Origin of the sequence: Microbacterium sp. LTA6, assembly GCF_045690355.1 — a bacterium.
GTDB lineage: Bacteria > Actinomycetota > Actinomycetes > Actinomycetales > Microbacteriaceae > Microbacterium.
Map to the genome: position 1 here is coordinate 170,899 of NZ_CP147855.1, position 55,499 is coordinate 226,397.

Here is a 55,499-nt window from a genome sequence, read left to right on the forward strand (position 1 = left end):
AGATGGAGATCGCGCGCCGAGGCCAAGTTCCACTGGCCAGGACTACCCGAAGTCAGCCGCGCTGTGTCGCCCCGGCCAGCACTGCGGATGCGGCGGCGCGAGCATCCGCAGCCGAGGACGCCGCGAGAACGACGTCGGCGGCCCTGCGGCAGGCCTCTTCCGTCGCATCGGCGAGTGCTGCGGCGACGCGACCCAGAGCCCGCGGGGTCATCGACAGGCTCGTCGCGCCGAGGCCGACCAGCACCGGCGCGAGTGCGGGGTCTCCCCCGGCCTCGCCGCAGACGCCGACGGGCTTCCCGGCCGCGCGCCCCGCGGCCCCCACGGCTCCGATGAGGCGCAGCACCGCCGGCTGCCACGGGTCGTTGAGATCGCCCAGATCGCTGAGCAGCCGATCGGCGGCCATCGTGTACTGGGCCAGATCATTGGTGCCGATGCTCACGAAGTCGACGACGTCGAAGAGTTCGGCCGCCAACAGCGCGGCCGAGGGCGTCTCGATCATGATGCCGACCCGTTCGAGGCCGGCTTCCCGGCACCGGGCGGCGAAGTCGCGCGCTTCGTCGACTGTCGACACCATCGGCGCCATCACCTCGACCTGCGCCGACTCCGACGACGCAGCGAGCGCCAGGGCACGCAGCTGATCGTCGAGCAGCGCCGGCGAACGGCGGGCGATGCGCAGTCCGCGCACGCCGAGCGCCGGGTTGTCCTCGTGGTCGGCGTTCGCGAACGGCAGCGGCTTATCGCTGCCGGCGTCGAGCGTGCGCACGACGACCTTGCGCCCCCCGAACGCGGCGAGCACTCCACGATATGCGGCGACCTGCTCATCGACGGTCGGGGCATCGTTGCGGTCGAGGAAGCAGAACTCCGTGCGGAAGAGTCCGACGCCCTCGGCGTGCGCGGTGGCGGCCGCCCCGGCATCCGTCGCCCCTCCGACATTGGCGAGCAGCGGGATCGCCCGGCCGTCGGCCAGCGCCCCGGCGCCGTCGAACGCGACGACCACGGACGCCGCTCTGGCATCTTCGATGCGCGATTCCACGGGATCGATCTCGACGGTGCCGCGGTCTCCGTCGACGAGGACGGTCATCCCCGCCGGGATCCCGGCGGCTTCGGCCACGCCGACCACGGCCGGCAGTCCGAGGGAGCGCGCGATGATCGCGGTGTGCGAGGTCGGGCCGCCCTGCTCCGTCACCAGGGCGACGCACCGACCACCCTCGAGCGCAGCGGTGTCGGCCGGCGCGAGGTCTGTGGCGACGAGCACGAAGGGCTCATCGCGCACGGGAATCCCCGGCATCTCGAGGTCGAGGATCTCGGCGACGATGCGGTCGCGCACGTCGCGGATGTCGGCCGCGCGCTCCGCCATCCGTCCGCCGAGCGCCGCGAGTCCGCGTTCGTGCGCAGCCGCGGTCTCCCAGACGGCTCGCGCGGCGGTCAGCCCCTTCGTGCGCACGAGAGCGGTCGCCTCCGAGACCAGCTCGGGATCGGATGCCAGCAGCCGGGACGCGTCGAGGATCGCCCGCGCTTCACCCGAGGCATCCGCGGTGCGAGAGCGCAGCTCGTCGGCGACGGCCACCGCCGCCCACTCGATGCTCATCGCCTCGGCGGCGCGCTCGGCGGCCGCAATCACGACACCGCTCTCGGGCTCGGGGATGGAGGGCGCAAGATGCACGACGGATGCCGCGGCCACCCCCGCACTCACGCCGCGCCCGCGCAGCACCGTGCCGGAGGCGATCGGGGCCGACTGCTTCGGCGCCGTCGGCGCCGATGGGGCCGACACGCGCTCCGGCATGTCCGTCCCCTCCCCGAAGCCATCGTCGAAGAGCGCGGCGAGGCGGTCGAGCGCCGCTTCACCCGCGGGGCCGGTCGCACGGAGCTCCAGGCGCTCGCCCTGCCTGGCGCCGAGCATGAGCAACCGAGAGAGGCTCGCGGAAGATGCTTCCGGCCCGTCGGGCAGCCGGCGCAATCGCACCCGGGCCCCCGCGGTCGCCTCCGCGATGAGTGCAGCAGGACGCGCGTGGATGCCGAGAGGATTGCGCACCCTGACGATCCGCGACACCGCATCCGGCCCGGTGAAATTGTCAGAACCCGGGGGTTCGGCTGCCTCGATGGCTGGCGCGTCAGGAACCGGGTCCCCGAGCTGACCTGTTTTCGCTCCGAGCGCTGCTGTCGCCTCCTCGGCGACCGCGTCGAGCGCCGACCCGGCCGCAGCCGACACAACGGCCGCCAGCAGTCCTTCGACGAACGGTGCCGGCACGAGCCGCACCGGTACGTCGCTGGCTCGCAGCTCCAGGGCGAACTCGGCACTGAGCACCGCCGAACCGAGATCCATCAGCACCAGGACGCCGTCGCAATCGTCCGCGAGCTCGTCGATCGCCGCCGCCACCGCGACCGCGTCGGTCCCGAGGATCGGGGTGCCGTCGGCATCCATCCCCGCCCCCGCAGCGACCTGCACGCGCACGCCACCGCCCGGCACCATCTGCAGGGCGAGCTCGAGAGCCGCCTCCCCGAGCCGAGCACTGTGGGAGACGGCGACGATGCCGATCATCAGGACGCGATCGCCGCGGCGAGGGTCTCGAACAGGATCGCCGTGGATGCGGCGCCCGGGTCGAGGTGCCCGGTGCTGCGCTCTCCGAGATAGCTCGCCCTGCCCTTGCGGGCCACGAGCGGGAGGGTCGCATCACGGCCGGCGGCGGCCGCATCCGCAGCGGCACGCACGCCGTCGGCGAGGCCGGCACCACCTGCGATCGCCGCGTCGAGTGCATCGACCGCCGGGGCCATCGCGTCGAACATCGTCTTGTCGCCGGCTTCGGCCTTGCCGCGGGCAACGATGCCGTCGAGTCCGGCGCGCAGGGAAGCGGCGAGCGCCGCAGCATCCAGCTCGGTCACCGGCCCTGCCGCCATGCCCATCCGCAGGAACAGCGTGCCGTAGAGCGGACCGCTGGCGCCGCCCACCGAGCTGACGAGGGTCATGCCGACGGTCTTGAGCAGCTCATCGACGGTGGCGGGCGCTCCGGCATCGAGCTTCTCCACCACCGCGTTCATGCCCCGCGTCATGTTCGCTCCGTGGTCGGCGTCGCCGATGGCAGAGTCGAGTTCGGTGAGCCATTCGCGCTTCTCGGTCACGGCCTCGCGGTAGCGCGAGATCCAGTCGATAAGCGTCTTCGTGTCGATCGTGTCAGTCATGTTTTTCTTTCACAGGTCGTGCGGTCACGGCTCCCGTCGCAAGAACGCCCGGAATCCGACGCCCTTTCCGGGCTTTTTCGCGACGGGAAGGGTTCGGTCAGATGCCCCAGCGGAGTCCTGGGGTGTTCACGGGCGCGTCCCAGAGGCGCAGCAGTTCGTCATCGACCTTCAGGACCGTGACCGAGCATCCGGCCATGTCGAGGGAGGTGATGTAGTTGCCGACCAGATTGCGCACGATCTGCACCCCCGCCTCCTCGAGCAGAGCGGCGACCTCGGCGTACATCAGATACAGCTCGATCTGCGGCGTGCCGCCCAATCCGTTGAGCATCACGATCGCGGGTCCGGCGAAATCGAGATCGGCGAGGATCGGCTCGACGAGCTGGCGGGCGATGTCGGATGCCGGAGCCAGGGGCTCACGGTGACGACCGGGTTCGCCGTGGATGCCGATGCCGATCTCCATCTGATCCTCGGGCAGGTCGAAGGTGGGCTTGCCTGCGGCCGGCACGGTGCAGCTGGTGAGGGCCATCCCCATCGAGCGTCCCTGGCCGTTGATCCGCTTCGCGAGTTCCACGACGGATGCCAGGTCCTGCCCCTCTTCGGCGGCGGCACCCACGAGCTTCTCCAGCAGCACGGTGAGTCCGACCCCGCGGCGACCAGCCGTGTAGAGCGAGTCCTGTACGGCGACGTCGTCGTCGACGATGACCGTACCGACCTCGATGCCCTCCATCGAGGCGAGCTCGGCGGCCATCTCGAAGTTCAGCACGTCACCGGTGTAGTTCTTCACGATGTGCAGCACGCCGGCTCCCCGGTCGACCGCCTTCGTGGCGGCCTGCACCTTGTCCGGCGTCGGAGAGGTGAACACCTCGCCGGCGACGGCGGCATCCAGCATCCCGACCCCGACGAAACCGCCATGCAGCGGCTCATGCCCGGAGCCGCCACCGGAGAGCACCGCAACCTTGCCCTGGGCCTTGGGCATCGCGCGCGTGATGACGTGGTTCTCGAAGTCGACCGCGAGTTCGGGGTGAGCCAGGCTCACGCCCCTCAGCGACTCGACGAGCACATCTTCCGGCGCGTTGATGAGCTTCTTCATCGTGCGATCTCCCTTGATCTCGATTCCGAAGAAATCGGAACGCTTTTCGTTAATGTCGAATATGCTCGGGCTGAGTCGGGTTGTCAAGACCATCCTGAGAACCGACGCGAATACCCGGATCGATGACGAACCGGAGGGAGGATGGATCCGTGATCCAAGCCATCGACCGCGCCGCGAAGGTGCTCGAGCTGCTGCAGGGCGCCCGTCATCTCGGCATCACCGACCTCGCGACCGCATTGAAACTGCCGCCCTCCACCGTTCACGGCATCGTGAAGTCGCTCCGCGAGCACGGACTCGTCGCCAAGGAGCGCGGCGGACAGCGGTACATGCTCGGCCCGACGCTCCTCCGGCTGAGCAATGTGTACCTGGACACCCTCGATGTGCGTGCGCGGGCGATGCGATGGACGCAGGAGCTCGCCAGACGCACCAACCTGTCCGTACGCCTCGGCGCTCCGCACTTCCATGAGGTGCTCGTCATCCACCACAACCTGCGCCCCGACGACAGCCAGCAGATGCTCGAGACCGGCGTCGCCATCCCCGCACACGCCTCCGCGATGGGAAAGGTCCTGCTGGCCTACGACGTCGGCTTCCAGCACACGGTCTTCGAGCAGCCGCTGCGCAGCCTCACCGGCGACACCATCACCGACATCGCGCGATTGACCCTCGATCTGCCCGCGATCGCCGAGCGGGGCACGGCGACCGAAGTCGACGAGGCCGTGCTCGGCGAGTCATCCGTCGCCGCTCCGATCGCCGATGCGTCGAATGACATCGTCGCCGCCGTCGCCGTGGTGATGCCGTCGACCCAGCTGCCGGCACCGGATGCCGTGCTCGATGCGCTGCGCGAGACCGCCCGCAACATCTCGCGCGAGCTCGGGGCCACGACCTGGCCGCCGCGCATCGCACCGCCCGAGGATTCTTAGCGAAGCAACCGGCGAGAGCACCCGTCGCGTGACGCGAATCGGGAGGTGCCCGGACGATCGCGGCCCGCTATACTGCTCGCAATCTGTCCTGCCGGCTCCCGTGTGCCATGGACAGCTGCCTTCACGAAAGGCACCGATGCCTTATGCCCGATCTGGTCACCGCGCGTCCGCGCCATGCCCTGGATGAAGACGGGAACATGCGGGTTTCCGCTGACATCGACGGCGCCGCCCCACTGTGGTTCTCCGTCGCGGCGGACGCCGAGGAATTGCTCGCCGACCGGGCAGACCATGTGGCCGTGGCTCTGCTGCTGCCTGCGATGCGTTACGGACGTGATCTCCGCGTCGGTGGCGTGGTGACAGACAGTCTGCTGCACAGGCTGAACCATGACCTCCAGGCGCTGGTGCGAGCCGTGCACTCGAATTACCAGACGGTTGCCGTCACGGCTGACGAGACGATTCCCGCCGGCGAGGCCCCGACCGGAGTCGCGACGGGCTTTTCGGGCGGTGTCGACAGCTTCGCCACGCTGACGGAGTACGCATCCGCAGCAGGGGTGCCGGAAGCGTTGCGGGTGACGCATCTTCTGAACAACAACGTCGGGGCGCACGGCGAGGGGGGCGAGAGTCTGTGGCGAAGGCGATTCGAGGCGCTGCGGCCCGTCGCCGCGGAGCTCGGCCTGCCGTTCATTCGTGTCGACAGCAACATCGATGTCCACTATCCGCGGATGGGCTTCATGCAGACGGCGACATTCCGCAATGCCGCGGTCATGCATCTTCTCGGCGGCGGCATCGGACGCTGCTACCACGCATCCGAAGGGGCGTTCCGGAATCTGCGGATGCCACCACCGCACGGCGATATCGGCCTGGTGGGGGCGATGACGTTTCCACTGCTGTCGACGGCGGCGCTGACGGTGGAGTCCACGAGTTCGGGCATGTCCAGGATCGAACGAACGCTGGCGCTCGTCGGCAGCCCGTACGCGCGCTATCTGGATGTCTGCATCGACGCGGACCCGAATCGGACAACCAACTGCTCCCGATGCTGGAAATGCATGCGCACGATGCTCACGCTGGAGATCGCCGGACGTCTTGACGAGTTCGTTCCCGTGGTCTTCGTCCGTGCGCCGTATGAGCGACGGCGCTGGCAGTACTACGCCGAACTGTTGTCATCGAGTGAGCCGAACGATAGAGAACTCGTCGAGTACGGCGACAGAAACGGCTGGCGCTGGGGTGCGGCCGCCCGCGGCCGGGCTACAGCGCGCCGTGCCAAGCGCTGGGCACACGACCTGGCGCGGGCGACCCGATGACGTCGCCGAGGCGGCGATTCCCCGCCGCCTCTCCGACGTAGAGGCGCAGGTCGGCACCCGCGCGGCGTCTTCGGCGGCTGACCCTCACCAGGACGATCTGCCGTACGGCGCCGAAGTCCTCCGGCGAACCGCGCCCCTGTGGCGCGACGCTCCGCCTCGACTAGCGTGGAAACGTGATCACCCGCGAACTGGCCAAGGCAGCGCGAGCGGAAGCAGACGCCCTGCTGCCCGAACTGATCGCGCTCCGCCGCCGACTGCACGCGACGCCGGAGATCGGATTCCACCTTCCGCACACGCAGGCTGCCGTCCTGGAAGCGCTCGAACCCCTCGGCCTGGAGATCACGACGGGCACGGATCTGAGCTCGGTGACAGCCGTGCTGCGCGGATCCTCGGCCGGCCCCTCGGTTCTGCTGCGCGCCGACATGGATGCCCTGTCGATCACGGAAGCGACCGGGCTGCCGTATGCCTCGACCAACGGCGCCATGCACGCATGCGGTCACGACATGCACACCGCCGGACTCATCGGCGCCGCCCAGCTCTTGGCGGCGAGACGGGATGAGATCACCGGCTCGGTCGTCTTCATGTTCCAGCCTGCCGAAGAAGCCGGCGGCGGAGCGCCCCTGATGATCCGAGACGGGGTTCTGGATGCCGCCGGAGTCCGCGTCGATGCCGCCTACGGCATGCATGTCGGACCCGGGGTTCGCGGACTCTTCCAGACGAGGCCGGGCCCGATCATGGCCGGCTCGAACGCGGTCAAGGTCCGCATCCGTGGCCGAGGCGGTCATGGCGCCCGCCCGCACCTCTCGGTGGACCCAGTGCCGGCGGTCGCCGAACTCGTCCTGGCGCTCCAGAACTGGGTGACCCGCCGCTTCGACGTCTTCGACCCTGTGGTGCTCACCGTGACGAAGCTGTTCGCCGGCGAAGTCCTGAACGTGATCCCCGATGAAGCCGGTTTCGCGGCGACCCTGCGCACCCTTTCGGCCGCCTCGATCGAGACGGTCCGGAACGAGCTTCCCGCCTTCGTCGAGCGCATCGCCGCCGCCCACGGGTGTACGGCCGAGGTGGAGGTGATCGTCGGATACCCGGTGACGGTGAACAGCCACGCCGAAACCGGCTCCGCGATCGGGACTCTGCGAGGGATGTTCGGCGAAGAACGCGTCGAGGAGCTCGCCTCGCCTTTCATGGCATCCGAGGACTTCTCGTACGTGCTCAACGAGGTTCCGGGGGCGTTCGTCTTCTTCCGAACGACGCCGGCCGACCTCGACCCCGCCGAGGCGGAGGCGAATCACTCTCCGCGCGCGGTCTTCGACGATGGCCTGCTCGCGGATCAGGCTGCCGCGATGGCAGCGCTCGCACTGAGCCATGTCGGCCGAGCGGCGGTGCCGGCATGATCACCCGTGACCTCGCCATCGCGCTGCGAGATGCCGGCCTGACCTGGCTTCCCGACAGCGGCGACCGTTTCCAGCTCGATCTCCCGGACGATGTCGAGCACGAAGCCGAGGCCGAGATCTTCACGGTCAGCGAGATGACGATCGAGGCGCGGCGGACGCCGAGCGGCACCGACCTCGCCTTCAACGGCACGACCGAGTGGGCGCTCGATGCGGTCACGCTCGAGGATGCCGTGTGGCTGCCTCGCGAGGATCAGCTCCGCGAGCTCCTCCGCGGAACATTCCGCCGCCTCGTCCGCCTCGAAGACACGTTCCGCGTGGAGATCGAGATCGCCGGTGAGTCGCTGGAGTTCGAGCATCCGGATCCCTCGGAGGCCTACGGGAACGCGCTCCTGGAACTCATATCGCGCTCACTGTGAGCCGTTCTTCGTGAAAGACCGGCCGCGGACCTCGGCGACCGTCTCGCCGGTCTCGTCGACGACGGTAATGTCGTAGAGGCCTGTGCGCCCGCGCCGGACTCGGCGTTCCGCGGTCGCGGTCAGCCGCTGGCCTGGCCGCGTGGATGCGAGGAAGGTGATGTCGGCGCCCTGCGCCACCGTCGTGTTCTCGTCCTCATTGCAGGCGATCGCGAACGCCGTATCGGCGAGAGCGAAGACGAGACCGCCGTGCGTGATCCCGAATCCGTTCACCATGTCGGCGCGCACGATCATCGACACCACCGCACGCCCCGGCTCATCGAGGTGCACCACCATGCCGAGCGCCGCGGATGCGGCATCCCGGCGCAGCATCGGGCGCAACGCCTCAGACGCCGTCCCGATTCCGGCCGGCAATTCGTCAGCCGCCATCGTGCACCTCCCGAAGGCCCGCATCTTGAAGGGCGAATCCTTCTATGCAAGAATAACCTAACGATCGGTCAGTAAAGAAGCACCGAAGCTCAGGAGTCGATGATGACCAGCCCCGCAGACCTCTCCGTCGTCGAAGACGAGACGTCGGAGCAGCAGCGCCTGTTCGACGACCTCATCGCGCACGAGCAGCGCATCGAGCCCCGCGACTGGATGCCGGACGCCTACCGCAAGACACTGATCCGCCAGATCTCGCAGCACGCGCACTCCGAGATCATCGGCATGCAGCCGGAAGGCAACTGGATCACCCGCGCGCCGAGCTTGAAGCGCAAGGCGATCCTGATGGCGAAAGTCCAGGACGAGGCCGGCCACGGCCTCTACCTCTACTCCGCAGCGCAGACGCTCGGCATCACCCGCGACGAGATGATGGACCAGCTCATCTCCGGCAAGGCGAAGTACTCCTCGATCTTCAACTACCCCACCCCGACATGGGCGGACATGGGTGCGATCGGGTGGCTGGTCGACGGCGCGGCGATCTGCAACCAGGTGCCGCTGTGCCGCGCTTCGTACGGGCCGTACGGCCGAGCGATGGTGCGGGTCTGCAAGGAGGAGTCGTTCCATCAGCGCCAGGGCTTCGAGATTCTGCTGAGCCTCATGCAGGGCACTGACGAGCAGCGGCAGATGGCCCAGGATGCCGTGAACCGCTGGTACTGGCCGAGCCTGGCCATGTTCGGCCCGCCCGATGACCAGTCTCCGAACTCGGCGCAGTCGATGGCCTGGAAGATCAAGAGGTTCTCGAACGACGATCTGCGCCAGCGCTTCGTGTCGATGCTCGTGCCGCAGGCCGAGATCCTCGGTGTCACGCTGCCGGACCCGGAACTCCGTTTCGACGACAGCACAGGGCAGTACGAGATGGGCGAGATCGACTGGGACGAATTCTTCGAAGTGCTCCGCGGCAACGGACCGTGCAACGCCGAACGTCTCGAACGACGCCGCACGGCGCATGAAGAAGGTGCATGGGTGCGCGAGGCCGCCGCCGAGTACGCCCGGAAGCAGGCTGTCCGCAACGAAGGGAAGGTCGCCTGATGACGACGCCAGGGGCTGTTCCGTCCGAGCCGTGGCCGCTGTGGGAGGTCTTCGTGCGCGCGAACCGCGGACTCAGCCACGTGCACACGGGCTCGCTGCACGCGCCGGATGCCGAGATGGCCATCCGCAACGCCCGCGATCTGTACACCCGACGCGGCGAAGGCGTCTCGATCTGGGTCGCGCCGGCGGATGCGATCACGACGAGCGACCCGGATGCCAAGGGCGCGTACTTCGAGAGCCCGGCAGGAAAGAACTACCGGCACGCGGTGTACTACACGGCATCAGAGGGGGTGCCGCACCTATGAGCATCCACGAGATCGACTCCCCCCACGGCGACGTGATGGTCGAGGAACTCCGCCTCGCACAGGAGCTCGCGGGGACCGGCGCGAAGGCCGCTTCCGCCGACGTCGCCGAGTACGCGCTGCGGCTCGGCGATGACGCGCTCATCCTCTCCCAGCAGCTCGGCGCGTGGATCTCGCGCGCCCCGGAGCTCGAGGAGGACGTCGCTCTCGGCAACATCGCCCTCGATCTGCTCGGCCACGCCCGCTCCTTCCTGCACTACGCCGGCTCCTTCGACGGACGCAGCGAAGACGACCTCGCCTATTTCCGCGACGAGCCGGAGTTCCGTTGCACGTGGATCGTGCAGCAGCCGAACGGCGACTTCGCCCAGACCATCGCCCGGCAGTTCGTCGTCGCGACCTACATGTTCGAGCTCTACTCCGCGCTGCGGACGAGCAGCGACGAGACATTCGCGGCGATCGCCGCGAAGGCCGTCAAAGAGGTCGACTACCACCGCGATCACGCGGTGCAGTGGGTGCTGCGCCTGGCCGGCGGCACTGCGGAGTCGCGCACGCGCATCATCCGGGCCATAGGCGATGTCTGGCCGTACGTCGATGAGCTGTTCCGCGACGACGACCTGATCGACCGCCTCGGCGACGCAGCCGTGCGTCCGTCGACCCTGCGTGCCGGTGTCGACGCCGTCGTCGACACCGTGTTCGCCGACGCCGAGCTGTCGGTGCCCGCCGTCTCAGCTTCATCTGCCGGAGGACGGCAGGGCGCGCACTCGGCCCCGCTCGGGCACATCCTCGCCGAGATGCAGGTGCTCGCGCGACGGCATCCGGGGGCGACATGGTGACGCAGACGCACATCCCCCGGTCGTCGAGCGACGCCTCCACTCGCACGTTGAGCGAGCGGAGCAAGACGAAACGCGCCTATCCGACGCTCAACGACCGGGAAGCCTGGCGCATCGCCGCGGCCGTCGCCGACCCGGAGGTCCCGGTGCTGACCATCGAAGATCTCGGCGTGCTGCGCGCCGTCGAGGTCGACGGCGACCACGTACGCGTGGACATCACGCCGACGTACAGCGGCTGCCCGGCGATGGACACCATCCGCGACGACGTCATCCTCGCGCTCACCGCCGCCGGCTTCGGCGACGTCGAAGTGCGCCTGGTCCTCGCCCCCGCGTGGACGACCGACTGGATGTCGGATGCCGGCACGCGCAAGCTCGCCGAGTACGGCATCGCCCCGCCCTCCGGCCGTGCGGCGGTCAGCACCGGGCCGATCCGACTCGCGATCAGCGTCCGCTGCCCGCGCTGCGGATCGCTCGACACCCACGAGGTCTCCCGCTTCGGCTCCACCTCATGCAAATCGCTCTTCGAGTGCCGCGCGTGCCTCGAGCCCTTCGACCACTTCAAGGTGCATTGAGATGTCGCTGTTCACCTCCGCCCCGGCATCCGTCAGCACACCGCACCGCGAGCGGACTCCGCCACCTGCGAAGAAGCGCGCACGCTTCCACACCCTCGCCGTGCAGGACGTGCGCCCGCTCACCGACGACGCCGTCGAGGTCACCTTCACCGTCCCGGCAGCACTCGCCGACGAGTACGACTACCTCCCTGGCCAGTACGTCGCCCTGCGCACCACACTCGACGGCACCGAGGTGCGCCGCTCCTACTCGCTGTGCCGCGCTCCGGAGCACCGCACGGCGGACGACCGCTCTGCCGCGATCGACACCCGCCTGAGCGTCGCCGTCAAGCGCGATGAGGGCGGCCTCTTCTCGACGTGGGCGCAGACGCAACTGCGCCCGGGCGACGAGATCGACGTGATGAGCCCGCAGGGCACTTTCACCTCGGCGCTCGGCGATCTCGATCATCGGCATGTCGTCGGCATCGCCGCCGGTTCCGGCATCACTCCCCTGATGTCACTCGCCCACACCGTGCTCGCGGCGTCAGACACCGCCCGCTTCACGCTCGTGTACACGAACCGTTCGACGCTCGACGTGATGTTCCTCGAGGACCTCGCCGACCTCAAGGATCGCTACCCGACGCGGCTCACCCTGCACCACGTGCTCTCGCGCGAGCAGCGTGCGGCGCCGGTGCTGTCCGGGCGGATCGACGAGGAGAAGCTGCGCACGATCCTGGGCGCGCTCATTCCTCCGGAGACGGTGGACGAATGGTTCCTCTGCGGCCCGCTCGCCCTGGTCGCCCTCTGCCGCGAGGTGCTCGCCGATGTCGGTGTTGCCAGGGAGCACATCCGCTTCGAGCTGTTCACCACCGGAGATGAGCCGGTGCGCGCAGCCCGCCCCGTGCAGGTGCGTGCCGGCGAGAAGACGGTGCGGATCGAGGTGACTCTCGACGGCGTCTCCTCCACCGTGGAAAGCCCGATCGACGCGCACGAGTCGGTGCTCAATGCCGCGCTCCGCGTGCGCCCGGATGCTCCGTTCGCGTGCGCCGGAGGCGTCTGCGGCACCTGCCGCGCACGCGTGGTCGAGGGCAGCGTGACGATGACGGAGAACTACGCCCTGGAACCCGACGAGCTCGCCCGCGGTTTCGTGCTCACCTGCCAGTCCCATCCGACCAGCGACCGCCTGGTCGTCGACTACGACGTGTGACTCGGAGGAACCCATGATCGAACTCTCCATCGCCGACGACATCGCCACCATCGTGCTGAACGCACCCGAGAGGCTCAACGCCCTCGACGAGCAGGCACTGCACGGCCTCGGCGTGGCCTACGACGAGGCCGAGGCGGCAGGCGTCCGTGCGCTCGTGCTGCGAGGCAAGGGCCGCGCATTCTGCGCCGGCCGCGACATCTCCGACGTCGACCCGCGCAATGATGACGTCATGGGCTACCTCGGCGGCCTGGTCACACCACTGCTGCAGCGCATGTCTCAGTTTCCTGCGCCGACGTTCGCCGTGGCGCACGGTGCGTGCCTCGGCGTCGGTCTCGGCCTGCTCATCGCCACCGACGTCGTCTACGTCGCGGAGTCGGCGAAGATCGGCTCGCCGTTCGCCGCGCTCGGCGCGACGCTCGACTCCGGCGGGCACGCGCTGTTCCTCGATCGCCTCGGTGCACACAAGACGCTCGATCTGATCTACACCGGCCGCCTGATGAGCGGCACCGAAGCGGTGGAGTCCGGCCTGTTCTCCCGCGTGCTGCCCGACGATGAGGTCGTCTCAGCGACGTCGGATGCGGCGACGAAAGCCGCCCGCGGCGCGACCGCGGCGTTCCTCGCCAGCAAGCGCCTCATCGCTCGCATCCGCGACGAGCGCCTCGCTCTCTGGGAGTCGGTCGACGTCGAGAATGCCGCCCAGGCCGCGCTCTGCGAGACTGCCGACTACCGCGAGGGGTTCGCGGCGTTCCAGGAGAAGCGCAAGCCGGAGTTCACCGGGCGGTGACGTCGCTCACAGGTGCGGCCCGCCTGGCGCGCCGACTGTCCTTCTCCTCCGGGAACAGCGCCCGCAGCACTCGGACCCAGCGGGTTCGGTTGCGCGGCCGTGGCACGGAGCGTCCGGCGAGAAGGTCTTCGACATTGTCGAGCAGCTCTTCGAGCACGGCGTCATGCAACGGGATGAGTGCGACGAGCAGAACCCGCGACGCCCGCTGGATCACGAGCTCGTGAACGAGTTCATCCCCCTCGCGGCGAAATTCGTGGAAGCCCTCGAGCTGCGGCATCGTGCAGGCGAAGCGGAAACGCGAGTCCTCGACCTCTGAGACGACGTAACGCACGGCGCCGTGCCCACCGGATGACCCCACTGTGATTCCTCGATCGAGCAGCATCGGGTCCCAACCGTCCGCCGGCCATACGCGGCTGCTCGGATCGGCGACCCGGAGCGCCAGCTCCCAGGCGGCGTTGATGTCGGAGTATCGGCGCCGATGCACGTTGCGGATGCCGGTCGCGGTTCGTGTGGTCCAGGTCATGCGAACACCGTAGCAGTAAACGAATCAGTATTCTAGAATCAATCCTCGCTACCCATCCTCGACGCGGGATGATTGAATCGCCGTGTGCCTCGCCCCTCTCGCTTCACCACCGATGACGTGCTGGATGCTGCATTGCGGGCCGTGGTCGAGAACGGTCGCGACGCCACCATCTCGATGATCGCCGACCGCATGGGCGGTCCCGTCGGATCGATCTATCACCGATTCGGATCACGCGAAGAGATCCTGGTGCGGCTCTGGCTGCGCTGCATCCGACGTTTCCAAGCGGGCTTCATCCGCGCGGCGGAAGAACAGGACGACGCGTTCGAGGCGCTCCTGGCGTGTGCGGTGTCCATTCCGCGCTTCTGCGCCGAGAATCCCGATGAAGCGGTCGGTCTGTCCCTCTACCGGCAGGAGCTGCTCCTCGCGACCCTCCCCTCCGGAGCCCTCCGGGACGAGGTCGCGGAGCTGAACATCGGCGTGATCGGCCTGATGACCAGGCTCGCACGGCGGCAGTACCCCGACGCACAGGACGCCGTGGAACGCGTCGATCTCGCCATTCGAGTGATCCCGTACGGCATCGTGCGCGGCCTGCTCGGCCGCCCGATCCCTGCCCTGATCGAACCGGCCGTGATCGCCGCGGCGAAAGCGGTTCTCTCCGCCGAGACGGCCGCGACCGCCCCGTGGCATCCGGGAGCACCTGCGCCCACCACCTGAGACCGGCGAGAAGGGAGCGCCGCGCGCGCGGTCTCGCTGCGCCGCCCCGGATGTCGGATGCCGGTGGCAGAATGCGGGGATGATGCTCGCCGATGCCGTCACCACGACCGAGGAGGTCGCGACGACCTCCTCGCGACTGGCGAAGATCGAGTCCGTCGCCGGGCTGCTCCGGCGCGCCGCTCCCGACGAGATCCTCCCGCTCACCGGGTTGTTGCTGGCAAGCCCTCGCCAGGGCCGGCTCGGCGTCGGCTGGCGCGGGATCTCCGCCCTCGATGTCACGCACGCAGATGCTCCGACACTGAGCATCACCGACGTCGATGCCGCCCTGACCGCTCTGGCGACGGTCCTCGGATCCGGATCCGCGGCCGCGCGGAGCAGGCACCTCTCCGAGCTCGCTGCCCGAGCGACGGCCGAGGAGTGGGATTTCCTCGCCCGCGCCATGCTCGGCGAGCTGCGCACAGGTGCACTCGGGGGCGTGCTGCTCGACGCCATCGCTCGCGCCGCCGACCGCGATCCGGCGACTGTCCGCCGTGCCGCGATGCTCTCCGGCGACCTGGGCGAGACCGCTCTCCTCGCCCTCACCGGAACCGCCGAGCAGCTCGACGCCGTCGGACTCGTGGTCGGCCGTCCGGTGCTGCCGATGCTCGCGGCCACCGCGGCGACTCCCACAGCCGCGCTGGAGATCACCGGCGACGCATCCGTCGAATACAAGCTCGACGGCGCCCGGATTCAGGTCCACCGCCGCGGCGACGATGTCGGCGTCTTCACCCGCAGCCTCGCTGACATCACCCACCGCGTACCCGAGATCGTCGAGATCGTGCGCGGTCTTCCCGCGCGCGACCTCATCCTCGACGGCGAGACCCTGTCGCTCGACGAAGACGGCGGGCCACGACCGTTCCAGGAGACGATGTCGCGGTTCGGCGCCGATGTCTCCCGCGAGCTCGTCCTGCGCCCGTGGTTCTTCGACCTGCTGCACCTCGACGGACGAGACCTCATCGACGAGCCGCTCGCCGTTCGCCTCGCCGAGCTCGACCGCGTCGCGGGCAACTGGCGCATCCCGGGCATCATCACCGACGACCCGGATGCCGCCGAGCAGTTGTCCCGCGACGCCCTCGCGGCCGGGCACGAGGGCGTCGTCGTCAAGTCGACCGAATCGCCGTACATCGCAGGGCGCCGCGGCAAGTCCTGGGTCAAGGTCAAGCCTGTGCACACCTACGACCTCGTCGTGCTCGCCGCGGAGTGGGGCTCCGGCCGGCGGCGCGGCTGGCTGTCGAACATCCACCTCGGCGCCTACGACCCCGAGGGCGAGTTCGGTGAGCCGGGCGGATTCGTCATGGTCGGCAAGACCTTCAAGGGGCTCACCGACGAGTTGCTGCGGTGGCAGACCGAGACCTTCCCCGAGCGAGAGACCCACCGCACCGGAGCCGCAGTGTTCCTCCGCCCTGAGGTCGTCGTGGAGATCGCGATCGACGGTGTGCAGCGCTCACCGCGCTACCCCGGCGGCATCGCCCTGCGCTTCGCCCGCGTGAAGCACTACCGTCCGGACAAGGCGCCGGCAGACGCCGACACCATTCAGACGCTGCGCACCCTGCTTCGCGGATGAAGAACTGACGCGTCATGCCGAAGGCGGCAGGCCCAGGTCCTCTTCGCGCACCGTTCCCTGGAACGACCAGGGAAAGTTGATCCAGAGGTCGGTGTCCTTCCAGGCGAAGTCCGGCTGGATGATCGTCGACGGCTTGGTGTAGATCGTCACCGAACGGACATCCGCCCCCTTCTCCTTGAGCAGCTGCACCGCGAGAGCGAGCGTGCGACCGGAGTCGGCGACGTCGTCGACGAGCAGCACCCGGCGCCCGTCGAGGTAGGCCATGTCGAGCTCGGGTGGCAGCACCTCCGGTGCGTCGAGCACGGTGCCGATGCCGGTGTAGAACTCGACGTTGATGGCGCCGCAGTTCTTGGCTCCGAGACCGTAGGCGATGGCGCCGGCCGGGAGCAGACCCCCGCGCGCGATCGCCACGACGACCTCCGGCTCGAAGCCGGCCGCGAGGATGCTCCGCGCCAGATCGCGCGTCGCCGTGCCGAAGCCGTCCCAGGTGAGCGTCTCGCGCTCGTTCGATGCATCACTCACGGTGTCGCCCTCTTCTTCCGCCGTCGGTCTGTGAGTACAACTCTGGCATGCACGCGCACGGTGAGCGCGGAAACTCATTCCAGCCGGGTCAGCTCCACCGATACGAACAGTTCCGAGGCGCTGGGCCCCGCGTACACACCGCGAAGCGGAGCCACATCGGCATACTCGCGTCCGTGGCCGACGTAGACGTGGGATTCGCCGATCTCCGTGAGGTTCGTCGGATCGTATCCGCGCCACTCGCCGGAATACCATTCCACCCAGGCGTGGGATTCACCGACGACCGGCTGCCCGATCGACGCGCTCAGATCAGGGTGCAGATAGCCCGAGACATAGCGTGCGGGGATGCCGGCCGCTCGCAGCACCCCCAGCGCGACATGCGCGATGTCCTGGCATACGCCGGAGCGCGCAGCCCACGCGTCACGAGCGGTGGAGTTCACGCCGGTCACTCCGCTCCGGTACTCCATCGCCTCACCGACCGTGCGACAGATCTCGAGAGCCGTCTCATCGAGGCTGCCGCCCTCGGCCTCGATGCGCAGGGCGAGATCGAGCATGTCCGCGTCGGGGGCAGTCGCCGGCGTCTGTGCGACGCACTCCGCGAGCGACAACGAAAGCGGAATCCGCGCGGCGACCTCGTCCCAATCCAGGCGCACCCCAGAGGGCGGGACGGGCCGCACGTCCACGACACTTGTCGCCGTGACCGACAGCATCTGATGGGGGACGAGCACCTCGAAGGTCGATACCCGCGTGTCCCAGTAGTCCGCATACGAATGCTGCGCTGCGGTGGGCGATATCTCCAGGCCCGCCTGCAGAACAAACTGCCCCTCCCTCGAATGGGGCAGCATCCGCGCCTCATTGTAGGAAGCCGTCGCCGGCTGCTCGTAGCGAAATCCCGTCCGATGAACGATCCGCAGCCGGCTCACAGTGCCTCTCCGATCCACACCGGCATCGCGATCGACGGGAAATACCGTTCTCGGACCGCATCGCTCGCCATCGACACCCCTACCTGGACTTCTTCCATGCTCTCGGAGAGGCGATAGACGATGTCGCCGATCGGCCGATACTCCAACTCCGAACGCATCCGACCGAGAACCCGATGTGCGCTGTGCGGTACCCCGAATGCGCTGGTCGGATCGATTCCGCGTAAGCACTCCTCCGCCTGCAGCACGCTCGACAGGACCGACCGCGGGAACAGTCGATCGACGAGCAGGAACTCCACTGCCGACGCTGCCGTCGGCACCGCTCGATGGCTTCGCAAGTGCGCCTCGTATGCCCCGCAGCTGCGCAGCAGGGTAGTCCAACTCGGTCCGCTCGCGTCAGTGAGGGACCGCGTCGCGAGCAGCCGCGCGGTCATGTCGGCCCGCTCGATGGATCTCCCGAGCACGAAGAAGTGCCATGCCTCGTCCCGGCTGGTCGACGAGTCCACCACTCCGAATGCCAGCGCCGACCTGTCGCGCACCCAGCGGAAGAACGGGTGCGTCTTGTCGGAGGCGATGCGCCGCGGCATCCGGGCGTGCGATTCGTTGAGCGTCTCCCAGAGATCGGTCGAGATGATCTCTCGTGCCCGTCGCGCGTTCTCCCTCGCCGCGACGATCGAGTGCCCGATCGACGCCGAATGCTCGCGGTCGAGTGCGAGCAGACGCATCACGTCGTCCCGATTGAGGGGCGTCTCATCGTCGACCGTGGTGCCCATGACGGACAGCAGCGCGCGACAGGCGGTGTCCTCATCCACCCACGGATCCTCCAGCAACAGCTGAAGATGCACGTCCAGAATGCGAGCGGTGCCATCGGCCCGCTCGATGTAGCGGCCGATCCAGAACAAGGCCTCGGCGATGCGGCTCAGCATGTCGGCTCCTCGCGCTGCTGCTGTTGCTGTTGCTGTTGCTGCTGCTGCCGGACCTCGACGTCTTCGTCCTGCGGCGAGGAGAGGAACGGTGTGTGCGGTTCGAGGCGCGCTGGCGCGACGACGGTGATCGCGCCTGTCGCGAGTGAGACTTCATCGGACGCCGGGTCCGGCTCACCCGCGACCGTCGCCGTCGGTCCCGTCAGCAGTGAGGGATCCAGCACCCAGGTGTCCTTCGAGCCTCCGCCCTGACTCGAATTCACGACGAGCTGCCCTTCCGGCAACGCCACCCGGGTCAACCCGCCGGGAAGCACCCAGACGTTCTCGCCGTCGTTCACGGCGAAAGGTCGCAGATCGACGTGCCGCGGACGGAAGCCGTCCTCCACCAGTGTCGGGATCGTCGACAGCTGAACCACGGGCTGTGCGATCCAGCCGCGCGGATCGGCAAGGAGCGAACGGCGCAACTCCTCGAGAGTCTCTCGCGACGCATCCGGCCCCACGACGAGCCCCTTGCCGCCGGAGCCGTCGACGGGCTTCACGACGAGCTCGTCCAGCCGATCGAGCACTTCCTCCAGCGCTTCGGGTTCCTCGAGTCGCCATGTGTCGACGTTCGGAATGATCGGATCTTCACCCAGGTAGTACTTGATGAGCGCGGGAACGTAGGTGTAGACGAGCTTGTCGTCGGCCACCCCGTTGCCCACAGCGTTCGCAATGGTGACGTTGCCGAGTCGAGAAGCGAGCATGAGCCCGGGCGCCCCCAGCACAGAATCCGGCCGGAAGTGCTGCGGATCGAGGAACTCGTCATCGACTCGTCGATAGATGACGTCGACCCGGGTGGGACCGGCCGTGGTGTGCATCCAGACGCGTCCGCCTGAGCAGAAGAGGTCCCTGCCCTCGACGAGTTCGATGCCCATCATTCGCGCGAGCAGCGTGTGCTCGTAGTAGGCCGAGTTGTGCACGCCAGGTGTCAGCACGACGACCGTGGGGTGATCCACGCCCTGCGGTGCCGCCGCTCGCAGCGCCTGCAGAAGGCGGCTCGGGTAATCGACGACGGGCCGGACACGGAGGCTGGTGAACAGTTCCGGAAGGGTCTGCGCCATCACTCGGCGGTTCGCAAGCACATAGCTGACGCCGCTCGGGACCCGCACGTTGTCTTCGAGCACCCGCCACGCGCCGTTCTCGTCGCGGATGAGGTCGATGCCGGCGACGTGGATGCGCACACCGTTCGCACCCACGATCCCGGCCGCCTGGCGGTGAAAGTGCGTGGACGAGCTGATCAGGGAACCCGGAATCACACCGTCCTGCACAGCGAGCTGCGGACCATAGACGTCGGCGAGGAACGCCTCCAGCGCACGGACCCGTTGCGCCACACCGGACTCCACATAGCGCCAGTCGTCTGCAGCGAGCACGCGAGGCACGACGTCCAGCGGAAACGGTCGCTCTTCTCCAGCGAAGTCGAAGGTCACGCCCTGCGCAAGATAGGAGGTCGCCAACGCGTCGGTGCGTGCGCGAAGCTCCGCGTCATCCATCGCGGCCAGCGCGGGGTACATGTCCCGATACGGGCCGCGCACCTCCGCGTCGCCGGGAAGCACCTCCGCCGGAAACATCTCGTCCCACGCGCGGGGCCCGGGCCCCGCCGGGCGGCGGCGGGTGGTGTATCCGTTGAACAGCGACTCCATGGCGGCATGCTCCCGCGCCGCGGTTTCGCACATGTTACGGCGTGAAGACGGTGCGGCGACAACGCCGACCACGGTAGAATTCCGGTGTCCGGTACGACGTTTGCCGGTGTCCGAAAAAGGGGCACGAAGCGCTTCGCGAAGATGCGAAGGCGAGACACATACGGATCCCATCGTTCTCCGTTCCGTCTCGAAAGGCTTTCGCATGCCCACCGTCTCCGCACATGTCGCGCTCACTCTCGCCCATCACACAGACGCCGTCTTCGGGGTGATGGGCAATGGCAACGCCTACTTCCTCGACGCGATCGAGAGGCAGACGGATGCCGTGTTCACGGCCGTCCGCCACGAGCAGGGCGCCGTCGTCGCCGCTGACGCGCACTTCCGTGCGTCCGGGCGGATCGCCGTAGCGACCTCGACCTACGGCGCCGGATTCACGAACACCATCACCGCTCTGGCCGAGGCCGTGCAGGCGCACGTGCCGCTCGTGCTCGTCGTCGGAGATGAGCCGACGTCGGGGCCCCGCCCGTGGGATGTCGACCAGATCGCCCTCGCCTCGGCCGTCGGTGCCCGCACGTACACCGTGGGCCGCGCGGATGCCGCAGCCACCACCGTCATCGCGATCGAGCACGCCCTGACCTACCGGGTGCCCGTGGTGCTGGCGATTCCCTACGACGTCGCCGCGCTCGAGGCCGGCTGGGTGCCGGCAGCACCGGCGCCTCGCATCCCGGCTCCGCTCGCTCCGAAGGGTGAGTTCGCCGCAGGGATGCTGAAGGAGATCGCCGCTGCGCTGCGCGATGCCGAGCGCCCGTTCCTGCTCGCCGGTCGCGGCGCGTGGCTCGCCGGAGCCCGCGAGGCGCTGGGCGCGCTGGCCGACGCGACCGGCGCTCTCACCGCGTCGTCAGCCCTTGGCCGCGGTGTCTTTCCTGCCACCGAATACGACCTCGGCGTCACCGGCGGCTTCGGCGCCGACGGTGCGATGTCGCTCATCCGGGAGGCCGACGTGGCCGTCGTGTTCGGCGCATCACTGAACCAGTTCACGATGCGCTTCGGCGAGCTGTTCGCGCCGGGGACCCGCATCTTCCAGGTCGACATCGCGCCCGCCGCCACCCACCCGCACGTCGGCGGCTTCGTCCGCGGCGACGCCCGGATCATCGCCGAGAGGCTCGTGCACCTCGTACGGAAAGTCGGACGCTCCGACGAACGCGCCGGCGAGAACGCTTCGAGCACCGGCGGGTCGGACGCGGCATCCGACGTTTCGATCGCCAGCACCCCGTGGCGGGAGAGCGTCGATGTGGCATCGGCTCGCGCCTATGCGCCGGGAGACGACCTTGCTCCGGACGGACGCCTCGACCCGCGTTCCGCCGCCCGCCGCATCGCCGAGCTGCTGCCGAAGGATCGCGTCGTCGTCTCCGACGGCGGACACTTCATCGGCTGGGCGAACATGTACTGGCCCGTCGAGTCCCCCGACCGGATGATGATGATCGGCACCGCGTTCCAGTCGATCGGGCAGGGCTGGCCCAGCGTCGTCGGAGCCGCGCTCGCCCGCCGCACGTCGACGGTGGTGCTGACGTCCGGCGACGGCGGCGGACTCATGGCGATCGCGGACCTCGAATCCGCGGTCCGTGCGGCCGGGGGCCGCGGGATCGCCGTGGTCTGGAACGACGCCGCCTATGGCGCCGAGGTCAATCTCTACGGCCTCAAGGGGCTGGCCGAAGGTCCGATGCGGATTCCGGAGGTGGACTTCGCGGCGTTCGGCGCGGCCGTCGGGGCCGAGGGCGTCGTGGTGCGGACGCTGGCGGATCTCGATCGGCTCGCGACCTGGGCAGAGGAGGATGCCGCATCCCGCCGCTTCCTGCTGCTCGACCTGCGCATTTCCGGTGACGTCGTCGCTCCGTACCAGGAGGAGATCATTCGCGTGAACTCCTGAGGAATCAGGGCCCCAGCCGCGACTGTCAGTTCAGCCGCTGCTGCAGGTGGACTGTGATGGTGTCGCCGACGTGCTTCTTGAGCATTCCACGCAGCTTCGCGGCGACGGGGAGTTTGTGGGTGCCGTCGCCGAGCGCCATGAATGAGCTGGTGAACGGGATCCCGTCCATCGTTCCGGCGACCTTGACGAGGCCGCGAGTGCCGAAGTAGTCGGCGGAGTCGTCGAGTTTGACGTACGTCCAACCGCCCTTCGCCTCGCTCTGGAGCAGCTCTGCGCGGAAAGTGCGGTCGATCGGACCAGGACCGGTGGCAGTGGACATGACAGGTTCTCCTTCGTTTCGGTGGATGCCGGGTTCGTCGGACTTCGCGTCAGTGGATGAGCCCGAGGACGAGGGCCACGAGCAGGAGCTTGAGCAGCCAGTCTCCGGCGTGGACGGCCGCGGTCTGCCACGGCACCCGTTCCCAGATGATCGATCCGGTGAGCAGGACGAGCGGAAACGCGACCCAGAGCACGAGCGCCAGCAGCACCGAACCGGGCAGCGACAGCATCCCCGCTTGCGCGGCGATCCACGCGAACGCGCCGCCGACGACCGCCGTGCGCAGCAGTTCCGTGACGATCTTCCACGGGGCAGGTTTGCCACGATCCACCATCCGGTCACCGAGCGCACGCTGCTCGATCGGCGCGGTGACGAAGTAGTAGACGGAGCTGAGGATGAAGGCCGCGACAGCGGCGACGGCGATGCCCAATACGATCATGATGACCCTCCTTTAGTACTACCCAGTACTGTAAGCCAGGATGCGGGTACTGTCCAGTACTATTTTGGATATGAGCAGTGCAGCACCTCCGACCCGCGGCAGACCAGGCGGCAGCCGCGGCACAGACCTGCTTGCGGCCGCCCGCGACGTGTTCCTCGCGCACCAGTACGCCGGCGCGACGATGGACGCCGTCGCTGCACGTGCGCGTATCTCGAAGCAGACCCTCTACCGGCAGTACCCGTCAAAGGACGAGCTCTACGCTGCCGTCGTGCGGGATTGGGTCGACCGTGGGCGCGACGCGATGAGCCCGCATCTGCAGAAGCTGACGGTGACGACCGACATCCGAAACGGACTGCTGGAACTCGCGCGCACCCTCCACGCCGGCGTTCTGAGCGACCCGGTCCTCCGGATGCGGACGTTGATCACCGCCGAGGCCGAACGGTTTCCCGACGTGTCCACCGACTACGTGCGACGCAGCTGGGACCGCAACCAGACGCTTCTGGCCGATGCGCTGGAGCACCTGTCAGAACGACGGCTTCTGCGCATCGAGAGCTCGCAGATGGCTGCTGAACAATTCACGTGGCTCGCACTCGCCGCGCCACTGAACCGCCTCACGCTCACCGCCGGAGCAGCGCGCTACACCCCCGATGAGCTGGAGACGCTCGCTCAAGAGGCCGTCACCACGTTCCTCGGCCGATACGGGATGCCGTGATGGCAGCCATTCGCAACATCAGCGTCGGCCTCCCGGTGAAAGACGGACACGTACTCGTCCTGGAAGGACGAGACGAGTCCGCCGGCCTCGCCTTCTGCCGCGCGATCGGCGGGGGCATCGAGTTCGGGGAGCGCGCGGCAGAGGCGCTCCGACGCGAGTTCCTGGAGGAGCTCGACATGCGCGTGGATGCCGCCGAACTGCTCGGCGTCCGCGAGAACCTCTTCACGTACGAGGGCAGGCGAGGACACGAGATCGCGCACATCTTCGCCGTCGAATCCGCCGAGATCTCCGCGCTGCCGCTGGATGCCGAGCTGCGCGTCCTCGACGAGGGCAGCCCGGTGCGATGGGTGCCGATCGCGGAGATCCTCGCCGGCACGCGGCCGCTGTACCCGGCGGGCGCTCCGGAACTGCTCCGGCTCCGCGTCATGACCGCCTGACGCGTGATCTCATCGTCGGGGGGCTGAATGCGGCCAGCCCGATCAGTCGAAGTCCTCGATCCCCTGCAGCCGGACCTGCTCCAGATCGAGGCGCGCCGAGATGCGGCGCACGATGAGGTCATCGACGGTACCCGCCCGGCGAAGGCCGTGCAGAACCTCTCGTTTGTGCTCGAGCATCGCGAGCTTCAGCCGGGAGTACTCCTCGTGGCGCACGAGCGGCGACCGCTGCATCATGTCGACATCAGCCGACGTCGCGACCATCTGAAGCGTGCCGGCATCCGGCAGACGCACCGCTCCCCCGACGCCGCCGCTCGGCTCGTCCCCTGATGCGTCATCGGAAGACGACGCAAGCGGGTCCGGGGCATCCAGCATGTCCTCCATCGCGACCACTTCGGCATCGATCAGCGCGCGTTCCCTGGCCATCGCGCGCGCATTGGCCAACTCGAGCATCTCGTAACCCTCTCGGCGGATCCGGTCCCGCATCTCCGAGCCGACCTCCTGCTCGGAAGCAAGTCGATCAAGAGCCGCGATGGCCGCACCGGAGATCGCGCGTTCCGCGAGTTCGTACTCCTCGTCCTCGCCGTGGTCGACCGGGAACCCCGCCCAGCGCACGACGGCCGGGAGCATCGGCCCCTGCACGAGCAGACTGAGCAGTATTACGCCGGCGGTGACGAAGACGACTTCATCGCGTCCGGCGAGCGCCGAACCGTCGTCTGTCACCAACGGCACGGACAACGCGATCGCGAGCGACACCGCACCGCGCATCCCCGCGACCGTGCTGACGATCTGCGCACGGGTGCGCAGGCCTCGAGGGTGGGTCGCGCCGCCCGCGATCCGCTGGAACGGCACGGAGAGCAGCTGGAAGAGGAAGCGCACCACGAGCAGCGTGACCCAGACGGCCACCGTCGTCAGCACGAGCCATCCGACCGTCTGCGCGGATGTCTGATGGATGACCCACTGGACCTCGAGACCGATGAGCACGAAGAGCGCCCCGTTGAGCAGGAAGACCCCGAACGGCCAGACCGCCTCGGCCTGGCGGCGGGAGGCCGCTGTGGTGATCTGCGGCCGGACGAAGGCGACGACGAGGCCCGCGACGACGACGGCGAGCACTCCCGAGGCGTGCACCATCTCGGCGAGCAGGAACGCGGAGAAGGGCACGAGCAGCAGGGTGACGTTGATCGACATCGTCGAGCGCACCCGCCGCAGGAGCAGCCAGGCGGCTGCCGCGACGATCGCTCCCGCGGCGATTCCGCCGAGGTAGGACACGATTACGGACATCGTGACCGTGACCGGCGTGATCTGGCCGCCGACGGCGAGCGAGACCGCGATGGCGTACAGCACGAGGGCCGTGCCGTCGTTGGTGAGGCTCTCGGCCTTCAGCTTCATGAACCCGCGTCGGGGAAGCAGCCGGCCGAGGGCCGCGACGGCGGTCGCGTCGGGAGGCGCAACAGCGGCACCGAGGATGAGCGCGATCTCCCACGGCAGGCCGAAGAACGCCGCCACTCCCGCCACGGCGAAGGCCGACGCGACGACGAGCAGCGTGCTCATCGGAAGGATGTAGCGGAAGTCCCGGCGAATCGAGCGCAACGACGTCGTCAGGCTCTCCCAGAACAGCATCACGGGCAGGAAGAGCAGCAGCACGGTCTCCGGTGGCAGCTGGATGTCACGGAGCTCGGGCACGAAGCCCAGCAGCAGACCGAACACGACCAGCACCAGGGGAAGAGCCAAGCGCAACCGCGGCGCCAGCATGGTCCCCACCAGGATCGTGAGCCCGAGGAGGACCGTGATCTCGAGACCTTCCATACAACCACCCATCATCTGCCGCGCGCTGACGACGACGCACACGTGCTCAGAGCAAAGCGTCCGCTGGTGACAACGTATTCCCGTCGGGTGATCTGCGGAAGGTTCTGACAGACCTCCCCTCAGCCGGGCGGCGCCTCAGCTCTGCGCGCCGTAGTCCGGCAGCTCCTGCAGCGTCCAGGTGTTCCCATCCGGATCGTCGAAGGTGACGAAGCGACCCCAGGCCTGCTCGTCGACCCCCTCCGCTTCCACATCGAGACCGCGCAGGTGCGCGAGCGCCTCATCGGCATCCGGGACCACGACCTGGATCGTGTTCTGCATTCCCGGTTCGAGACGGCTCTCCCCCAGACCTGTCCCGAACGCGATGGAGCACGCGGATCCGGGCGGCGTCATCTGCACGAACCGCAGCCCCTCCATCGGCGTCTGATCATGATCGGCATTGAAGCCGATCTTCATGTAGAAGTCCTTCGCCCGGTCGATATCCGACACCGGCACGAAGATGAGCTCGATCTTCCAGTCCACAGCACACACCCTCCTGGCGGGCGCGGTCGCCCGTCCGCGTCCAAACTACGACGCCGCACCGACACTGCGCCAGGGGTGCGTGCGGCGCGATCGACGACCCTCAGATCCACCCCTTGTCCAACGCGATCCGTACCGCCTGCGCCCGGTTCTCGGCCCCCGTCTTGCCGATCGTCGCCGAGAGGTGGTTGCGCACCGTCCCCGCCGACAGGAACACCTCGGCGGCGATCATCGCTGCGGACCGCCCGTCCGCCGCCAGCCGCAGGATCTGCTGCTCCCGGTCGCTGAGCGGATTCGCGCCCTCGAAGAGGCTCTCCGCCGCAAGTGCAGGATCCAGCACCCGCAATCCGGCGTGCACACGGCGCACCGCCTCGGCCAGCTCCTCCGCAGGGGTGTCCTTGACGATGAACCCGCTGGCTCCCGCATCCAGCGCCGACCGCAGGTAGCCGGGCCGCGCAAAGGTCGTGACGATCAGCACGCGCGTGCCCGGGTTCGCCTGCCGAATGCGTCGCGTCGCCTCGACGCCGTCCATGCCGGGCATCTGAATGTCCATCAGGCACACATCGGGCCCGAGCTCGCCCACGAGCCGCACCGCTTCCGCGCCGTCCGCTGCCGTGCCGCACACCTCGAGGTCTCCCTCGAGCTCCAGGAGAGCGGCCATCGCACCGCGCACGAGCGCCTGGTCATCCGCGATCACCAAGCGGATACCGCGCGTCTCCTCCGAATCGGTCACCACGTCACTTCCACTCGCGTTCCGGAATTCTCGGCGGAGCTCCATCGCAGAACCGCGCCCGCCGCCGCTGCACGCTCCCGCATCCCCCGGATGCCGTTTCCCTCCGGCGCCCTCGACCCGACGCCGTCGTCCTCCACGGCCAGCGAACCGGGAGCGATGAGCACCGTCACGGTTCGGGATCGGGAGTGTCGGAGCGCGTTCGTCGTCGCTTCTCGCAGAATCCAGCTCGCCGTCAGCGACTGCACGGGCGACAGCGCTCCGGGCGCTCCCTCGACCTGCACGTCGATCCCTGCGGACTCCAGGGCGTCCCGACTGGCAGCCAGCTGTTCGACGAGCGTGGCGCCGCGCGCCCCGGCCACAGACGCCCGCACCCCGGCGAGCGCCTCGGCGGTGAGCGCCTCGATGTCGGCGAGTTCCGCCTTCGCCCGCTCCGGATCGGACTCCATGAGGCGCCGCACCAGCTGGGCCTTCAGCCCGACCACGGTCAGCGAATGCCCGACCAGGTCGTGCACATCGCGGGCGACCGCCTCCCGCCCCTCGCTCGTCGCCAGCTCCAGCCCGAGACGTTCGGCCTGGACCGATCGGACGATGAGCCAGGTCGACACGGTGTTCACCACGCCGAGCAGGCCGACGATCGCGAGCAGCGAGAGGTAGTCGATGCCTCCTGGAATGAGGAAGACGCACAACGCTGTGACGGCGACAGCTCCGACGGTGGTGATCCAGTGCCAGGTGCGCGTCAGACCGTAGGAGGCGAACGACATGATGAACGGCAGGAAGCTCAGAGCGGAGCCGCCCTCCGCGGGCACCGAGAGCAGTGCGCATACGATCAGCGCCGCGAAAGTGATCCACTGCCGCGCGGACGGCGCCTTTCCGAGGCCGCCGCCCCCGCGCATCCCGTGCATGAAGCCGACGACGTACAGGACGATGAAGGCCACGAGCATCACCCAGCCGACGATGATCCACCCGACCGGGGCCGTCGATCGCAGCAGCGCCAGCACCGGGTAGATCAGGAAGACCAGCCAGATCACCGCCATCAGCCACCCGAACCGCGCCCAGGGATCTTTGGAGGCCGGCGAACGCGCTCCGATGGCGGACCAGGCTGCCGGTGGAGCGCCTGCGGCGGCGAACTGCGCGGCCGCTCGTGATGGACCGGCGGATGCCGCTCCATCACGCGGGGGTGGTCGCATCATCGTTCCAACCTACTGGCGAGTCCGTGCGCGCTTCATGCCTGCCGCCACCAGCGCCGCGAACACGGCGAGCCAGACGACGACGTTCAGGATCAGCATCCAGATCGGGTCGCTCTGCCCGGTGGTGAGCGTGCCCTCGGTGAGCGGCCACCGGCTCAGCGCGACGAAGCCGTACAGCGGGGTGAACCGGGCGATGTCGAGCATGACTCCGTCGAGAGGCATGAACACGTTCCCGAAGAAGGCGAAGAACGTCATCGAGATGGACGCGAGGGCTGCAGCGGAATCGGAGGTGAAGAACAGCCCGACACCGAGCCCGAACAGACCATAGATCAGGCCGAGGCCGAGGATGATCCCGGCCGTCGCCGCCCATCGCCACATGTCGTCGACGTGTGCCCCTGTCAGCGCTCCCGCGGTGAACACCGCCACGAGTGCCAGCACCGCGAAGCTGACGGCCGTGAGCAGCTTCGTGACCGCATACCCGACGGTCGTCAGCGGTGTCATCGCCAGCTGGCGTCCCCAGCCCTGCTTCGCCTCTGTCGCCGCGAGCGAGGTCAGCGAACTCATGGCGACCGCCGTTCCGTACGCCGCCATCGAGGTCATCACGTAGAAAGAGACGTTCCCGTTGCCGGCCGAGAGAGTGCCGTATCCCATGCCGGCGCCGAACAGCAGGTACATCGCCACGGGCATGCCGAGGGTGAAGGCGAGGGTGTAGGGGTTGCGCAGCTGTCTGACGCCCTCGATACGCAGCATCGTCGATGAGATCAACATGGGTCAGTCCTCCGTGAGTGCCGTGAAGGCGGTTTCGAGTGTCGGAGCGGCGATCTCCAGATCGTGCGCGCCGGCGGCGAGCAGCGTGCGGGCGATGGCGTCGGAGTCGGATGCCCGCAGGCTGAGTCGATCCGCATCCAGCCGGACGTCGACGACTCCGGACGTCGCCCGCAGCGAGGCGACGAGATCCGCCGAGCCGCCGACCGCGACCGTTGCCGAGATCGTGCGCTCGCCCAGACCGACGCGCAGCCGCGCGGTCGGAGCATCGGCCACGATCGAGCCACGATGCATCACCACCGTGCGACGGGCGAACTGCTCCGCCTCTTCGAGGTAGTGGGTCGCGAAGATGATCGTGCGGCCGGCATCCGCATCCGCTCGCATCACGTCCCAGAAGTGGCGTCGCGCCGTGACATCCATGCCCGCCGTCGGCTCGTCGAGCACGAGGATGTCGGGATCGGAGACCATCGCGAGCGCGAACTTCACACGCTGCTGCTCGCCTCCTGAGCACTTCGACACGCGGCGCCGAGCGAGATGCACGAGATCGGCCCGTGCCATGACCGTGGCGCCCCTCGCCAGGGCCGCGGCGCCGTAGAGAGAAGCGATGAGTCGAACCGTCTCCTGCACCGTCAGATCCGACAGCAGGCCACCGGTCTGCAGGACGGCGGCGATCGATCCGCCCGCAGTCGCGCGCTCGGGTGTCGAGCCGAGCACGCGAACCGTGCCCTCGCTCGGCGCGGTGAGGCCGAGGAGCATGTCGAGCGTGGTCGTCTTACCGGCGCCGTTCGGTCCGAGCAGGGCGACGACCTCGCCACGACGCACGGTCAGGTCGACGCCGTCGACCGCCTGGACGCGCCGGTCGCCGCTTCCGAAATGACGGCGGACCCCCGTGAGCTCGATGACGATGGGGCTGCCTGTCGACGGATCCGTGGCCGGCCGCTCGGCGACCTGCGTCGCCGAGCCGTGCGCTGGTGTGGTGTTCATACCTCCAGCGTGGTCGCACGCAGACCACGGCGCCGGAGGTCGTTGTCACCTTCTCGGCATGACACGTGTCATGGGATTCACCCTGCCGGCAGCAGCGCTCCCCCGAGGAACTCCGCGAGCTCGCCCACACCGTCGAGCGGCAGCACGGCGGCAACGTACTGATCCGGACGCACCACGACCACGACACCGTCGCGTGACAACTCACGCTCGGCGAAGATGTCCGCGCTCGTCCACACCGTGGGACCGGCTGCATAGACCTTCTCCCAGTCGGTCAGACCGAGCGGTCCGGTCTGCGGCAGGAACAGTTCCGGCGCCGAGGTGATCTCGAACTCGTCATAGCGCTGCTGGTAGACGGCCTTGACGTCGAAGACGGCGTCGACGTCGGCACCGGCCGGCGTGAAACGCGCCAGCACGGGCGCGGCCCCGGTCGCCCAGGATGCCAAGGACGAAGCGTCGGTGTCGGCGAATGCGTAGATCCGCCAGCGGCCGTCCGCCTTCGCATGGTGGCCGAGGTGTACGGCGTTGCCGTCGCACACGCGGGTGACCTCGACCGACTTGAAGCGCTTGCCGAGCGGGAATCCTGCGGCGAGCGCCTGATGCGCCGCATCCGCGACGATCGCCGACGCGCCGTACTGCGTCATGAACCCGGAAGGGAACTCGGCCGTGGCGAGGTAGTGGGTCGCCAGGTCCTGCGGGTCGGAGATCTCCTCCGGCTTGCGCGCCATCAGCGCCGACCACTCCTTGTCGAAGTCGATGAGCTGCTGCGCCACCGGCATGCGCTCGGCGGAATACGTCGACAGCAGCGACTCCGGACTGCGCCCGGTGAGCACCGACCCCAGCTTCCAGCCCAGGTTGAAGCCGTCCTGCATCGAGACGTTCATGCCTTGCCCGGCCTTGGCGCTGTGCGTGTGGCAGGCATCGCCGGTGAGGAAGACACGGGGCGTGCGACCGGAGCCGTCGATCACGTCGTCGAACCCGTCGGTGACCCGATGGCCGACCTCGTAGACGCTGTGCCAGGCGACCTGCTTCACATCCAGGGTGTACGGATGCAGGATCGCATTGGCCTTGCGGATGATCTCCTCGATCGGCGTCTGCCGCACCTGATGGTTGTCGTCGTCGGCGACCTCGCCGAGGTCGATGTACATCCGGCTGAGGTAGCCGCCCTCGCGCGGGATGTGCAGGATGTTGCCCGCCTCGGAGTTGATCGCGCACTTGGTGCGCCAGTCCGGGAAGTCGGTGTTGACGACCACGTCCATGACGCCCCAGGCGTGCGCCGAGAACGCGCCGACGTGCGTGCGGCCGATCGCGTCGCGCACGCCGCTGCGGGCGCCGTCGCAGCCGGCGACGTACTTCGCCCGCACGGTCCGCTCCTCGCCGGTCGAGTACCGCAGACGCACCTCGACGGGGTACTCCCCCTGCTCGTGAACGGTGAGCCCGACGAACTCCACGCCGTAGTCCGGGACGATCCGCCCTGGTCCGTGGGCCGCGGCTTCGGCGAAGTAGTCCAGGACGCGCGCCTGGTTCACGATCAGGTGCGGGAACTCGCTGATCTTGAGCGCGTAGTCCTCGGTCCGCGACGTACGGATGATGTTCTGCCGATTCGCCGGATCCGGGCCCCAGAAGTTCATCCAGCCGATGTTGTAGGCCTCGGCGACGATCCGCTCCGCGAACCCGAACGCCTGGAACGTCTCGACGCTGCGGGGCTGGATGCCGTCGGCCTGGCCGAGAACGAGTCGCCCCTCGCGGCGCTCGACGATCCGGGTCGAGATGTCCGGGTACTGCGACATCTGCGCCGCGAGGAGCATGCCGGCTGGGCCGGAACCGACGATGAGCACGTCGATCTCGTCGGGGATGTCGGCCGGGCGATCGCTGCCGATGCCCGAGGCGTCCTGTACTCGCGGGTCTCCCGAGACGTAGCCGTGGTGGTGGAACTGCATCGTCGTCGATTCCTTCCGACTGCTTTGTCAGGTCTTGCTTCTCAGAATCGATTGTTCTATATTCGAACACACCGTTCTACTATTGAACACATCGTATGCGCGCGCACCTCAGAGCGCAAGAGAGCACAGGTCATGGCAGAGACTGGATCACCCGCATCGCAGACGCTCAGTCGCGGCATCCGGATCCTCGAGATCCTCGCCGACGCCCGCGGCCCTCTTGCCATCGACGAGATCGCGGCGCGCCTCGGGGTGCATCGTTCGATCGCGTACCGCCTGCTGCGCACCCTCGAAGATCATCGACTCGTGAGCCGCGATGCGGCCGGTGCCGTCAGCCTGGGGGCACGGATGGCGGCGCTCGCCGCCGGTGTCGCGCACGACCTCCAGGCCGAGGCGCTGCCCGAGCTCACGGCGGTCGCCAACGACCTCGGCATGACATGCTTCCTCGCGGTGCTCGACGGCGACGAGTGCATCACACTCGCGAGCGTCGAGCCGCGGCACGCCGTCGCGAGCGTCGCGCAACGCCCCGGCGCCCGGCATCCGGTCACCGTCGGCGCCCCCGGCAAGGCGATCCTCGCGCAGATCCCCGCATCGGAGTGGGGAACGGATGTCACCGCGCAGCTGCGTGCGGAGGTCGAAGCGACGATCCGACGCGGCTACGCCACCAGCCACGACGAAGTGATCCCCACGGTGCAGTCCGTCGCCGTGCCGCTGGTGCTCCGCGGGCATCGAGCGGCCGCGATCGCCGTCGTCCACGTCGCCACGACCCTCGACGACGCAGAGATCGCCGCACGGCTGCAGCACTCCGCATCCGTCATCCGCGAGGCGCTCGACGGCTGAGCCGTCACAGACTCCGGTCGTTGAGCGAGCTCCCTCGCTCAACGACCGGAAGGGCTCAGGCCCGCGACATCCCGTAGATCGGGCTGACCGCCTGCTCCTCCTCGTGGTCGGGACCGAGCGGGATGCCGGAGCGATCGCGCAGCAGCAGCGTCGCCACGAGCCCCAGCACGGTCATCCCGGCGAGGTACCAGGTCACCGCGTCCGTCGAGCCGGTCGCCGAGACGATGGCCGTGGCGATCGTGGGAGCGAAGGCGCCGCCGGCGATGGCGCCGATCGCGTACGAGATCGAGACCCCGGAGAAGCGGATGGATGCCGGGAACAGCTCCGTGTACAGCGCCGCCTGCGGCCCGTACGTGAACCCCAGTCCGACGGTGAGGATCGCAAGGCCCGCGAACAGCGGCAGGATCTCGCCGGTGTTCACCAGCGGGAACAGCGCGAACACCCCGCCGAGCTGCAGGATCCAGCCGATGATGTAGGTCGTGCGGCGTCCGATCCGATCGGAGATCCACCCGGCGAAGAGCGTCGAGAGCAGCCAGGTGACGGCGGAACCGGCGACCGCCCAGAGCACCGGCCCTCTCTCGAGCCCGATCGAACCCTCGGGGTTCGTGGCGTACCCCTGGATGTAGCCGCCGGTCGTCATGTACCCGACCGCATTGTTGCCGGCGAACACGAGCGCGGCGATGACGACGAGGAGGGCATGCTTCGCGAACAGCTGCACGATCGGCATCCGCGCCTTCTCCTTGCGTTCTGCGAGTTCGGTGAACACGGGGCTCTCCTCGACCTTGCGGCGCACGTAGTAGCCGACCAGGATCAGGACCACGCTGAGCAGGAACGGAATACGCCAGCCCCACGCGAGGAACTGGTCTCCCGGAGCGATGACCGTCATCAGCGCCATCACGCCCGAGGCGAGCAGCAGGCCGAGCGGCACGCCGATCTGCGGCGAAGCGCCGAACACACCGCGCTTCGATTTCGGCGCGTGCTCGACGGCCATCAGGACGGCGCCGCCCCACTCGCCGCCGGCAGAGATGCCCTGCAGGATGCGCAGGAGCACCAGGAGGATGGGGGCCGTCAGCCCGATGGCCTCATAGGTGGGCAGCACGCCGATCAGGGCGGTCGCCGCACCCATCAGGATCAGCGTCCACATCAGCACGGTCTTGCGTCCGAGCTTGTCGCCGTAGTGGCCGGCGAGGAATGCGCCGAGCGGACGGAAGAGGAAGCTGACACCGACGGTGGCGAATGCGATCAGGGCGCTGTTCTGCCCCAGCGGGGCGAAGAAGAGCTGGCCGAACACCAGCCCGACGGCGGTGGCATAGATGAAGAAGTCGTACCACTCGACAGTGGTGCCGACGACGGTGGCGAAGACGACGCGACGACGGTCGGCCGCGGTCGCGATGGTGCCGGTGGGAGTGAACCCATCGTGTGACTGCCCGCTCATGGGGTGTCTCCTTTGGTTGTGACGGCATTGTCACGGCTCGCACTCACGCTGTCTTCAGTGCTTGCCGAGGGGTAACCCGATGATATATGATTTCGAATACGACGCACAAGGCGTTGCACACAAGCGCGAGGAGGCGCCCCGTGACGGATCCCAGCACCCGCCCCGGCAAGATCATCGCGATCCATCTGAGTTACGCCTCCCGCGCCGACCAGCGCGGCCGTCGCCCGGCAGCTCCCTCCTACTTCTTCAAGCCGGCCAGCTCCGTCGGTGTCTCCGGCGGCACGGTCGAGCGCCCGGCCGGCACCGAGCTGCTCGCGTTCGAGGGTGAGATCGCGCTCATCATCGGCACCCCGGCACGGCGGGTCTCGCTCGCGGATGCCTGGGCGCACGTCGGCTGGGTGACCGCCTCGAACGATCTCGGCCTCTACGACCTCCGCGCGAACGACAAGGGATCGAACGTGCGCTCCAAGGGCGGTGACGGCTACACGCCGCTCGGCCCCGACCTCATCGACGCCCGCACGGTCGATCCGGAAGCGCTGCGCGTGCGCACATGGGTGAACGGCGACCTCCGCCAGGACGACTCCAGCGCCGGCATGATCTTCCCGCTCGCACAGCTGGTCGCGGATCTCTCCCAGCACTTCACGCTCGAGCCTGGCGACGTGATCCTCACCGGTACCCCCGCCGGGTCGTCCGTGATCGTCCCCGGCGACACCGTGGAGATCGAAGTCGATGCTCCAGACGCACCGGGCGCGCCGTCTTCGGGTCGCCTGATCACCACCGTCACACAGGGCGATGTCGCCTTCGACGCCGAACTCGGCTCACTCCCCGCCGTCGACGACCTGCAGCGTACAGAGGCCTGGGGTTCTCGGGAAGAGGCGGGACTTGCCCCTGTTTCCGACGAATCGGCGCTCTCGCCCGAACTCCGGGCGAAGCTGATGGAGGCACCGACGGCTGGCCTTTCCGCCCAGCTGCGCAAGCGCGGCCATCACTCCTGCTTCATCGACGGCGTCGCGGCGAACATCGCCGGCAGCAAGATCGTCGGCACCGCGAAGACACTCCGCTTCGTCCCGTTCCGTGAAGACCTGTTCAAGACCCACGGCGGCGGCTACAACGCGCAGAAGCGCGCCTTCGACGCCGTGAAGGAGGGCGAGATCATCGTGATCGAGGCCCGCGGTGATGACAGCACCGGAACGCTCGGCGACATCCTCGCTCTGCGCGCCCTCGCCCGGGGTGCCGCCGGTGTCGTCACCGATGGGGGCGTGCGCGACTTCGACGCCGTCGCCGACATCGGACTGCCGGTGTTCTCCCGCGGCGCGCATCCGTCGGTCCTCGGACGCAAGCACGTCCCCTGGGACGTCGACGTCACCATCGCCTGCGGCGGCGCGAGCGTGCAGCCCGGCGACATCATCGTGGGTGACGGCGACGGCGTGATCGTCATCCCGCCGCATCTGGCCGAGCAGGTCGTCGATGACACGCTCGCGCAGGAGGTCGAGGATGCCTGGATCGCCGAGCAGGTAGCGGCGGGCCACCCGGTCGACGGCCTCTTCCCGATGAACGCCGAGTGGCGCGCGCGCTACGAATCGGAGACGGGCTCGCGATGACCGCTGTCGACACACTCAGCAAGTCCGAGCAGGCATACGCCTGGATCCGCTCCCACATCTCCGCGCACACGTTCGGCCCCGGCTATCGCCTGGTGCTCGGTCCGATCGCCGAAGAGCTGGGAATGAGCGTCGTACCCGTACGGGAGGCCATCCGACGGCTGGAGGCCGAGGGGCTCGTGACGTTCGAGCGGAACGTCGGCGCGCGGGTCACCCTCGTCGACGAGACCGAGTACGCGCACACCATGGAGACGCTCGGTGTCGTCGAAGGAGTGGCCACGGCGCTCTCCGCGCCGTTCCTGGACGACGCGGCGCTCGACGCCGCCCAGGCCGTCAACGATCGGATGGCTCGACTGCTCGAGCACTTCGACGCCCATCTGTTCACCGAGCTGAACAGGCAGTTCCATGCCCTGCTCTTCGAGCCGTGCCCGAACCCGCATCTTCTGGATCTGGTGCACCGCGGATGGTCGCGGCTCTCCGGCATCCGCGATTCCACGTTCGCCTCGGTTCCGGGCCGTGCCACGCATTCGGTCGAAGAGCACACGCAGATCCTCGACCTCATCCGATCCCGCGCCGACCCGCTCGAGATCGAACTCGCCGCCCGGAACCACCGCTGGCGCACCAAGGACGCGTTCCTCGACGCGCTGCACTCCCGTTCCCGTCATTCCACCGGAGGAGACTCATGACCGCTTCACGCATCCCTGCCGACCTGCCCGACCACATCCAGCACTACATCGACGGAGCCTTCGTCGACTCGATCGACGGAGACACCTTCGATGTGCTCGACCCGGTCACCAACCTGACGTACACGACGGCTGCAGCCGGCAAGAAGGCCGACATCGACCTCGCCGTCGCCGCGGCGAAGCGCGCCTTCGACGAAGGCCCCTGGCCTCGGATGCTGCCGCGCGAGCGTTCGCGGGTACTGCACCGCATCGCCGACATCGTCGAATCGCGCGATGCGCGCCTGGCCGAGCTCGAGTCCTACGACTCCGGTCTGCCGATCACGCAGGCCCTCGGCCAGGCTCGTCGCGCCGCCGAGAACTTCCGCTTCTTCGCCGACCTGATCGTCGCCCAGGCCGACGATGCGTTCAAGGTTCCCGGCAAGCAGATGAACTACGTCAACCGCAAGCCGATCGGCGTCGCCGGACTCATCACGCCGTGGAACACGCCGTTCATGCTCGAGTCGTGGAAGCTGGGTCCGGCGCTCGCGACCGGCAACACCGTCGTGCTCAAGCCTGCGGAGTTCACGCCGCTTTCGGCATCCCTGTGGGCCGGCATCTTCGAGGAGGCAGGGCTCCCCCAGGGTGTCTTCAACCTCGTCAACGGCCTCGGTGAGGACGCCGGAGACGCGCTCGTGAAGCACCCGGACGTGCCGCTCATCTCGTTCACGGGCGAGAGCCGCACCGGGCAGATCATCTTCGGCAACGCCGCTCCCTTCCTCAAGGGGCTGTCGATGGAGCTCGGCGGCAAGTCGCCGGCCGTCGTCTTCGCGGATGCCGACATCGAAGCCGCAGTGGATGCGACGATCTTCGGCGTCTTCTCGCTGAACGGCGAGCGCTGCACGGCGGGTGCCCGCATCCTCGTCGAGCGCTCGATCTACGACGACTTCGTCGAGCGCTACGCCGCCCAGGCGAAGCGCGTGAAGGTCGGCTACCCGAACGACCCGGCCACCGAGGTCGGCGCTCTGGTGCACCCGGAGCACTACGAGAAGGTGATGAGCTACGTCGAGATCGGAAAGACCGAAGGACGCCTCGTGGCCGGCGGCGGACGCCCCGCGGATTTCCCGGAGGGCAACTTCGTGCAGCCGACCGTGTTCGCCGACGTCTCCCCCGATGCCCGGATCTTCCAGGAGGAGATCTTCGGCCCGGTCGTCGCGATCACGCCGTTCGACTCCGACGAGGAGGCGCTCGCGCTCGCGAACAACACCCGGTACGGCCTCGCGGCGTACATCTGGACGAACGACCTCAAGCGGGCGCACAACTTCGCCGGAGCCGTCGAGGCCGGCATGGTGTGGTTGAACAGCAACAACGTGCGCGACCTGCGCACCCCGTTCGGCGGTGTGAAGGCATCCGGCCTCGGCCACGAGGGCGGCTATCGCTCGATCGACTTCTACACCGACCAGCAGAGCGTGCACATCACGCTCGGCGGCGCCCACAACCCGACCTTCGGCAAGAACTGAGGACGCTGACATGACCAACCGCGACGACATGACGCTGACCTCCTCCGGGTTCTACGTGAGCCAGGAGGCGCCGATCCACCCGGACGACCCCACTCCGACGCCGACGAGCACCCCGCCGGACATCCTGCGCTGCGCCTACATGGAGCTCGTCGTCACCGACCTCGCTGCATCCCGCGTGTTCTACGTCGACGTCCTCGGCCTGTACGTGACCGAGGAGGATGACGAGGCGATCTATCTGCGCTCCACCGAGGAGTTCATCCACCACAACCTCATCCTCCGCAAGGGCCCGATCGCCGCCGTCGCCGCGTTCTCCTATCGTGTGCGGACGCCAGAGGACCTCGACCGCGCCGTCGAGTTCTACTCCGAGCTCGGCTGCGAGGTGCGCCGCAACGAGAACGGCTTCGTGAAGGGCATCGGCGACTCGGTGCGCGTGATCGACCCGCTCGGTTTCCCGTACGAGTTCTTCCACGCCACCGATCACGTCGAGCGGATGTCGTGGCGCTACGACCTGCACATCCCCGGCGAGCTGGTGCGCCTCGACCACTTCAACCAGGTCACGCCCGACGTCCCTCGTGCGGTGAAGTTCATGCAGGACCTCGGCTTCCGCGTCACGGAGGACATTCAGGATGACGAGGGCACCGTCTACGCCGCCTGGATGCGCCGGAAGCCCACTGTGCACGACACCGCGATGACCGGCGGCGACGGCCCGCGGATGCACCACGTGTGCTTCGCCACGCACGAGAAGCACAACATCCTCGCGATCTGCGACAAGCTCGGCGCGCTCCGCCGCTCCGACGCGATCGAGCGCGGCCCTGGTCGCCACGGCGTGAGCAACGCGTTCTACCTCTACCTGCGCGACCCCGACGGCCACCGCGTCGAGGTCTACACGCAGGACTACTACACCGGCGACCCCGACAACCCGGTCATCACCTGGGACGTGCACGACAACCAGCGCCGTGACTGGTGGGGCAACCCTGTCGTGCCCTCGTGGTACACCGAGGCGTCGCTCGTGCTCGACCTCGACGGCAACCCGCAGCCGGTCGTCGCGCGTACGGACTCGAGCGAGATGGCGGTGACCATCGGCGCCGACGGATTCTCGTACACCCGCGAGGGCGAGGACTCCATGCCCGAGTACAAGCAGGGCGAGTACAAGCTGGGCCACCAGCTGTGACGCTGCCTGCAGACACCATCGCGCAGATCGCGGCCGAGCTGGCCGAGGCCGACCGCGCGCACAGCGTGATCCCCCGCATCACGGCCCGGTACCCCGAGGCGACGGTCGAGGACTCGTACGCGATCCAGGGCGTCTGGCGCGATACGCAGATCGCGGCCGGCCGCCGGCTCGTCGGCCGCAAGATCGGCCTGACCTCCCGCGCGATGCAGCAGGCCACCGGCATCACCGAGCCCGACTATGGCGTGATGTTCGACGACACGGTGTACGAGTCGGGATCCGAGATCCCGGTCGACGACTTCTCGAACGTGCGCATCGAGGTGGAACTGGCGTTCGTGCTGAAGCATCCGCTCGAAGGTCCGGACTGCACCCTCGACGACGCTCTCGCCGCGATCGACTACGCCGTCCCGGCGCTCGAGGTGCTGAACTCGCACATCGAGCTGGAAGGCCGCACGATCGTCGACACGATCAGCGACAACGCCGCCTACGGAGCGATGGTTCTCGGTACCGTGCACAAGCGCCCCGACGAGATCGATCTGCGGTGGGTGCCAGGGCTGCTCTTCAAGAACGGCGAGATCGAGGAGACCGGCGTCGCGGCCGGCGTGCTCAACCACCCAGCCACCGGCGTCGCGTGGCTCGCGAACAAGTTCCACCAGCACGGCGCGCGCCTGGAGGCCGGCGAGATAATCCTGGCAGGATCGTTCACGCGCCCGATGTGGGTGGCGCGCGGCGACGAGGTGCTGTGCGATTACGGACCGATGGGAACAATCGAATGCCGCTTCATCTAGCCCCCTCCTTCCGCGCGCAACTCGCGGGATCAGACCGCCCGTTCGTGGGCATGTGGGTCTGCTCCGCCAGTCCGCTCCTCGCCGAGGTCGCCGCGGGCTCGGGCCTGGACTGGCTGCTGATCGACATGGAGCATTCCGCGACCACGCTGGAGAGCGTGCAGATGCAGCTTCAGGCGGTCGCGGCCTATCCGATCACCCCGCTCGTGCGGGTGCCGAGCAACGACACCGTCACGATCAAGCAGATCCTCGACCTCGGCGCCCAGAACCTCATCGTGCCGATGGTCTCCTCCGTCGATGAGGCGCGTGCCGCCGTCGCCGCCACGCGGTATCCCCCGCTCGGCGTACGCGGCGTCGGCAGCGCTCTCGCGCGCAGCGCACGCTGGAACCGCGTCGACGGCTACCTTCAGGACGCCTCCCAGTACACGTCCCTCACCGTGCAGATCGAGACGACGGCCGGGGTGGAAGCCGCCGCTGACATCGCCGCCGAAGACGGAGTCGACGCGATCTTCGTCGGCCCCTCCGACCTCGCAGCGTCGATGGGTCTGCTCGGCCAGCAGACGCACCCCGACGTGGTCGCCGCGGTCGAGCGCGTCTTCGCTGCGGCGAAGGCGGCAGGCACGCCGGTCGGCGTGAACGCCTTCGACCCCACCGCCGCCGACGCCTATCTCGCCGCGGGGGCAGATTTCGTCGCCGTCGGCGCCGACGTGGCGCTTCTCGCCCGAGCATCCGAAGCCCTGGCCGCTCGATTCATCCGCCCGGCGGGTGCGCGCACCAGCTACTGAGCAGGGACAGCCAGAAAGTCCTCGATCGCCGCGCGCAGCGCGGAAACGTTGCTGATCATCGGGTAGTGTCCGCCGGCGATCTCGACGATGCACGGATCGCGCAGCCGCGCGGCGTAGCCGCGCTGCAGCTTCGGCGGGATCTCCTTGTCACCGGCGGTGACAACGTAAGTGGTTCTCGGCACCGCCGCGAGCGCGGCGTTCGACGCCACTCGACTCAGGAAGTAGCTGCGCGGCTCCGGCTCGAGATCATCGATGAATCGCCGCACGGTGTCTTCGTCGACGCCGGCGCCGAGACCGTTACGGAGTGCCGACTCCGGCGGCCTGGTTCCCGCGAGCCGAAGGATCAACGGGAGGATCACCCGATTGGGGAACGGCAACGACGACGCGAACGAGGCGTCCGCCTTCGGGATGATGGCCGCGACCGCCAGAACGCCACGGACCCGCTCGGGGGCGAGGCGCGCCACCTCGCTCGCGACGACCCCTCCGGCGGAGTGAGCGATGAGGGTCAGGTCTCCCTCGGGGGCGGCGTCCAACGCGGCCCGCGCATAGTCGGTGACCGTCGCACTCTCGGCGGTCGGTCGCGGCGCCACCGTGGCGGAAGCGGATTGTCCTTCGATGACGGCGTCCCACGCCCATTCGGGGAGACCGGCGCCGGAAAGCAGAAGCAGAGAAGTTGTCATGTGAGTGAACCTATCCAGAGAGACCGACTAGCAAACGTCGGCTTTAGAGTGAATGTCGTGGCATTCTCCAAATCGACCGATCCCCACCTGACGCTCAGGCGGATCGAACGGCAGCACGCACTCATCGAGGAGCTGCGACGCCGTCGAGGTGCACCGCGATCGGCACTGTCCCTCGGCTCGGCTCTGGGTGTCACCGCACGCACCGTCGAACGAGACATCGCCCGGATGCGCGAGAGCGGCATCCCGATCCGCGTGCAGCGGGGCCCCGGCGGCGGCTATCTGTTCGACGTCCGTTCGGACATCGGCCCGATCCTGCTCGAGCCTGGCGAGATCGCCGCCCTTCTCGTCGCGCTGGTCGCGCTCGGGCCGACCGCGACGGACTCCGCGCGCACGAGCATGCACAAACTCACCCTCGCCCTGATGCCGACCGGAGATTCATGAGTCCCGCAGACACCACCGTCAAGACCCGCGGCCTGGGCGCGATGCAGGACCGGAACTTCCGATGGTTCTTCCTCGCGCGGGCGATCACGCTGATCACCGGGTCGATGTCGTCGATCGCGCTCGCGTTCGCAGTGCTCGACATCGACAACGATGCTCGTTCGCTCTCGCTCGTGCTCGCCGCGTTCACGATCAGCAACATCGTGTTCGTGCTCTTCGGCGGGGTCATCGCCGATCGACTGCCGCGAGCGCTGATCATCCAGTCCTGCTACGTCGTCGACATCCTCTCCATCGGAACGATCGCCGCGCTCCTGTTCACCGGGACGGCGACGGTTCCGTTGATCGCGATCCTCGCCACGATCAACGGAGCATCCACCGCCTTCGTGCTGCCGGCGATGCAGGGCCTCATCCCGCAGCTGACCACGCCGGAGCACTTGCAGCAGGCGAACGCGATGCTCTCATTCGTGCGCTCGATGGTGACGATCGGCGGCCCGATCATCGCGGGTGTGCTCGTGGCGACGGCGGGCCCTGCCTGGGCGATGGTCGTCCAGGCAGCCGGCTGGGTCGCCGCGATTCCGATCCTGGCCCTCGTGAAGCTGCCTCCTCCCGCACACGGCGGAGGGACGACGATGTTCCACGATCTGCGCGTCGGGTGGCGGGAGTTCTGGAGTCGATCGTGGCTGTGGGCGATCGTGCTCGCGTTCATGGTGATGAACGCGATCCACGTCGGCGCCTGGGGCGTGGCCGGACCGTACATCGCGAAGAACAACGACCTGCTGGGTATCTCCGGCTGGGGCTGGGTGGTCAGTGCCGAGGGCGTCGGCGTCCTGCTGATGACGCTGATCCTGATGTGGTTCCCGCTGAAGAAGCCGCTCCGCTACGGAATGATCGGGATGGCCGCGTTCGCCATTCCGCTGACCGTGCTCGGCGTGCACCCGGCTGTCGTGCTGCTCGCGATCGCGGCGTTCATCGCGGGGGCGGGCGCCGAGGTCTTCAGCACGGGGTGGAACCTCGCGATGATGGAGAACATCCCGGGCGAGAAGCTCTCCCGGGTCTCCAGCTACGACATGCTGGGCAGCTTCGTCGTGATGCCGATCGGCACGCTGATCTACGGTTGGCTGATCACGCATGCGGATGCCGCGACCGTTCTCATCACGTCGGGCATCGTGTACGCGGCCGTGGCATTGGCGACTCTGGTCGTGCCGAGCGTGTGGCGGATGGGTCGCCCGACGGATGCTCCGCTCGCCGACGCGGGCTGACCGGGCGCCATCGCCTCGCGCACTGGCGCATTCATAGCGACCCGCGCCAGACTGTGGACATGACCTTCGCCGCACTCCAGCCGCTCGCCGATCGAGCGATCCTGTTCACCTCGCTCCGCCAGGATGCCCTCTCCGCGGCCGCCGACGCACTCGGCGAGCACCGCTGGGACGCCGACATGCAGGCCGGAACGCTCACGTTCACCGCCAACGCCGACCCGAGCCGTCAGCTCGTCACGCGCGCGCACCTCGTCGCCACGATCGCCCCCGGCCCGCGCTCGCTGCTCTGGGCATGGGCGCACCCCCGCGGTGACGCCGCAGGACTCGCCTCTCAGCTGCAGGCGTACGGCGCCCAGCACGGCGTCGCCGAGCTCACCGCGCCGGAGCTCGCGTTCCCCGCAGACGCGGATGCGGATGTCGACGGCTGGATCGCCCGTGCTGCCCACACCGTGGGCGGAGTCGCCGTCGAACTGACCGGCCGGGCCCCGTACTACTCGGCCCCCGTCGGCGGCGGCACCAGAGCGGTCTTCATCCTCGATGCGCCGCTCGCCCCGCTGACGGTCGTCGACGCGATGATCGCGCTCCCCCGCATCCTGTCCGGACTCGCCCTCGCGGACGCGCGGACCGCCGTCTGGGATCTCGCCCGTCTCGCGAACTGGACGCTGACCTGGACGGATCAGTCCTTCAGCGGGGCGACCGTCACGGACGCGACGGGATCTGCGACCTTCCGTTTCGATGAGCAGGCGCGCATCACCGGCATCGAGAGCACCGTCGGCCCTCAGGTTCCCTGAAGGCCGCACGTTCCATGAGCAAGGGAGTCGCATGAAGAACGGAATCATCCGCTTCGCGTCGCTGTACGTCTTCAACGTCGCGGTGCTGCTTCTCATCGGGCTGCTGATGACAAACGTCCGTGTCGGCTGGCACGCACTCTGGGCATCCGTCATCCTCACGCTCGCCGCGCTGTTCGTGAAACCGACGCTCGCTGCAGCGTTCCGCAAGTCCGCGGCGAAGTCGGCCGCGGACCGTACCGGCGCCGGCGAGAAGGTCGTGCAGTACGCCCTCGTCTACGTGGTCGAGCTGATCATCTGGGTGCTGACGGTGTGGCTGAGCGGCGTCACCGTCGCCGGCTTCTTCTGGGGCTACGTGCTGCCGCCGCTCGGGCTGCTGCTCGGCTGGGTGATCTACGACCAGATCGACGACCGACTGCGCGCGAAGACGGCTGAGGTCTACGACAGCGTGCAGGCGAGGGTGCAGGGCTCTCGCCGCAGCACCGCGCCGACGGCGGCAGCGCCCGAGACACCGGAGACATCGGCCGCCCGCGCGGAACTGCACGACGGTCTCACGCCCGAGCAGCGGCGGATGCTGGACAACCTCTAGTCGCGCTGTCCGCCCGCAGAATGACGCGAACCTCGCAGAGAATCCGGTGATTCCTGCGAGGTTCGCGCGTTTCTGCGAAGTTCGTGCTGTTACCGGATGCTCAGACCAGCCGCTCCGCGGCCTCGACCACGTTGGTCATGAGCAGCGCGACCGTCATCGGACCGACCCCGCCGGGGTTCGGCGAGATCCAGCCCGCCACCGACGCGACATCGGGATGCACGTCGCCGAAGACCAGGCTCTTGCCGGTGTCGGCGTCCGACTCGCGCGTCACGCCCACGTCGAGAACCGCAGCTCCGGGCTTCACGTCCTCGGCGCGGATGAGGTGCTTGACCCCCGCCGCGGCGACGATGACGTCGGCCTCCCGCAGGTAGCGGGGCATGTCGACGGTGCCGGTGTGCGTGAGCGTGACCGTGGCGTTGATGTCGCGGCGCGTCAGCAGCAGTCCGATCGACCGACCGATCGTGACACCGCGTCCGACGACGACCACGTGCTTGCCCTTGAGGTCGTAATCGTTGCGCAGCAGCAGTTCGATCACGCCGCGCGGGGTGCACGGCAGTGGCGTGTGGATCGGGGCGTTGACGTTCAGCACGAGCCGGCCGAGGTTGGTCGGATGCAGGCCGTCAGCGTCCTTCGCCGGATCGATCCGTTCGAGGATCGCGTCGGTGTCGATGTGCTTGGGCAACGGCAGCTGCACGATGTAGCCGTGGCAGTCGGGGTCGGCGTTGAGTTCGTCGATGAGAGCTTCGACATCCGCCTGTGTGGCATCGGCCGGCAGCTCGCGCTGGATCGAGTTCATCCCGATCGCCTCGGACTGCCGATGCTTCATGCCGACGTAGAGCTGTGAGGCCGGGTCGGCGCCGACCAGCACCGTGGCGATGCCGGGGACGATACCCCGCGCACGAAGCCCGGAAACGCGCTCGGCGAGCTCGGCCTTGATCTCCGTCGAAGCGGCTTTGCCGTCGAGAATCTTCGCGGTCATGTCATTTCCATTCGCGGTCAGGCGTTTCCGTGTTTGTACACGCGTTTCGTCTCGTCGCTGCGCTCCTCGCTCAACGACCGGGAGGCCACCCCCGGTCGTTGAGCGAGCGAAGCGAGTCGAAACGTCGTTACTGCTGCAGGTCCGGGTACAGCGGGAACGCCGTGGCGAGCGCGTCGACACGGGCGCGGAGGGCCTCGACGTCAGCACCGGGCAGGAGCGCGAGCGCGATGACGTCGGCGACCTCGGTGAAATCGGCGTCGCCGAAACCGCGGGTGGCGAGCGCCGGGGTGCCGATACGCAGACCCGAGGTCACCATCGGCGGACGCGGGTCGTTCGGAACGGCGTTGCGGTTCACCGTGATGTGGATCTCGTGCAGGAGGTCCTCGGCCTGCTTGCCATCGATCTCGGCATCGCGCAGGTCGACGAGCACGAGGTGCACGTCGGTGCCGCCGGAACGCACCGCGATACCGGCATCCTTCACGTCCTGCTGCGACAGGCGATCGGCGATGAGCGAGGCGCCGCGCAGCACGCGCTCCTGACGCTCCTTGAACTCCGGGGTGCCGGCGAGCTTGAACGCGGTCGCCTTGGCAGCGATCACGTGCATGAGCGGGCCGCCCTGCTGACCCGGGAAGACCGCCGTGTTGATCTTCTTCGCGAGGTCGGCGTCGTTGGTGAGGATGAAGCCCGAGCGCGGGCCGCCGATGGTCTTGTGCACCGTCGAGGAGACGACGTGCGCGTGCGGCACCGGGTTCGGGTGCAGACCCGCAGCGACCAGACCGGCGAAGTGCGCCATGTCGACCCAGAGCAGGGCACCGACCTCATCGGCGATCTCGCGGAAGGCGGCGAAGTCGAGCGTGCGCGGGTAGGCCGACCAGCCGGCGATGATGACCTTCGGCTTGTGCTCGACGGCGAGGCGACGAACCTCGTCCATGTCGATGGTCGAGGTCTCGGGGTCCACGCCGTAGGCGACGATGTTGTAGAGACGGCCCGAGAAGTTGATCTTCATGCCGTGGGTGAGGTGGCCGCCCTGGTCGAGGGAGAGTCCGAGCAGGGTGTCGCCGGGGCGCGCGATCGCGTGCAACACGGCGGCGTTCGCGGTGGCGCCGGAGTGCGGCTGGACGTTCGCGAACTCCGAACCGAACAGCTCCTTGGCGCGGGAGATCGCCAGCTCTTCGGCGACATCGACCTCTTCGCAGCCGCCGTAGTAGCGACGGCCGGGGTAGCCCTCGGCGTACTTGTTGGTGAGCACCGAGCCCTGCGACTGCAGGACCGACACGGGAACGAAGTTCTCGGATGCGATCATCTCGAGGTAGCTGCGCTGGCGGTTCAGCTCGCGCTCGAGAACCTCGGCGATCTCTGGGTCGACCTCGGAAAGGGGTGCGTTGAAGTAACGATCGGTCATGACGTGCTCCTCTGACAACGGATTCGAAAGGGGGGGTCCTCATCGGCCCAGGCGCGCGGTCGAATTCCGTGGTCAGCCGCTCCCCGGTGGTAGTCCACCCAGACGCCAGTCGCGACGGTTACGAGCATAGCGGATGCAGGAAGCTGCTGACGGCGTGGCTTGAGCGCGCGTCATTGCTCCCGGACAGCCACTTCCCCTCCGAGAGCTCAGGAGCAGTTGGCCGGTCGAGTCGCCACCCCGTCAGTCAATTTCATTCGCTCGATAATCTTGAAACTCCCAGAATCCAATTTGCGCCAGCTCGAACACGACGTCGCGCCACATCTCCCCCGAAACAGATTCTGCGGCGGTACGTAGAACCCGTACAGCTTCACTCAGATTCAGAGATGACATCACCAACATGTGGCGGCCCAAAATCGGTCCCGATTCTTCAACTCTGCGCGCGAGCCACCGGGGAGTGCAAACCAAGATGTCGAAAGACTCCTCACCTGGACCGATGTCAGGTCCGATGAGTAAGCGGATCCATTGACCATCGTCAGAGGGATCCACGGAGTCGTAGGATTCGAAGTCAAAATCTGTACTGAATGCGTCGCGAACTATAGCTCTCACTGAAAAGATCCCGGTGGGGCTTGCAAGACCGCGGCCCATGCGCCTGAGCCGTCAAGATTCGCCAGCGCGTTGCCCTGACTCGAATCTGTACACCCGTCGCCCATCCAAGCACGTCCGGCCTGCCGGGCATTCATCCGCGATTCCAAGGATCGTCTTCCGTCACGCTGCGAATGCTAGTGATGGCATCGTCCACCTCGCTATCGCTGGGTCCGCGTAGTCCAGAGCCATTCCGCGGCGTCAGCGTAAACGAAACCTCGTCGCCGGAGGCAAGCGCAATCGTGAGCATCGCATACGACATACTGGTCGGCTCGCGCCGGGAAACTCTCACGATCTCGTCCTGCCGTATCGCTCGCGGTGCGGCACCCTCGCCGACACCCAATGCGTTCGGCCCAACACAGACATCCAGGCGCTCGCCGAGAATCAAGACCCATCCTGAACCCACGTACTCGCTCTCCTTTGCAGCACCCTTGCTGAATTCAGCTTGCGTGAAGGCAAAGCTGCTGGTTGCTCCTGCCGCGACCGCTTCCCGCGCAGCACGCCTCACCAAAGGCTTCCATCGGAGCGCCGTAATGAGCGATGCGGCAAAGAAGCCCAGTCCTGCGATGGAAGCAAGAAGAACGCTAGGCAGCGGCACCATCTGCAAGAACGGCACGACGAGACAGACAAGCCCCGCGATCGCAGAAACGCCTGCAGCGAAGTTGCGAGCAAGCGTAGTGGTGGGCCCGAATGGGGCGCTGTGCAGCCTGCTCATCCAGTCGTCCACTTCACTAGTCAATATTGGTTGTGCTCTCTGCTCCGCGTACGAAAAAGCCGGATAACCCTGTAAGAGGGGGCCGTATCCTCGGGCAAGGAGGAGCAACAGCCACCAAAGCCCCTCGAAGAACCTCACTAAGGACCTCCCACGCATCCGGTCCAACCCCTCGGATGAGGAGGGCCGGATTCGCGGCTCTCCTGCCGCACTGCTAATTCATAGTGGACACCAGGTGTGGCTGACGAGAGCGTGCACATCACGCATATGTAACGATGATGGATCTTTCACGTGAACGCCGTCGTATGCAGCGGGCAGGACACCTCCCGAGATCCACTCTCCCGCAGCGCACCCCTGCACGGTAGGTTTTGTTCATGGTCCTTACCCATTCCCTTCCGCTTGTTCCGGTGCCCGCATCCGCTGTCGCGGGAGACGGACGGATGCCACTCACCAGCGCCACGCGCGTGCACGGCGACTCCCCCGCGGCGGCGCAGCTGATCGATGCCGTCGAGCGTCGCAGCGGCATCCGCCTCTCCCCCGCCGATGACGCGACGAAGTTGGGCGACATCACGCTGCGCATCGACGCGTCGGTCGCTGAGAAGGAGGGGTACACCCTCCGCATCGGCGACGAGGCCGAGCTCGTCGGCTCCGATGAGGCCGGGCTTTTCTACGGCATCCAGACCCTCCTGCAACTGCTTCGAGAAGACGAAGACGAAGACGAAGCCGGGTGGGGCCTGCTCCGCGCAGACATCGCCGATGCTCCGCGATTCGGGTACCGCGGCGTGATGCTCGATGTCGCCCGCCACTTCTTCGGTGTCGACGACGTGAAGAAGTTCATCGACAGCACCAGCGCCCTGAAGTTCAACCACCTGCACCTGCACCTCAGCGACGACCAGGGCTGGCGCATCCAGATCGATTCCTGGCCGCTGCTCACCGAGCTCTCCTCGAGCACGTCAGCCAACGGTGACCCGGGCGGCTTCTACACGAAAGCGGATTACCGCGGCATCGTGGAGTACGCGGCATCCCGGCACATGATCGTCGTCCCCGAGATCGATCTGCCCGGCCACACCCACGCGATCGGCGTCGCCTACCCGGAACTGGTCGAAGCTCCGGTGATGAACGACAACCTGATCTCCGATTCAGAGCGCCTCGGCCAGCCGCTGCCCGTCGCCGGGGAGCGCTACCTCGGCTGGGGAGTCGGCCACTCCAGCGTGCGAATCCGCGAGGAGGGCACCTACGACTTCGTGCGCGACGTGATCCGCGAACTCGCCGAGATGACCCCCGGCCCGTACCTTCACATCGGCGGCGACGAGTCGCACGGCACCACCCAGGAGGACTTCGATCACTTCGTCGAGCGCGCCACCGCGATCGTCGTCGAGGCGGGGAAGATCCCAGTCGCGTGGCATGAGGTCGGCGCTGCCGACGGCATCGCCGAGGGAACCGTCGGCCAGTACTGGGGCATGACCACGCCCCAGGGAACGCACGCCGAGGAGGCCGCCCATTTCGTCGAACGCGGCGGCGCACTGATCCTGTCGCCGGCGGACGCCACTTATCTCGACATGAAGTACGACAAGGACTACCCGCTCGGACAGGACTGGGCCGCGCTCATCGACGTCCGCTCGGCGTATGCGTGGGAGCCGACGGCGGTGCTCGACGTGCCCGATGACGCGATCCTCGGCGTCGAGGCCCCGCTGTGGAGCGAGACCGTCGGCACCCTCACCGAGGTCGAGCAGCTCGTGTTCCCGAGGGCCGCGGCGCAGGCCGAGATCGTCTGGTCGCCGAAGAACGCTCCGGAACGCACCTGGGATTCGTTCCGCGTCAGGGTCGGGTCGCTCTCCCCACTGTGGAAGGCTGAAGGCATCTCGTACCATCCCGCAGCCGAAATCCCCTGGAGCCGACGATGAGCGTCCATTCCACCGAGACCGGTTCGCTGGTCATCCACTCCGCCCGCGTCATCGATCGCGGCGAACTCGTCGAAGACGCCTGGGTACGCATCGAGGGCGGCCGGATCGTCGCCCGCGGCACCGGCTCCGATTGGGCACCGGCCGATGAGGTCGTCGATGCGATCGAGATCGCCGGAGCGGGCGCCATCCTCACCCCCGGCTTCGTGGACATCCATGGACACGGCGGGGCCGGCGCCTCGTTCGATGACGGCGTGGAGGCCATCCGCACCGCCCGTGCACTGCATCGCGCACATGGCACCACGCGCGCCGTGATCTCTCTGGTCACCGGATCGCTCGATGATCTCGCCCGGAGCGTCGGCGAGATCGCCGATCTGATGACGACGGATGCGGACATCCTCGGCTCGCACCTGGAAGGGCCGTTCCTCGATCCTGGCCATCAGGGCGCGCACGACCCGGCGCTGCTGCGGGCACCCCTCGCGGCCGACGTCACGCGTCTGCTGGAGGCCGGTCGTGGCACCGTCCGTCAGGTCACTATCGCCCCTGAGCTGCCCGGCGGCCTGGAAGCGATCCGTCTGATCGTCGAGGCAGGGGCCGCTGCGGCCGTCGGTCACACCGACGCGGATGCGGCGATGGCCGAAGCAGCGTTCGACGCCGGCGCCTCCATCCTCACCCACGCCTTCAACGCGATGAACGGCATCCACCACCGGGCTCCCGGGCCGGTGCTCGCTGCCGCAGCTGATCATCGGGTGGTGCTCGAGGCGATCGCCGACAACGTGCACCTCGCTCCGCATGTCATCAAGTTGATCTTCGATGCGGCTCCGGGGCGCGTCGCGCTCGTCACCGATGCGATGGCCGCCGCGGGCAGCGCCGACGGTCACTACGACCTCGGCACCGTCAGCGTCACCGTCGCCGACGGCGTCGCTCGCGCCGATGAGACCGGCTCGATCGCCGGCTCCACCCTCACGCAGGACGTCGCTCTCGCACGAGCCGTGCAGGCGGGCGTCGGGCTGAGCGACGCTGTCCGAGCCCTCACCGAGACTCCGGCGCGGGCGATCGGCGCCGGCGACGAGATCGGTGCGCTGCGCACCGGCTTCGTCGGCGACGCGGTGCTCCTGGACGAAGGCCTGCAGGTCGCACGTGTCTGGGTCGGCGGACCGCTCTCCCGCTAGCCGGGCAGCTCAGGAGGCCGCCGTTCCCCAGCCGGCGGCCTCATTCCCCCTGAGTAGAGCGGGGGTCCGGGAATTCCTCCCCCGAGGTTCCCGGACCACCCGACCGGTGAGGTGACCCCACCGACGCCACGACTCCGCCCCCCGGTGGAGTCGATACTGGCTGTCTCTACCTGGTGAGACGACAGACCTCGTCGTTCATTACGCGACTTCTGAGATTTCTTTTTTGAGACCCCGTGGCGGCCGTGACGAGATCCGGTTCCAAATTGGGGTGGCCAGTCTGGGAAATTCGGGAGAGAATGAAAAACACGCGTGATGCGGACCGCTTTCACGCGTCTCTTCATGTGAGAGGGCCATTCCCACTCACGACAGATGGATGACTGTGCCTTACGACAACACCTCCAACGACGGCGAGGCGATCGCCGACGCCGACCTCGTCCTGCGCACCCGCTCGGGAGATACCGAGGCGTTCGGCGAACTCTGGCGACGCCACTACCCCGCCGGAATGTCCGTCGCCCGCTCCGTCACGTCATCCATCGACCCCGATGACCTGGTGCAGGAGTCGTACACCCGCATCTACCAGGCGATCATCAAGGGCGCAGGCCCCAACGGCTCGTTCCGCGCCTACCTGTTCACCAGCATCCGCAACACGGCCGCGGCGTGGGGACGCTCGCGGCGCGAGACGGCGATCGATGAGCTCGATACCGTCGCCGATCCCGACAGCAGCGAACAGGCCGCGAATGAGGCCCTTGATCGCAGCCTCACCGCTCAGGCATTCCGCAGCCTGCCATCGCGCTGGCAGGAGGTGCTCTGGTACACCGAGATCGAGCAGATGAAGCCGCAGGAGGTGGCACCTCTCCTCGGCATGAAGTCGGGCGCGGTGTCGCAGCTAGCCTTCCGTGCTCGTGAAGGCCTCCGTGAAGCATGGATCCAAGCGCACCTGCGCAGCGCGGCGCCCGGTTCCGACTGCCAGTGGAGCATCGAACATCTCGGTGCCTACTCGCGCGGCAACCTGGGCAACCGGGATCACAAACGACTGGAGCAGCACCTCGACGAGTGCGCGCGGTGCATCATCGTCGCTGCCGAGGCGAAAGACGTCTCCACGCGCCTCGCGCTGGTCCTCCTTCCCCTCGTCCTCGGCGTCGCCGGTTCCACCGGCTACCTGGCCTCTCTGCAGGGCAGCACACCGGCGGTCGCGTTGGCTGCAATGCCGTCGAGCATCTTCGAAGGCGCAGTCGTCGTCGGCACCGGCGCTGCGGCGGCCGGCACGGCCGGCGGCTCGGCCGCGGGCGGTTCAGCCGCTGGCGGTGGCGCAGCCGGCGGGAGCAGCGGAGGCGTCTTCAGCGGCGTCGGCGCTCTGATCGGCGCCGGTTCCGCTGCGCTCGTAGTGGCCGGCGTCGTCGCCGCCGCGACCACCATCCCCGGACTCGTCGGGGCGGCACCGGCATCGTCGCGACCCAGCGCGGGCGACAGCGACTCGACGTCGATCTCGTCAGAAGTCGGACCCGACGAGACCATGGCGCTCGATGAGCCCATGATCATCGAAGAGCCGGCACCGGTCGAACCGACGCCGGAGCCGACACCGCGTCCGACACCGACCAAGCCCGCAGACTCGAAGCCCGACGAAGGCTCAGCGGTCACGCCGCCCACCGAGGACGCGAAACCGGAACCTCCGGTCACTCCCGAGCCGACTCCGACTCCGACTCCGACTCCGACTCCCGAGCCGACTCCAACTCCGACACCGACTCCCGAGCCGACACCCACTCCGACTCCGACTCCGACTCCGACACCAACCGAGACACCTGGCCTCCCCACCGGGACCCCCGCCATCGGCGCGACCACGGTGACGTGCGTCTGGGAGGACAGCGCGATCTTCGGAACGACGCTGTACTCCGTCGAGGTGCAGGGTGCGCCCGAGGCCACGGTCCAGGGACTGTTCTCGAACCGCCAGGACACCACGTTCACAGCGGAGCTGGATGCCCGCGGTGACGGCGTCGTCGTGCTCGAACCGACGTTCCTGCAGCAACTCACCAATGCCAGGGTCCAGTTCCGGTACGTCTACGGGAATTCCATCGGTCCACTGACCGACGCGGTCCGATTGAGTGAACTGGCTGATCCGGCAGGATCGTGCTCTCCGCTCATCAGTTCCGCCGACGCTTCTTCGACGGACGAATCGCTCGGCGATGACCTCCCATCGAGTCCGGCCGAGGTGATTCCGCCGGCCGCATCGTCGACGCCGGAAGCACCCGCCGAAGAAACACCCGTCACTTCCACACCGGCGGAATCGGACGAGACGGTCGAACCGGCTCCATCGGCTCCACCGGTCGAGCCCGTCGAACAGCCGAGTAATGCGCCGCTTGCACAGAACATCATCGGCACAGTCTTCGAAGTCGCCGATGGCGTGCTGCCTCCGGCCACGGGCCCCGTACCCGCCGAATAGACTGGGGGCATGCCCCAGGATTCCGCACCCGTACCGGGCGTCGATCGTCCCGTCGTCTCCGCTCTCGACATCGTCCGTGTGATCGTCCTGGTGCTCGCCATGGCCTCCCTCGCACTGTGGGGCTTCGCTGCCTGGACACTGCCGTGGAATATCATCTTCGGGATCGGCGCACCCCTCATCGTGCTCCTGGTGTGGGCGCTCTTCCTCTCCCCGCGCCCGGTTCTGCACCTGCACCCCTTCTTGCGCGCCGCGGTCGAGCTGCTCATCTACGCCGGCGTCACTGTCGCGTGGTGGTCGATGGGTCAGGGGCTGATCGGCTCCGCCTTCGCGATCGTCGCGATCGGTGCGGGGCTCGCGGCCGGCCGACGCACCTTGGCGTGAGCACCCGGTCATGAGCCCCCTCGCACAGCTCCAGGCTGCACTCGGCCCCCTCGTCGACACCAGCGAGGAATCCCGCGAGCTCGCCAGAGCCGACCGATCCGGGCATGCCGCCGCCGGGCGGCCCATCGCGGTCGTGCATGCCGAGACGGTCGAGCACGTGCAGCAGACCCTGCGCATCGCGACCGCCACACGCACCGCGGTCGTCGTACGCGGAGCAGGGACAGGGCTCGCGGGTGCCGCGAATGCCGGTGAGGGCGAGATCGTCCTGTCGACTCTTCGCATGACCGCGGTGAAGGAGATCCGACCCGACGACCTTCTCGCCGTCGTCGAGCCCGGCATCCTCAACGCCGACCTCAATGACATCCTCGGCGATCACGGTCTCTGGTGGGCTCCTGATCCCGCCAGCCGGGCCATCTCCACGGTCGGCGGCAACATCGCCACCGGCGCCGGCGGTTTGCTGTGCGCGAAGTACGGTGTGGTTCGCGATGCCGTGCTCGGTGTCGATCTCGTCCTCGCCGACGGCCGTCTGCTGCATCTCGGACATCGCAGCGTGAAGGGTGTGACCGGACTCGACCTGACGTCGCTCGTCATCGGGTCCGAGGGCACGCTCGGCGTCGTCGTCGGCGCCACTCTGAAGCTCCGGCGCCTCGTCGAGGGCACGACGTGCACGGTGACGGCCGCTTTCCCCGGTGTCGTCCCCGCCGCGGCATCATCGGCGGCGGTCACCGCCGCGGGAATCCAGCCGGCGATCATGGAACTGATGGATGCCGCCTGTGTCGCCGCGGTGTTCCGATACCTCTCCCTGCCGGAGCCCGCAGCGGGCACGGCACAGCTCACCATCCAGACCGATGGCCCTGCCGCCGTCGCAGATGCAGAGGCCATCGCGAAGATCCTCCACGACCATGGCGGCCACGTCTCCGTCTCGCACGATCACGAGGAGGGCGAGCGCCTGCTCGCGATCCGCCGTGCCATGCACCCGGCGATGGCGGCACTCGGTACGACCCTGATCGAGGACGTCTCCGTGCCGCGCAGCGCCATGCCGGCGATGTTCCATGAGATCGCCCGCATCGAGAAGGCCTACGGCGTGGTCATCCCGACGGTCGCTCACGCGGGAGACGGCAACCTGCACCCGAACTTCATCTTCGAAGGCACGGACGTGCCCGACCTCATCTGGGCAGCAGCCGACGAGTTGTTCCGCGCTGCGCTCGCTCTCGGCGGCACCCTCA

Annotated in this window: 55 protein-coding genes, 1 pseudogene and 1 riboswitch (1 of these 57 running past the window's edge); of the genes and pseudogenes, 31 read left to right on the forward strand and 25 right to left on the reverse strand. The window is 68.1% G+C overall.

What is annotated here, in order from left to right; all coding sequences use genetic code 11:
- Positions 1-52: 52 nt before the first annotated feature.
- The 4 genes and pseudogenes from ptsP to dhaK all read right to left on the reverse strand — a co-directional run bounded on the left by ptsP (position 53) and on the right by dhaK (position 4,267).
- Positions 53-1,783: a phosphoenolpyruvate--protein phosphotransferase gene (gene ptsP / locus LTA6_RS00805; protein ID WP_407359235.1), complete on the reverse strand. Its 1,731-nt coding sequence runs from the start codon at positions 1,781-1,783 to the stop codon at positions 53-55.
- A gap of 84 nt (positions 1,784-1,867) precedes the next feature.
- A pseudogene (locus LTA6_RS00810) lies at positions 1,868-2,539 on the reverse strand (HPr family phosphocarrier protein); the annotation flags it as partial.
- Positions 2,539-3,177 carry a dihydroxyacetone kinase subunit DhaL gene (gene dhaL, locus LTA6_RS00815; RefSeq protein ID WP_341975539.1) on the reverse strand — a complete coding sequence of 213 codons (639 nt, stop codon included), beginning with the start codon at positions 3,175-3,177 and terminating at the stop codon, positions 2,539-2,541. The pseudogene LTA6_RS00810 and the gene dhaL, both read right to left, overlap by 1 nt.
- 97 nt (positions 3,178-3,274) lie before the next feature.
- Positions 3,275-4,267 carry a dihydroxyacetone kinase subunit DhaK gene (gene dhaK, locus LTA6_RS00820; RefSeq protein ID WP_341975540.1) on the reverse strand — a complete coding sequence of 331 codons (993 nt, stop codon included), beginning with the start codon at positions 4,265-4,267 and terminating at the stop codon, positions 3,275-3,277.
- A gap of 149 nt (positions 4,268-4,416) precedes the next feature.
- Between dhaK and LTA6_RS00825 the strand changes: the two genes are divergently transcribed.
- The 4 genes from LTA6_RS00825 to LTA6_RS00840 all read left to right on the forward strand — a co-directional run bounded on the left by LTA6_RS00825 (position 4,417) and on the right by LTA6_RS00840 (position 8,295).
- Positions 4,417-5,187, forward strand: a complete 771-nt coding sequence (locus LTA6_RS00825) for an IclR family transcriptional regulator (protein ID WP_341975541.1) — start codon at positions 4,417-4,419, stop codon at positions 5,185-5,187.
- Between the two features lie 197 nt (positions 5,188-5,384).
- Positions 5,385-6,488: a hypothetical protein gene (locus tag LTA6_RS00830; protein ID WP_341975542.1), complete on the forward strand. Its 1,104-nt coding sequence runs from the start codon at positions 5,385-5,387 to the stop codon at positions 6,486-6,488.
- A 173-nt stretch (positions 6,489-6,661) separates the two neighbouring features.
- A complete protein-coding gene (locus LTA6_RS00835; protein WP_341975543.1) occupies positions 6,662-7,879 on the forward strand; it encodes a M20 family metallopeptidase in 1,218 nt (405 codons plus the stop codon).
- A complete protein-coding gene (locus LTA6_RS00840; RefSeq protein ID WP_341975544.1) occupies positions 7,876-8,295 on the forward strand; it encodes a pilus assembly protein CpaE in 420 nt (139 codons plus the stop codon). Before LTA6_RS00835 ends, LTA6_RS00840 begins: the two co-directional genes overlap by 4 nt.
- Here the strand turns inward: LTA6_RS00840 and paaI are convergent.
- Positions 8,287-8,721, reverse strand: coding sequence for a hydroxyphenylacetyl-CoA thioesterase PaaI (paaI, locus tag LTA6_RS00845; RefSeq protein WP_341975545.1), 435 nt, complete (start codon positions 8,719-8,721; stop codon positions 8,287-8,289). The genes LTA6_RS00840 and paaI overlap by 9 nt on opposite strands.
- A 102-nt stretch (positions 8,722-8,823) precedes the next feature.
- Here paaI and paaA point away from each other — a divergent pair, with 102 nt between their 5' ends.
- The 6 genes from paaA to LTA6_RS00875 are packed head-to-tail and all read left to right on the forward strand — an operon-like array spanning position 8,824 to position 13,475.
- A complete protein-coding gene (paaA, locus tag LTA6_RS00850; RefSeq protein WP_341975546.1) occupies positions 8,824-9,804 on the forward strand; it encodes a 1,2-phenylacetyl-CoA epoxidase subunit PaaA in 981 nt (326 codons plus the stop codon).
- Positions 9,804-10,109, forward strand: coding sequence for a 1,2-phenylacetyl-CoA epoxidase subunit PaaB (gene paaB, locus LTA6_RS00855; RefSeq protein WP_341975547.1), 306 nt, complete (start codon positions 9,804-9,806; stop codon positions 10,107-10,109). Before paaA ends, paaB begins: the two co-directional genes overlap by 1 nt.
- The gene (gene paaC / locus LTA6_RS00860; protein WP_341975548.1) at positions 10,106-10,939 is read left to right on the forward strand and encodes a 1,2-phenylacetyl-CoA epoxidase subunit PaaC; all 834 of its coding nucleotides are present in this window, start codon (positions 10,106-10,108) and stop codon (positions 10,937-10,939) included. The genes paaB and paaC overlap by 4 nt, the downstream gene beginning before the upstream one ends.
- On the forward strand, positions 10,933-11,508 hold the full coding sequence (gene paaD / locus LTA6_RS00865) for a 1,2-phenylacetyl-CoA epoxidase subunit PaaD (RefSeq protein ID WP_341975549.1): 576 nt from the start codon (positions 10,933-10,935) through the stop codon (positions 11,506-11,508). Before paaC ends, paaD begins: the two co-directional genes overlap by 7 nt.
- Position 11,509: 1 nt before the next feature.
- Positions 11,510-12,691 (forward strand): 1,2-phenylacetyl-CoA epoxidase subunit PaaE, encoded by a 1,182-nt coding sequence (gene paaE, locus LTA6_RS00870; protein ID WP_341975550.1) that lies wholly within the window; start codon positions 11,510-11,512, stop codon positions 12,689-12,691.
- 13 nt (positions 12,692-12,704) lie between these two features.
- The gene (locus LTA6_RS00875; protein WP_341975551.1) at positions 12,705-13,475 is read left to right on the forward strand and encodes an enoyl-CoA hydratase-related protein; all 771 of its coding nucleotides are present in this window, start codon (positions 12,705-12,707) and stop codon (positions 13,473-13,475) included.
- Here the strand turns inward: LTA6_RS00875 and LTA6_RS00880 are convergent.
- Complete coding sequence (locus LTA6_RS00880; RefSeq protein WP_341975552.1) at positions 13,462-13,998, reverse strand: hypothetical protein; 537 nt, start codon at positions 13,996-13,998, stop codon at positions 13,462-13,464. The two genes, LTA6_RS00875 and LTA6_RS00880, sit on opposite strands and share 14 nt — an antisense overlap.
- An 84-nt stretch (positions 13,999-14,082) precedes the next feature.
- On the opposite strand from LTA6_RS00880, the gene LTA6_RS00885 reads away from it, so the two are divergent.
- The gene (locus tag LTA6_RS00885) at positions 14,083-14,712 is read left to right on the forward strand and encodes a TetR/AcrR family transcriptional regulator (protein WP_341975553.1); all 630 of its coding nucleotides are present in this window, start codon (positions 14,083-14,085) and stop codon (positions 14,710-14,712) included.
- 79 nt (positions 14,713-14,791) lie between these two features.
- Positions 14,792-16,315, forward strand: a complete 1,524-nt coding sequence (locus LTA6_RS00890; protein WP_341975554.1) for an ATP-dependent DNA ligase — start codon at positions 14,792-14,794, stop codon at positions 16,313-16,315.
- A 12-nt stretch (positions 16,316-16,327) separates the two neighbouring features.
- Here LTA6_RS00890 and LTA6_RS00895 read toward each other — a convergent pair whose 3' ends face one another.
- The 4 genes from LTA6_RS00895 to LTA6_RS00910 form a co-directional block, all read right to left on the reverse strand.
- Complete coding sequence (locus LTA6_RS00895; RefSeq protein WP_341975555.1) at positions 16,328-16,837, reverse strand: phosphoribosyltransferase; 510 nt, start codon at positions 16,835-16,837, stop codon at positions 16,328-16,330.
- 74 nt (positions 16,838-16,911) lie between these two features.
- Positions 16,912-17,757: a transglutaminase family protein gene (locus LTA6_RS00900; protein WP_341975556.1), complete on the reverse strand. Its 846-nt coding sequence runs from the start codon at positions 17,755-17,757 to the stop codon at positions 16,912-16,914.
- Positions 17,754-18,680 (reverse strand): alpha-E domain-containing protein, encoded by a 927-nt coding sequence (locus LTA6_RS00905; protein ID WP_341975557.1) that lies wholly within the window; start codon positions 18,678-18,680, stop codon positions 17,754-17,756. The genes LTA6_RS00900 and LTA6_RS00905 overlap by 4 nt, the downstream gene beginning before the upstream one ends.
- Entirely contained in the window at positions 18,674-20,356 is a 1,683-nt protein-coding gene (locus tag LTA6_RS00910) for a circularly permuted type 2 ATP-grasp protein (RefSeq protein ID WP_341975558.1), read from the reverse strand. The genes LTA6_RS00905 and LTA6_RS00910 overlap by 7 nt, the downstream gene beginning before the upstream one ends.
- Positions 20,357-20,558: 202 nt before the next feature.
- Here LTA6_RS00910 and LTA6_RS00915 point away from each other — a divergent pair, with 202 nt between their 5' ends.
- Positions 20,559-22,280 carry a thiamine pyrophosphate-binding protein gene (locus LTA6_RS00915; protein ID WP_341975559.1) on the forward strand — a complete coding sequence of 574 codons (1,722 nt, stop codon included), beginning with the start codon at positions 20,559-20,561 and terminating at the stop codon, positions 22,278-22,280.
- 25 nt (positions 22,281-22,305) lie between these two features.
- Here the strand turns inward: LTA6_RS00915 and LTA6_RS00920 are convergent, their stop codons facing one another.
- Positions 22,306-22,599: a DUF1905 domain-containing protein gene (locus LTA6_RS00920; protein ID WP_341975560.1), complete on the reverse strand. Its 294-nt coding sequence runs from the start codon at positions 22,597-22,599 to the stop codon at positions 22,306-22,308.
- A 49-nt stretch (positions 22,600-22,648) separates the two neighbouring features.
- A complete protein-coding gene (locus LTA6_RS00925; RefSeq protein ID WP_341975561.1) occupies positions 22,649-23,035 on the reverse strand; it encodes a DUF1761 domain-containing protein in 387 nt (128 codons plus the stop codon).
- 70 nt (positions 23,036-23,105) lie between these two features.
- Between LTA6_RS00925 and LTA6_RS00930 the strand changes: the two genes are divergently transcribed.
- Together LTA6_RS00930 and LTA6_RS00935 are read left to right on the forward strand one after the other, a co-directional pair.
- Positions 23,106-23,747 (forward strand): TetR/AcrR family transcriptional regulator, encoded by a 642-nt coding sequence (locus LTA6_RS00930; protein ID WP_341975562.1) that lies wholly within the window; start codon positions 23,106-23,108, stop codon positions 23,745-23,747.
- Positions 23,747-24,184, forward strand: coding sequence for an NUDIX domain-containing protein (locus LTA6_RS00935; protein WP_341975563.1), 438 nt, complete (start codon positions 23,747-23,749; stop codon positions 24,182-24,184). The genes LTA6_RS00930 and LTA6_RS00935 overlap by 1 nt, the downstream gene beginning before the upstream one ends.
- A 42-nt stretch (positions 24,185-24,226) precedes the next feature.
- On the opposite strand, the gene LTA6_RS00940 is transcribed toward LTA6_RS00935, so the two are convergent.
- The 7 genes from LTA6_RS00940 to LTA6_RS00970 all read right to left on the reverse strand — a co-directional run bounded on the left by LTA6_RS00940 (position 24,227) and on the right by LTA6_RS00970 (position 32,109).
- Positions 24,227-25,987 carry a Na+/H+ antiporter gene (locus LTA6_RS00940; protein ID WP_341975564.1) on the reverse strand — a complete coding sequence of 587 codons (1,761 nt, stop codon included), beginning with the start codon at positions 25,985-25,987 and terminating at the stop codon, positions 24,227-24,229.
- A gap of 135 nt (positions 25,988-26,122) precedes the next feature.
- Positions 26,123-26,506, reverse strand: coding sequence for a VOC family protein (locus tag LTA6_RS00945; protein ID WP_341975565.1), 384 nt, complete (start codon positions 26,504-26,506; stop codon positions 26,123-26,125).
- 100 nt (positions 26,507-26,606) lie between these two features.
- Positions 26,607-27,164, reverse strand: a complete 558-nt coding sequence (locus tag LTA6_RS00950; RefSeq protein ID WP_407359236.1) for a DNA-binding response regulator — start codon at positions 27,162-27,164, stop codon at positions 26,607-26,609.
- Between the two features lie 68 nt (positions 27,165-27,232).
- Positions 27,233-28,426: a sensor histidine kinase gene (locus tag LTA6_RS00955; protein ID WP_341975567.1), complete on the reverse strand. Its 1,194-nt coding sequence runs from the start codon at positions 28,424-28,426 to the stop codon at positions 27,233-27,235.
- Between the two features lie 9 nt (positions 28,427-28,435).
- Positions 28,436-29,191 carry an ABC transporter permease gene (locus LTA6_RS00960; protein WP_341975568.1) on the reverse strand — a complete coding sequence of 252 codons (756 nt, stop codon included), beginning with the start codon at positions 29,189-29,191 and terminating at the stop codon, positions 28,436-28,438.
- A 3-nt stretch (positions 29,192-29,194) separates the two neighbouring features.
- Positions 29,195-30,172, reverse strand: a complete 978-nt coding sequence (locus LTA6_RS00965) for an ABC transporter ATP-binding protein (protein ID WP_341975569.1) — start codon at positions 30,170-30,172, stop codon at positions 29,195-29,197.
- 77 nt (positions 30,173-30,249) lie between these two features.
- Positions 30,250-32,109, reverse strand: coding sequence for an FAD-dependent monooxygenase (locus tag LTA6_RS00970; RefSeq protein ID WP_341975570.1), 1,860 nt, complete (start codon positions 32,107-32,109; stop codon positions 30,250-30,252).
- A gap of 132 nt (positions 32,110-32,241) precedes the next feature.
- On the opposite strand from LTA6_RS00970, the gene LTA6_RS00975 reads away from it, so the two are divergent.
- Entirely contained in the window at positions 32,242-32,946 is a 705-nt protein-coding gene (locus LTA6_RS00975; RefSeq protein WP_341975571.1) for a helix-turn-helix domain-containing protein, read from the forward strand.
- Between the two features lie 55 nt (positions 32,947-33,001).
- Here the strand turns inward: LTA6_RS00975 and LTA6_RS00980 are convergent, their stop codons facing one another.
- Positions 33,002-34,381: an MFS transporter gene (locus tag LTA6_RS00980; protein WP_341975572.1), complete on the reverse strand. Its 1,380-nt coding sequence runs from the start codon at positions 34,379-34,381 to the stop codon at positions 33,002-33,004.
- A 140-nt stretch (positions 34,382-34,521) separates the two neighbouring features.
- Here LTA6_RS00980 and LTA6_RS00985 point away from each other — a divergent pair, with 140 nt between their 5' ends.
- Genes LTA6_RS00985 through LTA6_RS01010 form a run of 6 tightly spaced genes read left to right on the forward strand, consistent with a single transcriptional unit; the run spans position 34,522 to position 40,896 of the window.
- The gene (locus tag LTA6_RS00985) at positions 34,522-35,982 is read left to right on the forward strand and encodes a fumarylacetoacetate hydrolase family protein (RefSeq protein WP_341975573.1); all 1,461 of its coding nucleotides are present in this window, start codon (positions 34,522-34,524) and stop codon (positions 35,980-35,982) included.
- Entirely contained in the window at positions 35,979-36,665 is a 687-nt protein-coding gene (locus tag LTA6_RS00990) for a GntR family transcriptional regulator (protein ID WP_341975574.1), read from the forward strand. The genes LTA6_RS00985 and LTA6_RS00990 overlap by 4 nt, the downstream gene beginning before the upstream one ends.
- The gene (gene hpaE, locus LTA6_RS00995) at positions 36,662-38,158 is read left to right on the forward strand and encodes a 5-carboxymethyl-2-hydroxymuconate semialdehyde dehydrogenase (protein ID WP_341975575.1); all 1,497 of its coding nucleotides are present in this window, start codon (positions 36,662-36,664) and stop codon (positions 38,156-38,158) included. Before LTA6_RS00990 ends, hpaE begins: the two co-directional genes overlap by 4 nt.
- A 10-nt stretch (positions 38,159-38,168) precedes the next feature.
- Positions 38,169-39,329, forward strand: coding sequence for a 3,4-dihydroxyphenylacetate 2,3-dioxygenase (gene hpaD / locus LTA6_RS01000; RefSeq protein ID WP_341975576.1), 1,161 nt, complete (start codon positions 38,169-38,171; stop codon positions 39,327-39,329).
- Between the two features lie 2 nt (positions 39,330-39,331).
- A complete protein-coding gene (locus LTA6_RS01005) occupies positions 39,332-40,114 on the forward strand; it encodes a fumarylacetoacetate hydrolase family protein (protein ID WP_341978499.1) in 783 nt (260 codons plus the stop codon).
- Complete coding sequence (locus LTA6_RS01010; protein ID WP_341975577.1) at positions 40,099-40,896, forward strand: HpcH/HpaI aldolase/citrate lyase family protein; 798 nt, start codon at positions 40,099-40,101, stop codon at positions 40,894-40,896. The genes LTA6_RS01005 and LTA6_RS01010 overlap by 16 nt, the downstream gene beginning before the upstream one ends.
- Here LTA6_RS01010 and LTA6_RS01015 read toward each other — a convergent pair.
- Positions 40,890-41,576, reverse strand: a complete 687-nt coding sequence (locus LTA6_RS01015; RefSeq protein ID WP_407358435.1) for an alpha/beta fold hydrolase — start codon at positions 41,574-41,576, stop codon at positions 40,890-40,892. The two genes, LTA6_RS01010 and LTA6_RS01015, sit on opposite strands and share 7 nt — an antisense overlap.
- 57 nt (positions 41,577-41,633) lie before the next feature.
- Here LTA6_RS01015 and LTA6_RS01020 point away from each other — a divergent pair, with 57 nt between their 5' ends.
- The 4 genes from LTA6_RS01020 to LTA6_RS01035 are packed head-to-tail and all read left to right on the forward strand — an operon-like array spanning position 41,634 to position 44,647.
- Positions 41,634-42,017, forward strand: coding sequence for an HTH domain-containing protein (locus LTA6_RS01020; RefSeq protein ID WP_341975579.1), 384 nt, complete (start codon positions 41,634-41,636; stop codon positions 42,015-42,017).
- Complete coding sequence (locus LTA6_RS01025; RefSeq protein WP_407358436.1) at positions 42,014-43,273, forward strand: MFS transporter; 1,260 nt, start codon at positions 42,014-42,016, stop codon at positions 43,271-43,273. The genes LTA6_RS01020 and LTA6_RS01025 overlap by 4 nt, the downstream gene beginning before the upstream one ends.
- Before the next feature lie 59 nt (positions 43,274-43,332).
- Entirely contained in the window at positions 43,333-44,061 is a 729-nt protein-coding gene (locus LTA6_RS01030) for a DUF6882 domain-containing protein (protein ID WP_341975581.1), read from the forward strand.
- Between the two features lie 31 nt (positions 44,062-44,092).
- Positions 44,093-44,647, forward strand: a complete 555-nt coding sequence (locus LTA6_RS01035) for a hypothetical protein (RefSeq protein ID WP_341975582.1) — start codon at positions 44,093-44,095, stop codon at positions 44,645-44,647.
- A 100-nt stretch (positions 44,648-44,747) separates the two neighbouring features.
- On the opposite strand, the gene LTA6_RS01040 is transcribed toward LTA6_RS01035, so the two are convergent.
- The 4 genes from LTA6_RS01040 to LTA6_RS01055 all read right to left on the reverse strand — a co-directional run bounded on the left by LTA6_RS01040 (position 44,748) and on the right by LTA6_RS01055 (position 48,397).
- Positions 44,748-45,626 (reverse strand): bifunctional methylenetetrahydrofolate dehydrogenase/methenyltetrahydrofolate cyclohydrolase, encoded by an 879-nt coding sequence (locus LTA6_RS01040; protein WP_341975583.1) that lies wholly within the window; start codon positions 45,624-45,626, stop codon positions 44,748-44,750.
- 127 nt (positions 45,627-45,753) lie between these two features.
- Positions 45,754-47,028 (reverse strand): serine hydroxymethyltransferase, encoded by a 1,275-nt coding sequence (glyA, locus tag LTA6_RS01045; protein ID WP_341975584.1) that lies wholly within the window; start codon positions 47,026-47,028, stop codon positions 45,754-45,756.
- A gap of 38 nt (positions 47,029-47,066) precedes the next feature.
- Positions 47,067-47,151: riboswitch (ZMP/ZTP riboswitch) on the reverse strand.
- Positions 47,152-47,268: 117 nt separating this feature from the next.
- The gene (locus LTA6_RS01050; protein WP_341975585.1) at positions 47,269-47,673 is read right to left on the reverse strand and encodes an Imm8 family immunity protein; all 405 of its coding nucleotides are present in this window, start codon (positions 47,671-47,673) and stop codon (positions 47,269-47,271) included.
- Between the two features lie 91 nt (positions 47,674-47,764).
- Positions 47,765-48,397 carry a hypothetical protein gene (locus LTA6_RS01055; RefSeq protein ID WP_341975586.1) on the reverse strand — a complete coding sequence of 211 codons (633 nt, stop codon included), beginning with the start codon at positions 48,395-48,397 and terminating at the stop codon, positions 47,765-47,767.
- Positions 48,398-48,756: 359 nt separating this feature from the next.
- Here LTA6_RS01055 and LTA6_RS01060 point away from each other — a divergent pair, with 359 nt between their 5' ends.
- The 5 genes from LTA6_RS01060 to LTA6_RS01080 all read left to right on the forward strand — a co-directional run.
- A complete protein-coding gene (locus tag LTA6_RS01060) occupies positions 48,757-50,286 on the forward strand; it encodes a family 20 glycosylhydrolase (protein ID WP_341975587.1) in 1,530 nt (509 codons plus the stop codon).
- Entirely contained in the window at positions 50,283-51,455 is a 1,173-nt protein-coding gene (gene nagA / locus LTA6_RS01065) for an N-acetylglucosamine-6-phosphate deacetylase (RefSeq protein ID WP_341975588.1), read from the forward strand. Before LTA6_RS01060 ends, nagA begins: the two co-directional genes overlap by 4 nt.
- A 373-nt stretch (positions 51,456-51,828) precedes the next feature.
- The gene (locus LTA6_RS01070) at positions 51,829-53,892 is read left to right on the forward strand and encodes a sigma-70 family RNA polymerase sigma factor (RefSeq protein ID WP_341975589.1); all 2,064 of its coding nucleotides are present in this window, start codon (positions 51,829-51,831) and stop codon (positions 53,890-53,892) included.
- 9 nt (positions 53,893-53,901) lie between these two features.
- The gene (locus LTA6_RS01075) at positions 53,902-54,273 is read left to right on the forward strand and encodes a YrdB family protein (protein ID WP_341975590.1); all 372 of its coding nucleotides are present in this window, start codon (positions 53,902-53,904) and stop codon (positions 54,271-54,273) included.
- A gap of 10 nt (positions 54,274-54,283) precedes the next feature.
- Positions 54,284-55,499, forward strand: partial view of an FAD-linked oxidase C-terminal domain-containing protein gene (locus LTA6_RS01080; RefSeq protein WP_341975591.1) — the 5' portion only. It continues 149 nt past the right edge of the window; 1,216 of the gene's 1,365 nt are visible here — the first part of the coding sequence; the start codon lies at positions 54,284-54,286; the stop codon falls past the right edge of the window.

What these genes read in the sequence shown, in the direction of transcription:
- hpaD (WP_341975576.1), top strand. Translation starts at nt 38,169, where the DNA reads ATGACCAACCGCGACGACATGACGCTGACCTCCTCCGGGTTCTACGTG.
- paaC (WP_341975548.1), top strand. Translation starts at nt 10,106, where the DNA reads ATGAGCATCCACGAGATCGACTCCCCCCACGGCGACGTGATGGTCGAG.
- LTA6_RS00950 (WP_407359236.1), bottom strand. Translation starts at nt 27,164, where the DNA reads ATGGCCGCTCTCCTGGAGCTCGAGGGAGACCTCGAGGTGTGCGGCACG.
- LTA6_RS01030 (WP_341975581.1), top strand. Translation starts at nt 43,333, where the DNA reads ATGACCTTCGCCGCACTCCAGCCGCTCGCCGATCGAGCGATCCTGTTC.
- LTA6_RS00980 (WP_341975572.1), bottom strand. Translation starts at nt 34,381, where the DNA reads ATGAGCGGGCAGTCACACGATGGGTTCACTCCCACCGGCACCATCGCG.
- paaD (WP_341975549.1), top strand. Translation starts at nt 10,933, where the DNA reads ATGGTGACGCAGACGCACATCCCCCGGTCGTCGAGCGACGCCTCCACT.
- LTA6_RS00930 (WP_341975562.1), top strand. Translation starts at nt 23,106, where the DNA reads ATGAGCAGTGCAGCACCTCCGACCCGCGGCAGACCAGGCGGCAGCCGC.
- LTA6_RS00830 (WP_341975542.1), top strand. Translation starts at nt 5,385, where the DNA reads ATGCGGGTTTCCGCTGACATCGACGGCGCCGCCCCACTGTGGTTCTCC.
- LTA6_RS00960 (WP_341975568.1), bottom strand. Translation starts at nt 29,191, where the DNA reads ATGTTGATCTCATCGACGATGCTGCGTATCGAGGGCGTCAGACAGCTG.
- paaI (WP_341975545.1), bottom strand. Translation starts at nt 8,721, where the DNA reads ATGGCGGCTGACGAATTGCCGGCCGGAATCGGGACGGCGTCTGAGGCG.
- dhaL (WP_341975539.1), bottom strand. Translation starts at nt 3,177, where the DNA reads ATGACTGACACGATCGACACGAAGACGCTTATCGACTGGATCTCGCGC.
- LTA6_RS01070 (WP_341975589.1), top strand. Translation starts at nt 51,829, where the DNA reads ATGACTGTGCCTTACGACAACACCTCCAACGACGGCGAGGCGATCGCC.
- LTA6_RS01060 (WP_341975587.1), top strand. Translation starts at nt 48,757, where the DNA reads ATGGTCCTTACCCATTCCCTTCCGCTTGTTCCGGTGCCCGCATCCGCT.
- dhaK (WP_341975540.1), bottom strand. Translation starts at nt 4,267, where the DNA reads ATGAAGAAGCTCATCAACGCGCCGGAAGATGTGCTCGTCGAGTCGCTG.
- LTA6_RS00940 (WP_341975564.1), bottom strand. Translation starts at nt 25,987, where the DNA reads ATGGAAGGTCTCGAGATCACGGTCCTCCTCGGGCTCACGATCCTGGTG.
- LTA6_RS01040 (WP_341975583.1), bottom strand. Translation starts at nt 45,626, where the DNA reads ATGACCGCGAAGATTCTCGACGGCAAAGCCGCTTCGACGGAGATCAAG.
- LTA6_RS00990 (WP_341975574.1), top strand. Translation starts at nt 35,979, where the DNA reads ATGACCGCTGTCGACACACTCAGCAAGTCCGAGCAGGCATACGCCTGG.
- paaA (WP_341975546.1), top strand. Translation starts at nt 8,824, where the DNA reads ATGACCAGCCCCGCAGACCTCTCCGTCGTCGAAGACGAGACGTCGGAG.
- LTA6_RS01025 (WP_407358436.1), top strand. Translation starts at nt 42,014, where the DNA reads ATGAGTCCCGCAGACACCACCGTCAAGACCCGCGGCCTGGGCGCGATG.
- LTA6_RS01035 (WP_341975582.1), top strand. Translation starts at nt 44,093, where the DNA reads ATGAAGAACGGAATCATCCGCTTCGCGTCGCTGTACGTCTTCAACGTC.
- paaB (WP_341975547.1), top strand. Translation starts at nt 9,804, where the DNA reads ATGACGACGCCAGGGGCTGTTCCGTCCGAGCCGTGGCCGCTGTGGGAG.
- LTA6_RS01050 (WP_341975585.1), bottom strand. Translation starts at nt 47,673, where the DNA reads ATGGGCCGCGGTCTTGCAAGCCCCACCGGGATCTTTTCAGTGAGAGCT.
- LTA6_RS01010 (WP_341975577.1), top strand. Translation starts at nt 40,099, where the DNA reads ATGCCGCTTCATCTAGCCCCCTCCTTCCGCGCGCAACTCGCGGGATCA.
- LTA6_RS00935 (WP_341975563.1), top strand. Translation starts at nt 23,747, where the DNA reads ATGGCAGCCATTCGCAACATCAGCGTCGGCCTCCCGGTGAAAGACGGA.
- glyA (WP_341975584.1), bottom strand. Translation starts at nt 47,028, where the DNA reads ATGACCGATCGTTACTTCAACGCACCCCTTTCCGAGGTCGACCCAGAG.
- LTA6_RS00920 (WP_341975560.1), bottom strand. Translation starts at nt 22,599, where the DNA reads ATGTCCACTGCCACCGGTCCTGGTCCGATCGACCGCACTTTCCGCGCA.
- LTA6_RS01075 (WP_341975590.1), top strand. Translation starts at nt 53,902, where the DNA reads ATGCCCCAGGATTCCGCACCCGTACCGGGCGTCGATCGTCCCGTCGTC.
- LTA6_RS00840 (WP_341975544.1), top strand. Translation starts at nt 7,876, where the DNA reads ATGATCACCCGTGACCTCGCCATCGCGCTGCGAGATGCCGGCCTGACC.
- LTA6_RS00890 (WP_341975554.1), top strand. Translation starts at nt 14,792, where the DNA reads ATGATGCTCGCCGATGCCGTCACCACGACCGAGGAGGTCGCGACGACC.
- nagA (WP_341975588.1), top strand. Translation starts at nt 50,283, where the DNA reads ATGAGCGTCCATTCCACCGAGACCGGTTCGCTGGTCATCCACTCCGCC.
- paaE (WP_341975550.1), top strand. Translation starts at nt 11,510, where the DNA reads ATGTCGCTGTTCACCTCCGCCCCGGCATCCGTCAGCACACCGCACCGC.
- LTA6_RS00910 (WP_341975558.1), bottom strand. Translation starts at nt 20,356, where the DNA reads ATGGAGTCGCTGTTCAACGGATACACCACCCGCCGCCGCCCGGCGGGG.
- LTA6_RS00965 (WP_341975569.1), bottom strand. Translation starts at nt 30,172, where the DNA reads ATGAACACCACACCAGCGCACGGCTCGGCGACGCAGGTCGCCGAGCGG.
- LTA6_RS00970 (WP_341975570.1), bottom strand. Translation starts at nt 32,109, where the DNA reads ATGCAGTTCCACCACCACGGCTACGTCTCGGGAGACCCGCGAGTACAG.
- LTA6_RS00955 (WP_341975567.1), bottom strand. Translation starts at nt 28,426, where the DNA reads ATGATGCGACCACCCCCGCGTGATGGAGCGGCATCCGCCGGTCCATCA.
- LTA6_RS01015 (WP_407358435.1), bottom strand. Translation starts at nt 41,576, where the DNA reads ATGACAACTTCTCTGCTTCTGCTTTCCGGCGCCGGTCTCCCCGAATGG.
- LTA6_RS00975 (WP_341975571.1), top strand. Translation starts at nt 32,242, where the DNA reads ATGGCAGAGACTGGATCACCCGCATCGCAGACGCTCAGTCGCGGCATC.
- ptsP (WP_407359235.1), bottom strand. Translation starts at nt 1,783, where the DNA reads ATGCCGGAGCGCGTGTCGGCCCCATCGGCGCCGACGGCGCCGAAGCAG.
- hpaE (WP_341975575.1), top strand. Translation starts at nt 36,662, where the DNA reads ATGACCGCTTCACGCATCCCTGCCGACCTGCCCGACCACATCCAGCAC.
- LTA6_RS00880 (WP_341975552.1), bottom strand. Translation starts at nt 13,998, where the DNA reads ATGACCTGGACCACACGAACCGCGACCGGCATCCGCAACGTGCATCGG.
- LTA6_RS00905 (WP_341975557.1), bottom strand. Translation starts at nt 18,680, where the DNA reads ATGCTGAGCCGCATCGCCGAGGCCTTGTTCTGGATCGGCCGCTACATC.
- LTA6_RS00925 (WP_341975561.1), bottom strand. Translation starts at nt 23,035, where the DNA reads ATGATCGTATTGGGCATCGCCGTCGCCGCTGTCGCGGCCTTCATCCTC.
- LTA6_RS00875 (WP_341975551.1), top strand. Translation starts at nt 12,705, where the DNA reads ATGATCGAACTCTCCATCGCCGACGACATCGCCACCATCGTGCTGAAC.
- LTA6_RS00915 (WP_341975559.1), top strand. Translation starts at nt 20,559, where the DNA reads ATGCCCACCGTCTCCGCACATGTCGCGCTCACTCTCGCCCATCACACA.